Raw genomic sequence first — 53270 nt, forward strand, 5'->3', positions numbered from 1 at the left:
AGGGGGGACCCTGTGGGAGAGTAGGACGCCGCCGAACAATCATTGCGGGAAGCCCCGCACCAAACCTTCGGGTTCGGTGCGGGGCTTTTCTGCGTTTACGGCCCGCAGAGCTTGGCGCGGGACCGCCTCACCAGTCGGCGGGATAGCTTTTGAGGCTGCTCGTGTCGAGCGTCCAGCGGCCGACGGTGACGGTGTCGCCGAAGGCGTAGGGGACTTTCTTGCGGTAGCGGATGCCGTCGGGCCCTTCCGAGGGGTCGCTGTGCACCGTGACGGTCTTCTTGTCCTTGCGGGGGTCCACGACGACATAGAGCGGCACCCCCATCCGCGGGTAGTCGTGCAGCTTGTCGCGGATATCGGTGAGGGAGTTCGTGCGGGAGACGACCTCCACCACCATCAGGACGTCGCGGGAGTTGACGACCTTCGCGGTGTCGTCCGTGTCCTCCTCCGCGATGACCATGAGGTCGGGGTCCTTGGTGAGACCTGTTTGAGGATCGCCCATGTTCGTGTAGTTGAGGGCCATCACCTCGGGTGTCTGGGCTTCGACCTGGCGGCGCAGCCGGACCACGTTCAGCCCGTGAGGGGCCGTAGGGCTCATCATCGTGAGGAAGATCTGACCGTCGGTGGTCTGCACCTTCCACGGGTCTTCCTGGTGCTCGGCCAGCTCCGCCAGTTGCTCCGCGAAATCGTGCATGCGGCGCATCTGCTCGGGGGTGAGGTCGGCCATGGTGTCTTCCTGGCGGGTGCCCGACCAGCGTATCCAGCCCGACGAGGCGGTCACCTGAATCTTCTGCCTTTCGTCCGTTCACCAGCTCCGGGTTGCCGTGGACCTGAGCTGACGGCTCGTAGGGTTGGGGTATGGGCTATGACCTCGTCATCTTCGACAACGACGGCGTGCTGGTGGACAGTGAGCCGCTCGCCAACAGCGTCCTCGCCGGGTACCTGACCGAGCTGGGGCACACGACCACGTACGAGGACTCGCTCCGCGACTACATGGGGGCGGCCGTGCACCGGGTGCACGACCTCGTCCTGGAGCGGACCGCGGAACGGCTGCCCGCGGACTTCGACGCGACGCTGGCCGCGCGGACCATCGCCGCGTTCGAGCGGGAGCTGAAGCCGGTCGCCGGCATCGAGGACGTGCTCGGGGCGCTGACCGCGAGCGGGGTCGGGTACTGCCTCGCCTCCTCCGGGAGCCACGAGCGGATCAGGGCCGGCCACCTGGCCGCCGGGATCGACGGATGGTTCGAGGAGGAGTGGATCTTCAGCTCCGATGACGTGGGCCAGGGCAAGCCGGCGCCCGATCTGTTCCTGCACGCGGCACGGCAGATGGGCGTCGAGCCCGCGCGGTGCGTCGTCATCGAGGACAGCCCCCGCGGGATCCAGGCCGCCGTCGCCGCCGGCATGGACGTGTACGCGTACACCGCGATGCTGCCCGCCGAACAGCTGCCCGGGGCCACCGGGTACTTCGGGGACATGATGCAGGTCCCGCTGCTCCTGCAACTGCCTGTGTGATCGCTCTACCCACGGGTAGCCCCGGGGCCTACGCTGACCCGCCATGACGGATGATGTGCGGCTGCGGCGCGGCCGCGGCGCTCTGGGCTTCAGTTTCTTCGCGCAGGGCGTGGCCTTCGCGCTGCTCGTGACCCGGATCCCGGCCATCCAGGACCGGTACGGGATATCCGACGGGCTGCTGCCCGCCTTCCTCGCGGCCGTGCCGATCCTCGCCGGGGCGTCGAGCGTGGCCACCGAGCACCTCGTGAAGCGGGTGGCGCCCAGCGCCGTACTGCGGTGGGCGCAGCCGCTCGTGCTGCTGTCCCTGCTGGGCGTCGGGACCGGCAGCCAGATGTGGCACGTGGCGGTGGCGCTGGGGGCGTTCGGGCTGTCGGTGGGTGCGCTGGACGCCTCGATGAACATGCTCGGGGTCAGCCTCCAGCGGGCGTACGGGCGAAGCATCATGCTCGGCTTCCACGCCGCGTACAGCCTCGGCGGGATCCTGGGCGCGTCGGCGGCGTGGGCCGGGGCGCACTGGCACCTGAGCCTGTTCACCGGCTATCTGCCGCCCGTGGTCGTGCTGGTGCCGCTCGTGGTGGTGCTGAGCCGGCGCTACGTGGACGGTACGGGCCCCGGCGAGGTGCAGGAGAGGGGGCTGGGCAACGGCGGGTTCAAGCTGCTGCTGCCGCTCTGCCTGGTGATGGCGTGCGCGTACATCGGGGACTCGACGGTGGCGAACTGGAGTGCCAAGTACCTCCAGGACGTGCTCGGCAGCTCGGAGCAGATGGCGACCGTCCCCTACAACGTCTACATGGTGACCACCCTCATCGGGCGGGCCGTCGGTGACCTGGGCGTGCGCCGCTTCGGGGCCGCGGTCGTGGTGCGGGCCGGGACGCTGGTCGCCGCGGCCGGCTTCGCCGTCGTCGCGGCAGCGCCGGGCGCGTGGGTGGGGATGCTCGGCTTCACCCTGCTGGGGATCGGGCTGTGCGTGATCGTGCCGCAGACCTTCGCCGCGGCGGGGCGGTTGTTCCCGGGGGCGTCCGACACGGCCGTCGCGCGGCTCAACATCTTCAACTACGTCGGCTTCCTGATCGGGTCCCCGCTCGTCGGTGCGGTCGGTGACGCCTGGAGCTACCGGGGCGCGATGCTGGTGCCGATGGCGCTGGTGCTGGTGACCTTGCTCCAAGCCCGCTCGTTCGGCTCCGACAAGGCCCGATACGGTGTCCGGCATGAGCGGCGAGCCGGTGACCGGGCTGTTGATGTGGGACGAGGCGGTAACGAGGTATGACTTCGGACCGAGCCATCCGATGGACCCGGTGCGCCTGGCGCTGACCATGGGCCTGGTGCGCGCCTTCGGGCTGGACCGGGCGATGGAGGTACGGGCGGCCCCCGCGGCCGGTGACTCGACGCTGCGGCTGGTCCACCGGGAGGACTACGTCGCCGTGGTGCGCGAGGTGTCCGGGGATCCGGGGATCGCCGACGGGTCGTACGGGCTGGGGACCGTCGACGATCCGGCCTTCCACGGCATGCACGAGGCGTCGGCGCTGATCGCGGGGCAGTCCGTGGCGGGCGCGGAGGCGCTGTGGCACGGGGAGGCGGAGCACGCGGTGAACTTCGCGGGCGGGCTGCACCACGCCATGCCGGGCGGGGCGGCCGGCTTCTGCGTGTACAACGACGCGTCGCTCGCGATCGCGCGGCTGCTGGAGCTGGGGGCCGAGCGGGTCGCGTACGTGGACGTGGACGTCCACCACGGGGACGGCGTGCAGGCGGCCTTCTGGGACGACCCCCGGGTGCTGACGATCTCGATGCACGAGCATCCGCGGACGCTGTTCCCGCAGACCGGCTGGCCGGAGGAGACCGGGGGGCCGGCGGCCGAGGGGTCGGCGGTGAACATCGCGCTGCCCGCCGGGACGGGGGACGAGGGGTGGCTGCGGGCCTTCCACGCCGTCGTGCCGGAGCTGCTGGCGGACTTCCGGCCGCAGGTCCTGGTGACCCAGCACGGGGCCGATACGCACTTCGAGGACCCCCTCGCGCACCTGGCGGTGTCCCTGGACGCCCAGCGGGCCGTCCAGGAGTCCTGTCACCGGCTCGCGCACGAGTACGCGGACGGCAGGTGGCTGGCGCTGGGCGGCGGCGGGTACGCGGTGGTGGACGTCGTGCCGAGGTCGTGGACGCACCTGGTGGCGATCGCCGCGCACCGGCCGGTGGACCCGGCGGCGGCGGTCCCCGCGTCGTGGCGGGACGAGGTGTACGCGCGGACGCGGCAGTTGGCGCCGGCCCGGATGACGGACGGGCGGACGCCTTCGTGGCGGGACTGGGGCGCGGGCTACGACCCGGCGGACCGTACGGATCAGGCCGTTCTCGCGACGCGTCGGGCGGTCTTCCCGTTGCGCGGAATGCTGACCTGACCCCTCTTGGTGACCTTGATGCATCGTTACGCCAACTGTGGGGCTGTTCGCCGGAATTGATGACCCGCCAGATGTGTTGGGGGCAGCATCGGAGGGTGTTGAGCACCGGCGCGCTGCGTGCGCATCTGCTGGCCGCCCGGTTGGCCGGGCCCGTCGCCACCTCCCGGGAGGAGAGCCTGCGCAGTTACCGGCTGTTCGCGGCGCGTGATCCGCGGGTGCTGCTGGGGCTGGATCCGGAGTGGGGCTGGGGCGAGGGCGACCTGCTGAGGCTGATGGCGGACAAGTGCGGTGTCTCGGCGGACCCCGCGCACGTCAGCGGGCCGGACGTGATCGACCCGGAGCGGACGGTGGCCGCGCTGGAGGCCTTCGCGGGGCGGCTGCGGGAGGCGGCGCGGGCGCGGTCGCCGGTGCTGTTCGGGACCGGTCATCCGCACCGGCTCCTGGGCTTCTACGCCGGTTTGGCCGAGGCGATGTCGGCGGCGGGATGTGTTGTCCTCACCCCGGCGCAGGGGGTGAGTGTCGACATGACGACCCGGTTCGGCGTACGCACGCACCGCATCGAATACGTACGGGGGGTCGCGCTGGTGCGGGAACCCGGCGCGCGGGTGCCGGGGAGTGCGACCGGCGTGCACACCCATTCGCCACTGCCGGTTCGGATGGCGCTGGGGGCCCTCGCGGAGGTCGGCGGGCCGCTGCCGGAGCTGGTCGTGGGGGACCACGGGTGGGTCTGCGGCGCAGGTCAGCTCGGTGTGGAGGCGATCGGGCTGGCGGACACGGATGATCCCGCGCTGTTCGTCGGGGAGGCCGAGGGGCGGGTGTCGGTGGCCGTTCCACTTGATGACGCGGTGCGAGCGGACTACTACCGACCGCTTACGCGCTACGTTCTCGGCAGGGCGAGCCTGACGGCCCGGCAGGAGTGGCCGTAGCTCCTCTTCCCCACTCGTATCACGCGCCCCTACTCTGGGGAGTGAGCGTGCGACGACGAGGAGTAACCGGAGGGGAAGCCGGTGCCCGTCATGCGCGGAAGGTCAAGGTGTGTCATGGCTGCTGGCGAGAGGCCTCTCAGTGAGGTTCAGTTCCTGACCGTGGCGGAGGTCGCCTCGGTGATGCGAGTGTCGAAGATGACCGTGTACCGGCTGGTGCACAACGGTCATCTGCCCGCAATCCGGGTGGGCCGGTCCTTCCGGGTCCCCGAGAACGCGGTCCACGAGTACCTCCGAGAGTCCTATGTGGGGGTGGAGTCGGCCTGAGACTGACCCCGGCACGCCCTCGGATTACAAGCTCAGAGCTCGGGACGGTAGGCTAGGCCGACGTAGGTCGTGTGGGCCCCGACGCCCCGCACCGAATGAAGAGAAGTGAGCGAGGGTAGTCGTGGGCTCTGTTATCAAGAAGCGGCGCAAGCGGATGGCTAAGAAGAAGCACCGCAAGCTGCTCAAGCGCACCCGCGTCCAGCGCCGTAACAAGAAGTAAACGGCAGCTGTACGTGTTCTCCGCAGCCCCTCCACCATCCTGGTGGAGGGGCTGCGGTGCAGCCGGGGGACTTCTTCGAGGGAGGCGCTGAGCTCGTGGGGAAGGTCGTACTCGTCACAGGGGCAGCCCGGCAGCTGGGCGGCCGCTTCGTGCGCCGGATCCAGCGTGACCCGGACGTCGAGCGGGTGATCGCGGTGGACGCGGTGACACCGCCGCACCGGCTCGGATCGGCGGAGTTCGTCCGTACGGACATCAGACAGTCGGCGATCGCCCGCGTGCTCGCCGAGCACGCCGTGGACACGGTGGTCCACTTGGCGGTCACCGGGAGCGCCGCGGGCGCGGGCGGTGCGCGCAGCGCCGTCAAGGAAACGAACGTCATCGGGACGATGCAGCTCCTCGGGGCCTGCCAGAAGTCGCCGACGGTGCGACGGCTCGTGGTGAAGTCCAGTACCAGCGTGTACGGGGGCACCTCCAGGGACCCGGCCGTCTTCACCGAGACCACCGAACCGAAATCGCTGCCGGCGGGCGGCTTCGCCAAGGACGCCGCCGAGGTCGAGGGTTACGTACGCGGCTTCGCGCGCAGGCGGCCCGACGTCGCGGTGTGCGTACTGCGGTTCGCGAACATCCTGGGGCCCTTCGCGGATTCGGCGCTCGCCGAGTACTTCTCGATCCCGGTGATGCCGACCGTGCTGGGCTACGACCCGCGGCTGCAGTTCGTGCACGAGGACGACGTCCTCGAAGTGCTGGGGCTGGCGGCGCGGGAGCCCAGGCGCGGAACGCTGAACAGCGGGACCTTCAACATCGCGGGTGACGGCGTGCTGTTGCTGTCGCAGTGCTCGCGGCGGCTGGGGCGGCCCACTGTGCCGCTGCTGCTGCCCGCGTTGACGTGGGTGGGTTCCGCGCTGCGGGCGGTCGGGGTCACCGAGTTCTCGGCGGAGCAGATGAAGCTGCTCACGCACGGCCGGGTCGTGGAGACCTCGCAGATGCGGGAGGTCCTCGGCTTCGAGCCGCTCTACACGACGGCGGAGACCTTCTCGGACTTCGCGCGGAGCCGGGGGAGCGGGCTGCTGCCGCCGGAGCGGGTCGGGCGGGCCGTGGACCGGATGGCGGCCATGCTGGGGGCAGACGGGCTTGATGTCGATGCCGACGCGGTTGAAGGAGCGAAGCGATAGTGGCGGACGCCAAGGTCATTCCGTTCGACGAGGACCGGCCGCGCCGGAGGATCCCCCGCCGGGTGCGGTCGGTGTCCGCTCCCGAGCCGCTGGAGCCGCCGTCGGCCCCCGAGCCGGCGCCGGAGCCGGCTCCGGGGGGGTCCGGTGACGACTGGGACCGGCGGATCGCGGGCGGGCTGGCGTTCCTGCGGCGGCGGGTCACCGGGGACTACGAGGTCGACGAGTTCGGCTACGACAAGGAACTGACGGACCAGGTCCTGATGTCCCTGATGCGGCCGCTCTACGACAAGTACTTCCGCGTCGAGGTCAGGGGCATCGAGAACATCCCGGCGGAGGGCGGCGCGCTGATCGTGGCCAACCACTCCGGGACGCTGCCGCTGGACGGGCTGATGCTCCAGGTCGCCGTGCACGACCGCCACCCGGCACAGCGTCACCTGCGGCTGCTGGCGGCGGACCTGGTGTTCATGCTGCCCGTGGTCAACGAGCTTGCCCGGAAGGCGGGGCACACCCTGGCGTGCGCGGAGGACGCGCAGCGGCTGCTGGAGGCCGGGGAGCTCGTCGGTGTGATGCCGGAGGGCTTCAAGGGGATAGGGAAGCCGTTCGGGGACCGGTACAAGCTGCAGCGCTTCGGCCGGGGCGGGTTCGTGTCGACGGCGCTGCGGGCGGGGACGCCGATCGTGCCGTGCTCGATCGTGGGGGCGGAGGAGATCTACCCGATGGTCGGCAACGCGAAGACGCTGGCGCGGCTGCTGGGGATCCCGTACTTCCCGATCACGCCGACGTTTCCGTGGCTGGGGCCGTTGGGGGCCGTGCCGTTGCCGACGAAGTGGACGATTCAGTTCGGCGAGCCGATTTCCACCGCGGGGTATGCGGCCGAGGCGGCGGAGGATCCGATGCTGATGTTCAACCTGACGGATCAGGTGCGGGAGCAGATCCAGCACACGTTGTACAAGCTGCTGGTGCAGCGGCGGTCCGTGTTCTTCTGACCGCGTTCTTCAGACCGCGTTCTTCCGACCCGCCGCCGAGGGATCGAGGGCGGGGCTGCCTGAGCAGCCCCGCCCTCGTCCTACTCCGCGTCCTCCGCGCCCAGGCCCAGGCCCGGGAGGATGCCCGGGAGGAGGGGCGGGAGGGTGATGTCCGGCCGCGCCTGCTCCGGGGTGCCAGAGGGGGGCGGGGCCGACTCTCCCGTGGGCGGGTTGAGCAGGTCGCCCGTACCGCCCAGGAGGCCGCCGGCCGGTGGCCGCGTGCTGCCCGAGGGGGACGGCGCGGGGCTGCCGGAGGGAGTCCCGGCGGCCGGGGCGGACTGGTGCGCTCCGCTGGGGGTGCCCGGCTTGGGGGAGGTGCTGCCGGGCGTGCCGGTGCCGCGGGTCTGCTCCGGCGGCTTGGGGAGCAGGCTCTGGAGCGGCGCCACGTCTTCGTCTATGGCCTGGAAGACCGACTCCACCTCACCGCCCACGTCCGTGAGCTGTGCCGGGAGCCTCTCGCGGAGCTTGCCCCACACGTCGCGGTGGGAGCGGGAGAACGACGACAGCTTCTGGATCGGGCCGAGCGAGCCGTCCCGTTCGTACGCCGCCTGGAGGAGCCGGTGGCCCTCCTCCGCGTCGTGCTTCACGCCCGCCAGGGCCCGGCGGATCGCGCCCAGGGACTCGTGGTCCAGGTCGCCCAGCCGGCCCCGTTCCATCAGCCTGCGGGCTTCCGACAGGCGGTTCGAGGCCTGGTCGAGATAGAGCTCGCCCCGGTCCGCGTCGTCGTCGGCCATCCCCAGCTTCAGGTCCTCCATGCCCCGCTTCACGGGGTAGAGGTGGTCACCGGGCAGGGCGTCGGAACTGGCAGCGGCCACTCCGCTGAAGGCCCCTGCGGCCACACCCACGGTGAGGCCGCCCGCTGCGATGCCCTTGGACCAGCGGGAGCGGGGCCGCAATTTCCGGAGCGGGGTCGCCCGGTGGGCGCCGCGGCCGGTCCGCTGCTCGGGCACCAGAGGGTCCGAGGCGGCACCGCCCCCGGCCCTCTCTTCCAACACCATGGCCTCCATGGCGGCAACGAGCTGGGCTCGCTGCACCACCTTGACCTCGGGGTCCAGCACCGGGCGCGGCATTCTTTCGCCGAGCACGCTCGCCAGGGCCAACAACCGGTCGTGGTCGGCAGGTTCGGCAGGTGCCTCGGACTGCTCGGCCGCCGGGTCCGGTTCCGAAAGATCGGACGGGGTCCGATCCTCCAGGGCCTGGGCGAAGGCGTTCGCCCGCCGGTGCGGAGTCACGTTCGCGATCACTGGCGGCACCTCCTCTCGTCATGACGATCGACTCCCCAAGGTGTCCGGAAGGTTGCCTTCCTTGAGCACATCCACACTTTCGAGTGAGCGGCTTCGGGCAGGGCGTGTCCACAGGGGGTCTGCATTCCGCACAACGAGCGTCGCGGCACTTGGGTTACGGACGAAGGATGATCGGACCACAGCGTCATCGAGGGGTCACCGGATGTATGTGAGGTGGTGTTGATTCATGAGGGGGTCAGCGGGCGTCGTCCGGGAGGAGGCGGGCCAGCGTGCGGACCGCCCGGTACTGGAGCGTCTTGATCGCTCCTTCGTTCTTTCCCATGACCCGGGCCGTCTCGGCGACCGAGAGGCCCTGCAGGAAGCGCAGGGTCACGCACTCCTGCTGCTGCGGATTGAGCTTCCGGACGGCCTCCAGCAGGGCCGCGTTGGAGAGGGACTCCAGGACGGAGTCCTCGGGGCTGCGCTCGACCTCGTTGGCGTCGAGCATCTCGCCGGTGGTGACCTCCAGCCGGAAGCGGCTGGACTTGAAGTGGTCCGCCACCAGGTTCCGGGCGATCGTCACGAGCCAGGCGCCGAAGTCGCGGCCCTGCCAGGTGAAGGTGGAGATCCGGCGCAGTGCGCGCAGGAAGGTCTCGCTGGTGAGGTCCTCCGCGGTCGCCTTCCCTCCGACCCGGTAGTAGATGTAGCGGTAGACCGTGTCGCTGTACTGGTCGTAGAGGCGGCCGAAGGCGTCGGCCTCGCCCGCCTGGGCGCGTTCGACCAGGTCCATCATGCGGGCCTGGTCGCTGTCCGCCGTGGGGCGGCGGGGGGTGGCCTGGGTGCTCGTGCCGGCTGCGCCGTTCGAGCCCCCGGCCGCGCGGCCTCGTCTGCCCACCGTCGCTCCGCCGTCGGTCAGGGCATAGCAAGGACCGGCCGGGCCGATACCGGCGGGGACCGCGGCGGCGAAGGCGGGGACGGCGTACGCGGTGGGGACGAAGCCGCGCAGGTGGTCGAGGACCGTTGCGCGCAGCTGAGCCAGGCCCGAGGCGTCAACCCCGACAGGTGGGTACACGGGACTCCCAGAGGCAGAGCTTCCATCACGTGCAGTGCGGAACCGTTCACCCGTCGTGGCGACAGATGGCCGGTGGCATGCGTTTGAGGAGAATAACGCTTCGTACAGGCAGCGCTACACCCAGTTGCTCAAATCACCGGTTACGACACTTCTGTTTCGTGTCGAGGGCATATTCAGTCGCTGTTGGTGATCGATTCTTGATCGCTTGGGCACGCGGAATGGACGCTTCCAAGGAGGCTCGCGACCGAGTCGGGCAGGCCGGAGTGCCGCGCAGGGGGCGCGGGTAGAGGTGAGCGAATGCCCGGGGCCGCGCCGTGGGGCCGGCGCGGGCGGGGCCGGAGGGGGCCGGGCCTGCCGTTGTTACTTGCGGCGGCGGTGCAGGGCGATGGCGGCGGCAGCGCCGCCCGCGATGGCGCCGACGCCGGCGGCCGCCGGGACGCCGACCTTCACGGCCTTGCGGCCGGTCCGATAGTCGCGCAGCCGCCAGTCGTTGGTCCGGGCATGCTTGCGCAGTTTTGTGTCGGGATTGATCGCGTACGGATGTCCGACCAGCGACAGCATCGGGATGTCGTTGTGCGAATCGCTGTACGCGGCGCAGCGCGCGAGGTCCAGGCCCTCGGCGGCGGCCAGGGCGCGGACCGCCTCGGCCTTGGCGGGGCCGTGCAGCGGCTCGCCGACGAGGCGGCCGGTGTAGATCCCGTCGACGGACTCGGCGACGGTGCCCAGGGCGCCGGTCAGGCCCAGCCTGCGGGCGATGATCGTGGCCGTCTCCACCGGGGCCGCGGTGACCAGCCACACCTTCTGGCCGGCGTCGAGGTGGGCCTGGGCCAGGGCGCGGGTGCCCGGCCAGATCCGCTCGGCCATGTACTCGTCGTAGATCTCCTCGCCGATGGCCATCAGCTCGGAGACCTTGTGGCCCTTGACGATGGACAGGGCGCTGTCGCGGGCGTCCTGCATGTGCTCGGGGTCCTCGACCCCGGCGAGCCGGAACCAGGCCTGCTGCCAGGCGAAGCGGGCGAGTTCGCGGCGCTGGAAGAACTCGCGCTTGTAGAGGCCGCGGCCGAAGTGGAAGATCGCGGCGCCCTGCATGACGGTGTTGTCGAGGTCGAAGAAGGCGGCGGCGAGGTCGTCGCCGGCGACCGGGAAATCGGGCTCGGCCGGCGGCTCTTCCCGGGGCGCTTCGATCTCCGGCGCCTCGCTCCCGGCTTCGACCAGCGCGGTCTTGCGGGCGGCCTCCGCCGAGGCCTCGCCTGCAAGCACGCTCCGCGCGGTTGCGGAGCGTCTACGAGGGGTGAGCCATCCGAGAGCGGCCATGCGGCGAGCATAGCCACTGTGTTCGGTACTTCCCGAACCGAGGGGAAACGGAGGCGTTAACACTTCGGGAGAATGGGTCCATGAGCCCTTTGTTGCGCCGTAAGGAAAAGAAGCGTCCCGGCGAGCGGATGGTGACGCTGATCGGGAAGCCCGGCTGTCACCTGTGCGACGAGGCCGAGGAGGTGGTCGCGAAGGTCTGCTCCGAGACCGGAGCGCAGTGGGAGAAGAAGGACATCTCGCAGGACGAGGAGTTGTACCGGCTGCACTGGGAGCAGATCCCGGTGGTGCTCGTCGACGGCGAGCAGCACACCTTCTGGAGGGTGAACCCGGACCGGCTCCGGCGGGCGTTGGAGGCCTGAGCTCTTTCCCGGTTACCATCATGGGCGATTTGTGGGGTCTCGGGGGCGTATCTGTGAGGAGTGTGCACGGTTTTGCCCCCTTTGGGATTTGAACGGGTTCGGCGTGCCGCCGGTTCCGGGTTTACGTGCCGAGGTCGCGTGACCCCGGTCACTTTGCTCGGACAAAGCGGACACAATCTTTGTGCACGCGTTCACAAAGGCATAGCCTGCTGTCGACGGGGCGGTCTTGGGACAAGTGACCGCCTGCAGCCCCGCTCATCCCGCAGGAGCATCGTGGCAACTGGCCGAACTCACCGACCGGCGACCCGCAGCCGAGGTATTCCCGAGGCCACTGTCGCCCGGCTTCCGCTGTACTTGCGTGCCCTCACCGCGCTCTCCGAGCGATCGGTGCCCACGGTGTCCTCCGAGGAGCTCGCAGCCGCCGCCGGAGTCAACTCCGCGAAGCTGCGCAAGGACTTCTCGTACCTCGGTTCCTACGGCACCCGCGGCGTCGGCTACGACGTGGAATACCTCGTCTACCAGATCTCCCGCGAGCTCGGCCTGACCCAGGACTGGCCCGTCGTCATCGTCGGCATCGGCAACCTCGGCGCCGCCCTCGCCAACTACGGCGGCTTCTCCGCGCGCGGCTTCCGCGTCGCGGCCCTCATCGACGCCGACCCGGCGATGGCCGGCAAGCCGGTCGCCGGCATGTCCGTGCAGCACACCGACGACCTCGAGAAGATCATCGAGGAGAACGGCGTCTCGATCGGCGTCATCGCGACGCCGGCCGGTGCGGCCCAGCAGGTCAGCGAGCGGCTGATCGCGGCCGGGGTCACCTCCATCCTGAACTTCGCGCCGACCGTGCTGTCCGTGCCCGACGGCGTGGACGTGCGCAAGGTCGACCTCTCCATCGAGCTCCAGATCCTGGCGTTCCACGAGCAGCGCAAGGCCGGCGAGGAAGCGGCCGCCGCTGCCGCCGGCGGCTCCTCCGTGGGCGGCGCCGCCCCCGCCGCGGCCGTCGTGCCGCCGGCCGGGCGCGCGGCCGCCGAGGCGCGCAAGGGCAACCCCGAGGGTGACCACCCGGCGGTGATGCCGGCATGAGTCTGCTCGTCGTAGGGCTGAGCCACCGCAGCGCACCCGTCAGCGTCCTGGAGCGGGCCTCGCTGTCCGCGGACGCCAAGATCAAGCTGCTGCACGACACCCTCGCCGCGGAACCCGCGGCGGAGGCGGCGGTGCTCGCCACGTGCAACCGGATCGAGCTGTACGCGGACGTGGACAAGTTCCACGCGGGTGTGGCCGAGCTGTCCACGCTGCTGGCCCAGCACAGCGGGGTGGCTCTGGAAGAGCTCACTCCATACCTGTACGTGCACTACGAGGACCGGGCGGTGCACCACCTGTTCTCGGTGGCGTGCGGCCTGGACTCGATGGTCGTGGGCGAGGGGCAGATCCTCGGCCAGATCAAGGACGCGCTGGCGCTGGGGCAGGAGCTGCACACCGCCGGCCGGCTGATCAACGACCTGTTCCAGCAGGCGCTGCGGGTCGGCAAGCGGGCGCACTCGGAGACCGGGATCGACCGCGCGGGCCAGTCACTGGTGACCTTCGGGCTGGAGCAGCTGGCCGTGCGGGTGCCGGTCGCGGAGTGGGCCGCGGGGAAGCGGGCGCTGGTCATCGGCGCCGGGTCGATGTCCTCGCTGGCGGCGGCGACGCTGGCGCGGGTCGGCGTCGCCGAGATCGTGGTGGCGAACCGGACCGCCGATCGGGCGGAGCGGCTTGCGGAGATTCTGGTTGCCTCGGGCACCGGGGTCACGGCCGTGGCGATCCCCATGGCGGGCGTGCCCGATGAGCTGACACGAGTCGACGTGGTTGTCTCGTGCACCGGTGCGACGGGGCTCGTGCTGACCGCCGATGACGTGCTCGCCGCCGTGTCCTGGGGCCCTGCCCCAGACCCCGCGCCTCAAACGCCGGCGGGGCTGAAAGAGCGGGGCTCCGTCCCGGACCCCGCGCCTCAAACGCCGGCGGGGCTGGAGTTGGCCGATGTCGTCGCGCGGCTGGCCGCCGCTGCGCTGACGCATGGGCGGCTGGCTGATGCCGGGGCGGCTCGGACGATCAGTGCTGCCGTCGAGGCCGACGGGTGTCCGGTGGGGCCCGACGGGCGGGCCGCGCTGACCGGGGTCGACGCGAACTCCCTCGAACTGCACGGGACCTGGGCCGACCAGGGCGAGGCCGCCGCGCAGCGGCAGCCCCGCAAGGGTGCCCGCAGCCAGGTCGACGCGGCTCCCGTACGGCTGGCCCTGCTGGACCTGGCCATGCCGCGCGACATCGATGCCGCCGCGCACCGGATCCCCGGGGTGCGGCTCGTCGACATCGAAAGCCTGGCCGAGGCGTCGGCCGACGCCCCGATGGCGGCCGACGTCGATGCCGTACGCGGCATAGTCGCCGAGGAAGTGGCCGCCTTCGGTGCCGCACAGCGGGCCGCGCACATCACGCCCACCGTGGTCGCCCTGCGGGCCATGGCGGCCGAGGTCGTGGCCATGGAAGTGGCGCGGCTCGACGGGCGGCTCCCGGACTTGGACGAACGGCAGCGCGCCGAGGTCACCCAGACCGTGCGCCGCGTCGTCGACAAGCTCCTCCACGCGCCGACCGTGCGCGTCAAGCAGCTCGCCAGCGAGCCCGGCGGCGCCGGGTACGCGGAGGCGCTGCGCGAACTCTTCGACCTCGACCCTCAGACGGTTGCTTCCGTCAGCCGGGCGGACGCGGCCGATCCGATGAACGACGACGACCCAGGACGGGCATCATGAACACACGTCCCGACCAGCCGCTGCGGCTCGGTACGCGGCGGAGCAAGCTGGCCATGTCCCAGTCGGGGCACGTCGCCGACGCGGTACGGGCGATCACCGGCCGGGCCGTCGAGCTCGTGGAGATCACGACCTACGGCGACGTCTCGCGCGAGCACCTCGCGCAGATCGGCGGCACCGGCGTGTTCGTCACCGCCTTGCGCGACGCGCTGCTGCGCGGTGAGGTCGACTTCGCCGTGCACTCGCTGAAGGACCTGCCGACCGCGCAGCCCGACGACCTCGTGATCGCGGCCATGCCGCTGCGCGAGGACGTGCGGGACGCGCTCGTCGCGCGCGACGGCCTGACCTTCGAGCAGCTGCCCGACGGTGCCCGCATCGGCACCGGGTCGCCGCGGCGCACGGCCCAGCTCAACCACCTGGCGCTGTCGCTCGGCAAGCGGATCGAGACGGTGCCCATCCGCGGCAACGTCGACACCCGGATCGGCTTCGTCCGCGACGGCGAGCTCGACGCCGTCGTGCTCGCGGCCGCCGGCCTCAACCGGATCGGTCGCGGTGACGAGGCGACCGACCTGCTCTCCGTCGACAACGTCCTGCCGGCCCCCGGCCAGGGCGCCCTGGCGGTGGAGTGCCTCGCGTCCGATACGGACCTCATCGCCGCGCTCGGCGAACTCGACGACCCGCACACCCGGGCCGCCGTGACCGCCGAGCGTTCTCTGCTCGCCGCCCTGGAGGCCGGCTGCAGCGCACCCGTGGGCGCGTTCGCCGATCTTCCCCCACTCTCGGCTCCGCTCGAGTGGGGGGACCCCCATGCCGACGGCCAGATTGTCAATGAAATGCGCCTGCGCGGCGTCGTCGGAACCCTCGACGGCTCGACGCTGGTGCAGCTGTCCACCACCGGTCCCGTGCCCCAGTCGTACGACGAGGCCATGGCTCTCGGCCGCGAACTCGCGGACGAGATGCTGGCCAAGGGCGCGGCCGGTCTGATGGGGGAGCGATCGCTTTGAACCCCTCAATTCCGACCACCTCCGCCTATCCGGCCGTCGCCGCCCACGGACGCGTCACCTTCCTCGGTGCCGGCCCCGGCGACCCGGGTCTGCTGACGCTGCGCGCCGTCGAGGCGCTCGCCGCCGCGGACGTACTGATCGCGGAGCCCGAGGTGCTCGAGGTCGTACGGACGCATGCGCGCGCGAATGTCGACACGCCGCAGTTGACGATCGCTGACGAAGTGTCAGCAGCCGCCGGGGTCCCGGTGATCCGGGACGCGGCCAATCTTGTCATGGAGGCCGCACGTTCCGGCAGGCGGGTCGTACGTGCCGTCACGGGCGACCCCGGGCTCGACGGCAACGCGGCCGAGGAGATGCTCGTCTGCGCCACCGCCGGCATCCCCTTCGAGGTGGTGCCCGGAGTCGCGACCGCGGTCGGCGTGCCCGCGTACGCCGGTGTCCCGCTGCGCGACAAGCAGGGCGCGGACGTCCGCTTCGTCGACGCGAAGACGGCCTCGGCGCGCTGCTGGAGCGAGGTCGGCGCGAGCGACGGGATCCTCGTCGTCTCCGCGACGCTGGAGACCGTGTCGGCGGCCGCCGCCGAGCTGGTGAGCGCCGGGCGCAAGCCCGACACCCCGCTGACGGTGACCGTCGCCGGCACCACCACGCGGCAGCGGACCTGGTGCGCGACGCTGGGCACGATCGCCCAGGTGTTCAAGCAGGGCAAGGTGCTCCCGTCCCCCGAGGGAGCCCGTTCCGTCATAGCCGTGGTCGGTGAGCACAGCGCTGCCGCGCGGCGCGAGGACCTGGCCTGGTTCGAGTCGAAGCCGCTGTTCGGCTGGCGGGTCCTCGTACCGCGCACCAAGGAGCAGGCCGCCTCGCTCTCCGACCAACTGCGTTCGTACGGCGCGGTGCCCCACGAGGTGCCGACCATCGCCGTGGAGCCGCCGCGCACCCCGCAGCAGATGGAGCGTGCGGTGAAGGGCCTGGTGACGGGCCGCTACGAGTGGATCGCCTTCACCTCGGTCAACGCCGTGAAGGCCGTCCGCGAGAAGTTCGAGGAGTACGGGCTCGACGCGCGCGCCTTCGCGGGCATCAAGGTCGCCGCGGTGGGCGAGCAGACCGCCGCCGCGCTGGTGGAGTTCGGCGTGAAGCCGGACCTGGTGCCGAGCGGTGAGCAGTCCGCGGCCGGACTGCTGGAGGACTGGCCGCCGTACGACCCGGTCTTCGACCCGATCGACCGCGTGTTCCTGCCGCGGGCCGACATCGCGACCGAGACGCTGGTCGCCGGGCTGATCGAGCTCGGGTGGGAGGTCGACGACGTCACGGCCTACCGGACCGTGCGGGCGTCGCCGCCGCCGGCGGACACGCGCGAGGCGATCAAGGGCGGCGGGTTCGACGCCGTGCTCTTCACGTCGTCGAGCACCGTACGCAACCTGGTGGGCATCGCCGGCAAGCCGCACAACGTGACCGTCATCGCCTGTATCGGGCCGGCGACGGCCAAGACGGCGGAGGAGCACGGGCTGCGGGTCGACGTCCTGTCGCCGGAGCCGAGCGTCAGCAAGCTGGCGGAGGCGCTGGCCGAGTACGGCGCGGCGCGCCGCGAGGCGGCCAAGGAGGCCGGCGAGACGGTGTTCCGGCCGAGCGAGCGCCGGCCGGGGGCACGGCGCCGCCGTACCACCTAGCGGTGGGCTGAGCAGTGATGTGGGCGGGGCCCGGCGCTGGTGCGCCGGGCCCCGCCCCGTTTCGTCGGCTGCCCGGCCGGGCGGGCAGCCGGGCGGCCGGGCGGGGTGGGGGCGGTTTCGGCGGGGCCGGGCGCGCGCCGGGGCGTCTCCTCGGGCGCCGAACGTGGCGGGGGGTCGGAAGGCGGGGCGGAAGTGCGTTCGGCGCCCTGCGGGGATCGCCCCGGCACACTCCCGGCCCCGCCGAAACCGCCCGGGCGGGTGCCGCTTTGGGTGCTCCCGCCCCGGTGCCCGCCGCGTTCCGGCCGGCCCCGGTGCGCACCCGGCCGCGTCGGAGGTCCCCTGGGGGTTGGGGGCGGGGGCTTGGCCCCTACGCTTGTTGCGACTGCTGTCGATGCTCGAAGAGGCGACTGAAGATGAGCACGTACGGATCCTTCCCCGGCTCGCGGCCCCGCCGGCTGCGCACCACCCCGGCGATGCGGCGGATGGTCGCGGAGAACCGGCTGCACCCCTCGGACCTGATCCTTCCCGCGTTCGTACGGGAGGGCATCAGCGAGCCCCTGGCGATCTCGGCGATGCCCGGCGTCGTCCAGCACACGCGGGACACGTTGCGGAAGGCCGCCGTGGAGGCGGTCGAGGCGGGGGTCGCGGGGATCATGCTGTTCGGCGTCCCGGCCGACGAGAACAAGGACGCGCTGGGCACGGCGGGCACGGAGCCGGACGGGATCCTGCAGGTCGCGATCCGCGACGTGAAGGCCGAGGTGGGGGACGATCTGGTGATCATGTCCGACCTCTGTCTGGACGAGTACACCGACCACGGACACTGCGGCGTGCTGGACGAGCACGGGCGGGTGGACAACGACGCGACGCTGGAGCGGTACGCCGAGATGGCGCAGGTCCAGGCCGACGCGGGCGTCCACATGGTGGGCCCGAGCGGGATGATGGACGGCCAGGTCGGCGTCATCCGCGACGCGCTGGACGAGACCGGGCACGAGGACGTGTCCATCCTCGCGTACACGGCGAAGTACTCCTCCGCCTTCTACGGGCCCTTCCGGGAGGCCGTCGCCTCCTCGCTCCAGGGCGACCGCAAGACGTACCAGCAGGACCCGGCGAACGCCCGCGAGTCCCTGCGGGAGCTGGCCCTCGACCTGGAGGAGGGCGCGGACATGGTCATGGTCAAGCCGGCCGGCCCCTACCTCGACATCCTGTACCGGGTCGCGCAGGCGGTGGACGTCCCGGTGGCGGCGTACCAGATCAGCGGCGAGTTCGCGATGATCGAGGCGGCCGCGGAGAAGGGCTGGATCGAGCGAGACCGGGCCATCCTGGAGACCCTGTTGGGCATCAAGCGGGCGGGCGCCGACACGATCCTCACCTACTGGGCGACCGAGGTCGCCGGCTGGCTGCGCAACGCCTGACCCGCTCTACGGCCAGTCGACGAGGCCGTTGAAGACGACGAAGTCGAGGACGACCGCCGCCGGGGCGGCCACCGCGAACCACACCCTGGCGGCGGCGTGGCGCCGTTGCCAGGGCAGGGCCCATGCGGCGAGCAACAGGACCAGGACCACGGCCAGGCCGGACCCGAACACGGGGAAGGCGATGCCGTAGGAGGCGTCGAAGCGGTCGCTCGCCGCTTCACCACAGGAGTCGCACGCCATCGGCGACAGTCCGACGAAGAAGAACGCGACGGCCGCGAGCGGCAGCGTGAGCAGGGTGGAGACGAGCGGCGCGACGAACGCACGGGGGTGGCGGGCGGTGTCCGGGGTCATGGATCCAGTGAACTCCTTGCGAAGGCATGGAACATGAGTGCGCATACTCAGGTGACCCTGGTGGTCCACCTGCGAAACTCTTAGGCGTACGTACGTATGTGGCGTGGCAGCGCCGAAGAGGGGGTGGACATGACGGACGGCGATCTGAGGGTCTCGAAGGACGGCCTCACCAAACTCGCGGACGACCTCGATGAGATGCAGGGTCATCTGGAGCGCCAGATCCGGAACATGGACCGGGTGGTCGACAGCATCGCGGCGGGCTGGCAAGGGCCCACCGCCACGGCCTACCGCGCCCTGCACCGGGGGGCCGCCGAGGACGCCGTGCGCATCCGGCAGGTGCTCGCCCTCCTCGAACGGGCGACCAGGGCCTCGCGTGACGGGTTCACGGCCCAGGAGCTGGAGGTCCTGGCCGCGTTCAGGCGCGTCCAGAGCCAGGAGGACGTGACCGCGTCCGCCGCGGAGCTGACCGTGCCGGACCAGCCGGCCGCCCCGCACAGCCGTCTGCAGGACATCTGAGAGCAGCGAGGAACCACACCACATGTCGGACGACGACCGGATAACTGTCGATTTCGCCACCCTGCAGCGCCTGTCGGGGGATCTGGAGGAGATCCTCAAGGACCTCAACGAGAAGCTGGAGCTGCTGTACGAGCGCTCCAAGAAGGCCGTTCTGAGCTGGGACGGCGAGGCCCGGCAGGCCTTCATCGACGAGCTGGACAAGTGGGACCGCTCGGCCCAGGACCTCAAGGCCGCGCAGGCCTGGCTGCACGAGGTCGTGGTCAAGGGTCACCTCAACTACGCCGCGGCGAACAGGTCCGTGCTCCAGGGCTGGGGAGGCGGCGCCTGATGGCCGGACCCACTCCGGGCCCGCCGAGCTCCGGGGCGCAGCCGCCCGCCGGCGGCGGCAACATCGACGTCAAGCCGTCGAGCCTGTGGACCGTCTCCGGACAGGTCGCCGGTCAGCAGGATCCCATGATGCGCGGTGGGAACACGCTCGTGCAGGACCTGCAGAAGTACCCGGACGCCGGCGGGGCGGGCACCGAGGCCGAGAAGTTCGCGGCGGCCTACAAGAAGATAGGCAACCGCTGGCTGGAGGTGCTGGGCAAGAGCGTGGTCAGCATCGGCGGTGTCGCCGTCGGCTTCACGGAGACCGCCAACGCCTACACCAAGGCCGACGCGGCGGCCCACCCCAAGCCCGGGCAGGCCCCGGAGCAGCGCCCGCTGCCGACGGTCATCGACAAGGACCCCAAGTTCGCCAGCGTCCCCGACATCAAATGGGGTGACGACGACGGCGGCGACGACCTGATCCGCGGTGCGATGGAGGGCATACCGGAGATCGTCCGGGACGTCCTGCAACCCGTCGCGAAGCACATCTTCCGTGTCGGCAAGGTGGCGGACGTACACCCCTTCCCGCAGCAGCACTACCTCAACTCGCACTGCCACAGCTGGATGAACGCCTCGGTCGTCCCGGGCAACACGGCAGCCGAGCTGACGAGGATCATCGGCACCATCACCAACCACCAGAAGGCCGACTGGGAAGCCGCCATGCGGACGTTCTGCAGCGCGCTGTGGGGCGCGACGGACTGGGGGCAGTCCGGTCCGTCCCGGCACGGCTACCAGTGGGCGCATACCGCCGGTCCGCACGGGGCGAAGGCGCCCACGGGCAGTCAGCCGGTGATGACCGTCCTGAACGACGTGGCGATCAAGATCAGCGACTGTCTGCGCGAGTACGCGGAAGCCGCCGTCGAGCTGAACCACGACGTCTTCGAAGAGCTCAAGCGGGCCATGAAGCAGGCCGCCATGAGCATCATCGAGGACTTGGAGAAGGCCAAGGAGAAGCCCAGCGTCAAGAGCATCGTCGGCGCGGTCACCAGCGTGGCCAGCGGGGTCGGCGGGGTCACCGGGCTCCTGCTGAAGTTCGACGTCAACACGGTCATGAAGCTGGACAAGGCCAAGCTGAACCGGATCGTGGACAAGTACACCGGCATCGTGGACGGCCTCACCACGCGCATGAACGAGCTTGAGGGCGTCCTGGACGAAGCGCACCGGAGCGCCCCGAAGTTCGAGGCCGGCGTCGCCCGCGCCCACGGCTTCGGTGCCCGCTCGCTCAACGACTTCAAGCACGAGCAGCAGTGGACCGTCCCGGGCGCGAACGGCAACATGGCCTTCGACCTCGCGGCCAACGAGTACCTCGGTGGCGGCCACACCCTGGACAAGCACGTGGGCAAGACCGACGAGCAGCTCGCGCAGCGCCTGCGCGACCAGTCGCAGCCGGCCGCCACGTGGCCCGAGAACAGCAGGCCCACCATCGGTGGTTCGTCGAGCTTCAAGACGATCGCGGACGCGCAGCGGCTCACCGAGCAGAACATGCGGCTGACGCAGTCCGAGATCGACGCCTGGCTCGCCTCCAACCCGCAGGACGGCCAGAACAAGGCCTTCGTGAGCAAGACGCCCAACGGCGAGGCCAGCGGCAGCTACGTCTCCAAACAGCCCACGCCCAACCAGGACGGGTCCGCCGGCACGATCCCGGGGACGGGCTACAAGGATCACGGCCTCAATGCGAAGGCGATCGACGTCCAGTACGTCAAGACCGTCCTCAAGTACGATTCCAGCCTCGATCCGCCGTACATCATCTACACGTCGATGCCCGCGCCCAGACCGACCCCGTAGGGACCCTGATGAACGCCCCCGACAGCACCACTTGGGAAGCGGCGGTACGGCACCTCTACGACGACGGGTTCGCGTTCGTCGCCACCGGTCCGCGGGGGCACGAGGACTGGCGGGCCGACGTGCTCGCCGTCATGGAACGCGCCGTCTCCGATCCGCGCGGATGGGCGGGGATCGACCCGATCGCGCACGAACGCACTGCGGAGTACCCCGCCGTCCCGTTCTGCCGCCCGGCCTTCAGGGACGATCCGTTGCGCCCGCTCACCCCGGCCGACATCGGGGAACGGCTGTACGAGATCGACCGTGCGAGTGCCGAGAACCTCCTCCTCGCGCTCACCGACGGCGGCTGCACCCTGCGGAACCTCGAAAGGTTCAGTGAGAGCTTCGACGAGCTGCAGGGCATGGCTCGCACCATTCTCGGCCGCTATGGGGACACATTCACCTGTCACAGCAACCTCGGCCAAGCCAGGCGCGCAGGCAAGCTGGACTTCGGGGGGGAATCCATGGGCTGGACGCCGATGACCTTCTACGGGGAGGACTGCGGCCTGGTCATCGTCTCCGACACCGAGGTCGGGCTGTTCTGGGCATTCGACGACATCTGAGCCCTGGGAGGGTCAATCCATGCCGACACAATCCACCGAGGCCGTCACCTGGGAAGCCGCGCTGCTGCGGCTCCTGGAGGACGTCTTCACCTTTGCCAGGAGCGGGCCCCGGTCGCACGAGGACTGGGCCGAGGACGTCCTTGCCGTCATGGAGCGGTCGGTCGCCGATCCACGGGGCTGGTCCGCCCTGGATCCGGAGACGTTCAAGGAGGGACGGGAGGCCGGCTTCCCCTCCTACCCGTTCCGGGCGGTGACCGCCGAGGACCTGCGCGCCGGGCTCCGGCCGATCACGGCCGGCGCCGCCGTCGAGCTGCTCGCCTCGCTCGCGCAGGAGTGGTTCTTCGAGGGTTCCCCGGTCCGGTCCCGGGAGGACCGGGACGCGGTGCTCGCGGACGCCCGGACCCTGCTGGACCGGTTCGGCCCCGATGCGGCGTTCTGGACCTCATCCGACCTCGCCCGCGCCTCCGACGCGCCCGACTTCCTGGCGCGGGACCTCGAAGGCGGCCACCCCTTCACCGACTACATGATGGACCTCGGCCTGATCGCGGTGTCGGCGGACGAGGTCGGCGTCTTCTGGTCGTTCAACGCGAATTGAGACAATGATCCGATGCTGACCCGATCCGCCACCTACCCCGACAGGGAGACCGCGCAGTGGGCCACCCAGCAGGTGGTGACCGCCAACGAGCAGGTCATCCACCGCTGGCTCGCCCAGGGGACGCGGGCCCGCCTCACCCTCGAAGCCGCCTGGCCGTCCCGTGAGGAGCCCGTCGGCCGGGTGCAGCTGGAGGCGATGCTGCTCGCCGGCCAGGGGCCCGTCGACGTCCGCGCCGCCCGCGTCGTCCTGCGCCGTGAGCCCGCCAGCCCGTACGGATTCGTCGTCATGACGACCGTCCCGTTCTACCCGTAGAGGCGACCGACCGTGTCCATGAAGCCCCTCGAACACGACCGGCGCTACGGCGAGCTCGACCAGGTGCTGCGCGCCTACCTCGGCCAGCCCGCCGACGACACGGCGGAGCAGCGCAGTCGCGCGCTGGACGCCTACCTGCGCCACACCTGGCACACCCGCCCCTGGGCCATTGCGGAGGCCGAGCGCCAGCTGCGCGAGTACGGCCACAACCCTCCGGGGCGCCTGCGGATCGACCTCGGCGAGTTCTACGCCGTCCCCGACGTCGGGATCCCGCAGTCCGCCATCGGTGACTGGCTCTTCGTGCTCGCCGACCACCTCAAGCAGAGCATCGAGGACGGCGAGGTGCCGCCGCCGGCGAACCCGCAGACGCACTGGGAGTGGCACGCGCGGTTCCCGGAGACGGCGCAGCTGCTGGGCGGCTGGTTCTCGCAGGACATCGTCGACGAGTTCCCCGACCACGAGGCGGCGGTCGCGGACTACGCCGCCACCACCGACCCGCAGATCGTCGCCCGCCTCGTCGGTGAGCTGCACGAACTGATCGCGCTCCCGCTGGACGAGGGCGACTACGCCCTGGCCGCCGCTGAGCTCGGCATGGAGGTCAACCCGCCCGAGCCGTTCTCGTACGGGGCGTGGTTCCGGACGGTGGCGGCGACACTGACCGCCGGCTGACCGCTGCCTGACGCCGCCTGACGGCCGGGAGCCCGCGGGCTCCCGGCTCGCGCCGCCCCTGCCGCGGGCGCACCCTGGAGGGAAGGGTGACCCCCTGGAGGTGATGCACCATGGCCACGCTCGTCGGGTGGCATGTGGAGCTCGAATTCACCGAGGAGGGCCACCGCACCAGTGCGGCGGCCCTGGTCAGACTCGGGGACGGCTCCGAGATCAAGGCGCGGGGCTACGCCCTGCGTCACCCCTCCGACCCGGAGCAGCTGAGGGTCGGGGAAGAGATCGCGGGTGCTCGCGCGCTCATGGATCTCGCGTCGCAGATGCTGCAGAAGGCCCACGCCGAGATCGACGAGGCGACGGGCCGGCATTCCTACCCGCTCAATGGCTGAGCGGGTACGCGCCGTCGGCGTGCCGAGGGGCTTCTCCTGGTGAGGAGCCCCTCAGCGCGTCCTGCTGCGGAACAGGACAGCGGACAGGGCCACGGCCGCGGCCGTGATGCCCGCGCACCAGGTCAGGGCCACCCAGGGGGCGTCCCCGGCGGGTTGCGCCAGGAGCAGGGCGCGCAGGGATTCGATCACGGGGGTCAGCGGCTGGTGGTCGGCGAAGCCGTGCAGCCAGCCGGGCATGGTGTCGATGGGGACGAAGGCGCTGGACGGGTACGGCAGGAACATCATCAGGAAGGTGAAACCGCCCGCCGCCTCCGGGGACTTGGCGAGCAGGCCGAGTGCGGCGGCGAGCCAGGAGATCGCCGTGATGTACGTCAGCAGCAGGCCGGCCGCGGCGAGGAAGGCGGCCGGGCCCGCCTGGGGCCGGAAGCCGATGGCGAGGGCCACGGCGAGGACCAGGGTGGTGGAGAGCAGGTTGCGCAGGACCGAGGCCGCGACGTGTCCGGCGAGGATCGGGATGCCGCCGATGTCGAGGGAGCGGAAGCGGTCGATGACGCCGTTCGTCATGTCCTCGGCGACGCTGACGGCGGTGGAGGCCGCGCCGAAGCCCGCGCAGAGCAGCATGGCTCCCGGCACCACGTACGTCACGTACGCCGTCCCGGTGTCGATGGCCCCGCCGAAGAAGTAGACGAAGATCAGCATCAGCATGACGGGCAGCATCAGGGCGGCGATCAGCGCGTCGGGCCGGCGGCTGCTGATGCGCAGGCTGCGGCCGGCCAGGGCGAAGGCGCTCACGGGCACGGCGGTCATCGGTCGGCTCCCGTCAGGGTGAGGAACACGTCGTCGAGGGTGGCGCTGCGGACGGTGAAGCGGTCCACGGCGGTGCGGTCCGGGTCGAGTTCGTCGAGCAGGTCCCGGACGTGGGTGGCGGTGCCGTCGGTGGGCAGGCCGAGGGTGAGTGCGTCGGGGTCGAGGTGGACGGCGCGCGGGGCGAGGGCCTCGTAGGCGGCGCCGGTGGTGAGGGTCAGGTCCAGGCGGTGTCCGGCGACGCGGGCCTTGAGTTCGGCCGGGGTGCCCTCGGCGGCGATGCGGCCGCCGGAGAGGACGGCGACGCGGTCGGCGAGCCGGTCGGCCTCCTCCAGGTACTGGGTGGTGAGCAGGACGGTGGTGCCGTCGGCGCGCAGTTCCCGTACGAGGTCCCACAGGTCCTGGCGGCTGCGCGGGTCGAGGCCGTTGGTCGGCTCGTCCAGGAAGACCACCTCGGGGCGGGAGACGAGGCTCGCGGCGAGGTCGAGGCGCCGTCGCATGCCGCCCGAGTACGTCTTCGCGGTGCGGCCGGCGGCCTCGGTGAGGCCGAAGCGGGCGAGGAGCTCGTCGGCGCGGGCGCGGGCCGTACGCGGGGAGAGCCCGGCGAGCCGGCCCATCATGCGCAGGGTCTCGCTGCCGGTCAGGAGCTCGTCGAGGGCGGCGAACTGGCCGGTGAGGGAGATGAGTTCGCGGACGCGGGCCCGTGCGGTGACGGTGTCGTGTCCGGCGATGCGGACGGTGCCGGAGTCGGCGGTGGTGAGGGTGGCGAGGATCCGGACGGTGGTGGTCTTTCCGGCGCCGTTGGGTCCGAGGAGGGCGAGGACGCTGCCGCGCGGGACGGCGAGGTCGATGCCGTCGAGGACGCGGAGGTCACCGTAGGCCTTGGTCAGGCCGGTGGCGTGGATGCCGAGGTCACCGGAGGCGTGCGGGGTCATGGGGATGTGCTCCCTTCCCGGGCTGTTTCTGCGTATGCCATACGCTCTTCTGCGTAAGTAATACACAGAACTAGGATGGTGGTCAATCGAGGAGCGGGCGGTCATGGCGGACGAGGACAGCGGGACAGGGCTCCCGGCGAGCCTGGAAATGGCCTGGGGCCTGCGCGAACGCCCCGGCAAGGGGCCGCGCCCCACGCTCACCCTGCCGAAGATCGTGGAGGCGGCGGTGGCGCTGGCCGCTGCCGAGGGCGTGGACGCCGTCTCCATGGGCCGCGTGGCCAAGGAACTGGGCGTCTCGACGATGTCCCTCTACCGCTACGTCGCCGCGAAGGAGGAGCTCTACGTCCTCATGGCGGACGCGGGCGTCGGCGCCCCGCCGCCGCTGCCGCCCGAGGCGCAGGGGTGGGGCTGGCGCGAGCTGCTGACGAACTGGGCGTACGCGCAGCGGGCCGTCCTGATGGCCAACTCCTGGATCCTGCGCATCCCGATCACCGCCGCGCCCGTCTCCCCGAACCAGCTGGCCTGGATGGACCGGGGCCTCGCGTCGATGGCCGGCACGTCCCTGAAGGAGAGCGAGAAGCTCTCGACGATCATCCTGATCGGGGGCCTCGTACGGAACGAGGCCACGATGGCCGCCGACATGATGGACGCCATCGTGAAGTCCGGGGTCGCCCCGGAGCAGGCGCTCGGCCAGTACGTCCGCACGCTGCGGCTCATGACCGGACCGGACAGCCACCCGGCGGTGACGCGGCTGCTGGACTCGGACGCGTTCAGCGGCTCCGGCGAGCCGGACTTCCAGTTCCGCTTCGGCCTGAACCGCATCCTGGACGGGCTGGCCCCGCTGGCGGCGGCTCCGGTGAGGTCAGACGGGCGGCAGTAGATCACTCTCGCTGACGGTGTACGTCAGCGGAGGGTAGACGAAGTCCGTTTCCCCGTTCTCGCGGCGCCGTAGCCGGTAGAACTCGCGCCTCTGCTCGTCGTCGGCCGATGTGAGGCGCGCGCCCTGCGGGAGGTACGCCTGTCCGTCACGAAACCGGACGAAGGTCTTCGACGTCCGAAACGTCACGCCCAGCCATTGGTTGTCCGCTGTCGGGACGGGCGTGTCCAGCACGATCCTGTGCTTGAACCGCCGATTCGATTCGACCGAGAATGCGACAACGCTGTTGTGGGCGAGAGGGATCTCGAACGTGTCGACAGCGGACCCCTTCGATTCGAACATCAGCTTCCGCGGTGGACCCGCTTCGGGATGCCGGTAGCAGGAGAAGACGGCGATGAAGGAATCTTCGGCCAGATCCAGGGCTTGGTCGGAATGGCTGCCCATGGTCCTGTACGCATTCGTATAGCTCTCGATGAGAGCGTTGTTGAAGCCGACCGGGATCGCCGTACGTTCTTGAATCCGTTGCGCCAGCCGTTCATGCACCGCGCGGAAACGCTGCGTCGGGCTGCCGTATTGAGTGGTGGTGCGTACGAGAGGCACACCCCCCGCCTCGTCGATCCGGGTGAGCACGGCACCCCGCCGGCCCTTTCCCACGTCTTCCAGAAGAGCCGACGTGGACAGCTCCGCGAAGAGATCCTGCGCGGTCGGCAACGAGTGCGAGATGATCTCATCCGAGATCCTAGACGCGGGGGGCAACATAGTCTCCCGTGTTCATGCTGAAGAGGAATGCGTCGCCGTAGTCGATGAAGGACGAGGTCCGGTTCTCCTCGGCGTACAGCCTGCGCAGCTCGTCCATGCCCTCTGGCGTGGGCGGCCCCAGCTTCACCGGATCCCCGGCCGTTTTGAGGAACGTGTGGCCGTCCTTGTGAACGGCTTCGGCACTCGAACAGCGCACCACGTACCCAAGGCGGGTCGGGAGCATCTCGGCGCCCAACGTCGAGGGTCGGATTTCGTGCGTGTACAGGCGGTTGGTGGACAGCGGCATGAAGAAAACGGAGCCGGGGTAGAGAGTCAGGGCGAACTGCGGGGGGAGCGCGACCCCGTCGCGTTCCTCGATCGGCTCCTTGAGGCGAAAGTGGAGTCTGGTCAGCCCGCTGGCACGCTTCACGCCGTAGTCGAAAGCGTCTTCGGCCAAGGGCCGCAGCTTTTCGAGCCCGTCATAGAAGGTGCAGAAGGCCATGACGCCGTTGACGGGCATGTCCTTGGTCTTGTCGGCATGCGCCGAAATCCTGGCCTTGGACTGCTTGCGCTCGGCCGTGGCATGCGTGTTGTGGTAGATCTGCGCGAGGACGTGATTCAGCGGTGCGTGGCCCCGGAATACGGTGGCGGCCTCGCGATTCAGAGCCTCGACGATGCGGGTGTCGGTCGTACGAAAGCCTTCGGTCGGCCCCGAGAGATTCGTGGAGCACCGGAGCAGGCGGAAATGCAGTTCGTCGCCGTTCTGCTCGACGGGCGTCAGATAGATTCCGCTGCGATGGGCCGTTCCGGGCTTGGTGGACTCCGTCAGGGACTGGAAGGCGTGCTCCGCGCGGATCCGCCCGAAGTGATCGTCGTCGAGCTCGAAGAAGCGGCGGTAGAACACGCCGGCACCGTGCACCCGGACGGGAACCCGGCCGAGACCGACGAGGGCCCAGGGCGTGTCGGCGTCCTCGCGGTAACCGCGCGACAGCTCCCGGACGACGAACACCCGCTCCGCCGTGTCCAGTAGGCCGCTGTGGATTGTGGCTACGTCGCCACACAGGTAGACGGTCTTCCGCGCGAGGTCGATCGCACCGGAGGCGAGGTCCTCCGGCGTGATCACGGACCCGAAGAAGTCCCTGCCCAAGTCGTTGTCGCGCAACGTCGAAGGCGCGACCAGTACGTTGCTCGCCTCATCGAGGCAGGCTTCCGTCATCGAGCCAGCCAGCCGGTCAGCGCCGCCCAGCTCGCAGGCGCGAGGTCCAGGACGGGGCCGTCCTGGACCTTCGAGTCCCGGACGTGCACCTGGCTCGCGGAGGCGGCCACCTCGACGCAGTTGTCGCCGTCGCTGCTGCTGTACGAGGACTTGCGCCAGGCCACGGCGACTTCCAGGCAGGCGCCGCCTTCGCTGCCGCTGTAGCTGGACTTGAACCACTTCAGTGAGGTCGCGGCGCTCATGTCTCTCCTAGCAGGCGGCTCAACAGGCCCCGTGTCTGCTCGGTGTTGAGGGCCTGAGTCCGCAGCATTGCATACTTGCGCGCCATGATGCTGACCTCATCGGCGTCGGAGATGAGCTGGCTGCCGCGTTGGGTTTCGGTATAGCCGAGGTGCTGGTGGTCCGGCGTTTCTAGGAGGATGAACGGGCCGTCGAGAGCGGCGTGTGAGGTCCGGCCCAGCGGCATCACCTGGAGGCTCACGTCCGGCAGGTCGGCGCAGGCGCGGAGGTGGCGCAGCTGCTCCTCGTACACATCGTCTCCGCCAAGCCTGTCGCGGAGTACGGCCTCCGAGATGACGAAGCTCAGGGTCGGTGGCGTGCTGCGGCGCAGAATCTGCTGGCGTGCGATGCGGCGGGCCGTCAGCGCCTCCATCTCCGCCTCAGGGTGCGCCGGGACACGGCACCTGAAGACGGCCCGGGCGTAGTTCTCCGTCTGGAGCAAGCCCGGCACCACCTGGTTGTCGAACCAGGAGAGTGCGATCGCATTCTCCTCAAGGTCCATGTACTCCTCGGCCCACGGCGGAGTCGCGTCGATCGCCGGCATGCCGTGGGCCGCCACGGTCAGCAGTGCGGGCAGCCCCAGGTGCTGGTCCATCAGCTCGGCAACGTTCGGCATCAGGGCGCGGCGGCCCTGTTCGATGGACGCGATGGTCTCCGCATCCAGCCGGACCAGCTCTCCGAGTTGCTTCTGGGTCAGGTTCTTGGCGATGCGGGCGGCGGCCACCATCGCGCCGACCATCTTCATGGTCGTCGCGTTCGGCCGTACTCGTTTCCTCGGTGGCATGACAGCGAACTCCCCACCCACGTACGCGGAATACCCCGCGCGGACCCGTACTCATCAAGGAGTACGGGTCGGCGCGCAGCCACACGCTAGTCACGCAACGCGACGATCGTCCCGTGAATCCAACTATTCAGGCGGCGCTCATGCGCGAGCGTCTCTACCTGCGCTCACCCCGATCCGTCGCAGCTGCGCGCCACTTCACGCGTGACACCTTGCGGGCATGGGGGGCGACCCAACGCCTCGACGACATGTTGCTCTGCGTGAGCGAGCTGGCGACCAACGCGCTGCGGTACGGGGTCCCGCGCGGCCGCGGCTACCTGCTGCGGCTGTTCGGCTTCGAGGACGGGACCGTCCGGGTCGAGGTGCACGACAGCGGGCCCGGGTTCTCCCGGATCACCGGGGGACCGCACGGGCGCGGGCTGACGCTCGTCGCCGCAGTGGCCGACGAGTGGGGGGTGCTGGCCCGGACGCCCGGGAAGGTCGTCTGGTGCGAGTTCCGCGGGGGTGCCTGCTAGCTTCGGATGCTCGGAAGACGCATCAAGGGGGGCCAGTGTCACGTCCGTTGCGGTGGGCTGTCGTCATCGGGGGCACGGCGATCGTGTTCCTGCTCAGCTTCAAGCTGGGCCAGGCGGACCCCTTCGGCTGGTTGCCGGACAAGGACTCGGACAAGGTGGCGGCCGCCGCGGGCTTCGCCGGGGCCATGGCGGCGGCCTTCGGCCTGGCCGGGGCCTGGTGGGCGAGCAGCGGGCCGGGCGCCGCCGGCGCCGGACAGAGCGTCGTACGGCAACGGGCCCGCGCCTCCGGGACCGGCCGGATCACCCAGTCCGGCGGAGGTTCGGCGCCGGACGTCGTGGACCAGCGGGCACGGGCCGACGGCGACTCACGGGTGCGGCAGACCGCCGACCCGACCCCCGGCACGGGCACGGGCACCACGCCCACCACCCCCACCCCCTAGTGGGCAAGGAGCAGTGGGCCCGCGCCGACGGGAACGCGCGGATCACCCAGGTCGCCGGCGACCACATCACCTACGCGGCCGGCGCCGGCCCCGCGCCCCGGGCGCTGCTCGGCCTGCCCGACGCGCCCCCGGCCCTGGTCGGGCGCGACGGGTCGGCCAAGGAACTGGTGGGACTGCTCGCGGAGGGCGGCCCGCGCGTCGTCGTCGTGGCCGGGCTGGCCGGCGTCGGCAAGAGCGCGCTGGCGGTGTCCACGGCCCACCGGGCGGTGGAACTGGGCTGGTTCGGCGACCGCGTGTTCTTCCTGTCGCTGCGCGGCTACGCCCCCGACGGCGGGGTGAGCGGGCCGCAGGCGGTCCAGGAGATGCTGCGCCACCTGGGCGTCCGCGACACGGACCTGCCGGAGTCGCAGGAGGGCCGGCTGGCGCTGTACCGGGCGAAGCTGGCGGCCTTCGCCCAGGCCGGGCAGCGCGTGCTGATCGTGGCCGACGACGCGAGTGCGGTCGGGCAGGTGCGCGACCTCGTACCGGCCGCCGAAGTGCACCGGCTGCTGGTGACCTCGCGGCACCGGCTCGTGGCGCCCGGGTTCGCGGGGCGGGTGCTCCCGCTGGACGAACTGGCGGAGGAGCCCGCGGCCGAACTCCTTGCCGACGCGGTGCTGCGCGCGTGGCCGGACGACCCCCGGCCCGTACGGGAGCCCGAGGCGCTGGCCGGGATCGCGCGGCGGTGCGGACGGCTGCCGCTGGCCCTCGCGGTGGCGGGGGCGGTGCTGGCGGGCGATCCCGGACTGTCCGCGGGGGAGCTGGCGGAGCGGCTGGCCGAAACCCGGAGCCGGCTGGAGGCGCTGACCTTCGACGAGGGCGGCGTACCGGTGGGGGTGCGGGCCGCGTTCGACCTCTCGTACGCGCGGCTGCCCGCCGACCAGGCGCGGATCTTCCGGCTGCTGACGGTGAACCCCGGCCCGGACTGCCGTACCGAGTACGCAGGCCTGCTCACGGGCGAGGGCGAGGACGTACGGCCCAAGCTGGCCGCGCTCGTACGGGCCAGCCTGCTGACGGAGCAGCCGGTGGGCTCGGGGCGGTGGCGGATGCACGACCTGCTGCGGCTGTACGCGCTGGAGCGGGGCGAGGAGTGCGCCGAGGCGGACGGGCGGGAGGAGGCGACGGACAGCTTCCTGGCGAGCCTGGTCTTCGACACCGAAGTGGCGCAGGAGGTCCTGGGCGTGAACAGTCCGGGCAGCAGCGGGCCGGGACTGCCGTCGGTGGCGCAGGCGCTGGACTGGCTCGACACGGAGCGTCCGCTGCTGGTTGCCGCCGTGGGCTCCGCCGCCGACTCCGGTCGGGTGGACACCGCCGTGGAACTGGCCGACCTCCTGGCTCCGTACCTCCAGCTCTACGGGCACGCGCAGGAACACTTGCTGATGGCGCGCCACGTTCTCGCGGCCGTGCGCACGACGGGCAGTCCCGGCGACATCGCCGTCGCGACGTGCGACCTGGGCAGCGCACTGTGGCAGGCGGACGACGGGGAGGCCACCGAGCGGCTGACGGAGGCCCTCGCCCTGTTCCGCGAGGCCTCTGACAGGGACGGGGAGGGAAGGGCGCTGACCCTGTTGGGCACCTCGTACGCTACCGCGGGCCGTTTGGAGGAGGCGCGGCAAGCTCACCAGCGAGCGTTGGAGATCCACCGCGAGCAGGGGTTCCTGCACGCGGAAGCCGTGGTGCTGCTGGCGCTGGGCAGCGACCTCCAGCGCCTGGGACGGCTGGACGAGGCGATCGCCATGCACCGGCAGTCTCTCGCCCTCATGCGGGAGCTGGGCGACAGGCACCGCGAGGTCATCGTGCTGGACGCACTTGGTGAGGCGCTCTGGGCGGCGGGACGGGGCGAGGAGTGCCTGGTCGTATGGGAAGAGGCACTCGTCATCGTGCGGGATCTGGGCTACCGGACCCGCATGGCGTGGATCCTGAACCGGATCGGGTTATCGCTTTTGTCCGCGGGTTCGTCGCACGAGGTGCGGGCCCGTTTCGAGGAGGCGCTGAGCCTCTTCACCGCAGGGGGAGACCGGGACGGCGAAGGCGTGGTGATGATCAACCTCGGCGTGCTGCACCAGCGGGAGGGGCGGTGGACGCAGGCGTTGGAGGCGCACGAGCGGGCCTGCGCGCTCTTGGACACTGTGGAGGACCAGGCCGCTGCGGTGCGGGCACTGGCCGGGACCCTGGGCGGTCTGGGCCGCTTTGCGGAGGCGGCGGAGGGTTTCGAGCGGGCCGCGGCGGGCTTCGCCGCGGCCGGCGACGCGAAGCGGGAGGCCAAGTGCAGGCAGGAGGCCGCGGACATGCGCGAGGCGGCCCGGCGGCCCCGCCGCTGGTGGCACCGGTTCACGAGGTGAGGGGCGCACGGGGGAGGGTTCCCCGTGCGCCGGGTGACATCAGGTCAGCTCAGCCGACCTGCTCCGGGGCGGTCGCCTTGATCACCGAGAAGACGCCGCCCTGGGGGTCGGCGAGGACGGCCATGCGGCCCGCCACCATGTCGAAGGCCGGGGCCTTGACGCTGCCTCCGGCCCGTACGACGGCGGCCTGGATCTCGTCGACGTCGTCCACGTGGAAGTACGGCATCCAGTGCGGCGGCACCCCCGCCGGCAGCTTGGCCAGGTCCATCATCCCGCCGACCGCGCGGCCGTCGACCTGGAACTCGGTGTAGTCGCCGGCGTCCGGCATCGTGGACCGGGCCGTGGTGACGGGCAGGACGGCGGTGTAGAAGGCCGCCGCGGCGGGGACGTCGGCGGTGTTCAGCTCGTTCCAGATGAGGGCGCCGTGCTCGTTGACGATGCCGGCGCCGTCGAAGGTGCCGGCCTGCCACAGGCCGACGGCAGCGCCGGTGGGGTCGGTGATCACGGCCATCCGGCCGAGGTCCATGACGTCCACCGGGCCCATCATCACCGTGCCGCTCGCGTCGGTGACCTGCTTGAGGGTGGAGTCGAGGGAGTCGGTGGCCAGGTATGTGGTCCACGCGGTCGGCGGCATCGGGTCCGGGACGGTGCCGTCCGGGTTGCTCGCCTTCATGATGCCGGCGACCGGCTTGCCCTTGAGGGTGCAGACGGAGTAGCCGCCCTGCTCGGCCGGGCCGATCTCGCCCTGCCAGCCGAAGAGGTCGCCGTAGAAGTCGAGGGCCGCCCGCTGGTCGGGGACCATCAGGTCGATCCAGCAGGGGGTGCCGGGCTTGTAGGGGCCGTTCATGTCGGGCACGGAGGCCTCCGGTGGTCGGGGGGAAGGACGGGCCGTCCCCTACCCGGGGTGCACGGACACAATCGGGCCCTTCGGGTGAACGGCGGGCATGAGTGCGAGCCGGGTGGCCGCCCAGCCGAAGACCAGGCAAGCGGGCGTGTACAGCGCGAGGTTGAGGGCGTGGAAGGGGCTGTCGGCCGGGCTGTCGAGGAGCCCGGCCGCCCAGCCGAGGCCCGCGAGGCCCCGTACGGCCAGTCCCGTGGCGACGGCGGCGGTGACGGCCCGCGTGAGCCGGCCGCCGCGGCCGCGGGAGTGGGCCAGGACCGCGGTGGCGCCCACCAGGGTCACGGCGGCCAGCGGCAGCACGACCCGGGGCCCGAAGGAGGTCTCCAGGCCGAGGACGGCCAGCGACAGCGCCCGCTCGTCGGCGGCCGGCCAGGTCGCGCCGGTGGCCCAGTACAGGTGCAGGAGTCCGTCGGCGGCGAGGAGGGCGGCGACGGCGTGTCCGGCGCGGCGCCGGGTGGTGGTTTCGGTCTTCATGCCTCGAAAGAGGGGGCCCACAGCAAGAACATTCCCTGTGGGCCCCGTCACACGGCCGAGGTGCCGACCGGAGCCGTGGTGTCGGCTCAGGCGGTGGCGCGGCGGCGGCGGCCGGTGCCCGCGACCAGGGCGGCGCCCATGGCGAGGGCCACGCCCGCGCCGCCGAGTGCCCAGGTGGTGGCCGCGTCGGCGCCGGTGGCGGCGAGCTCGCCGCCGGTGTGGCCGGTGGTGTCGTCGACGATCGGCTTGGAGCCGCCGTTCGGCTTCGGCTGGTTGCCGTTGTCACCGGTGGCCGGGTCGGCGGCGACGATCTTCGTCAGGCGGGACTTGGAGCGCGACGTCGCCCACGGCTTCGGGGTCTCCGGGCCGACCTGGGACGAGCCCCAGGAGGAGATGCGGAGATCGCCGAGCGGCGCGTCGGCCGTCAGGCGGATGCGGACCTGGATGTCGAAGCTCTGGCCGGCCGCGACGGGGCCGCCCGCGAGGTCGACCCCGAGGAACACGCCCTCCTCCTCGGACCGGATCTCGGCCTCGTGCCAGCCGGCCTTGCCGTTCTTGTCCTTGCTCAGGACCTCGACCTTGACCTGGGAGCCCTTCATCGGGACCCAGTCCGGCCGGGCCAGGACCAGGCCGACGTCGAAGCCGTCCAGGGCCTTCTTGCCGGAGTTGTCGACGTGGACGGACAGGTTGGTCCAGTCGCCGCCGGCCTTGACGGTCTCCGGTACGCCGTTCACCGTCAGCGCGGGGCCCTCGACGAACGGGTCCTCTTCGCCGTCCTCCGCGCCTTCGATCTTGGCGCCGTACCAGCTGCTGGGGCCGTACTTCCAGCCGTCGGCGCTGATGCTCACGGCGTCGGAGGCCATGTCGAAGTTGATGCGCGGGGCGTCCGCGGTGAAGCGGATGCGCACGTCGAGGTCGTAGCTCGCGCCGCGGTCGAGGGTGCCGACGGTGCCGATGAAGTAGTCGCTCATGCTGGTGTCGTCGACTTCGTTGTCGAGCGCCGTGGCGGGCCACCAGTAGCTGCTGCCGTCCGCGCGGACGATGCGCGACTCGATCTCGTAGTGGCTGGCCTTCAGCTTGCCGCCGGCCTTGTCGACCGAGAGGCGGGGCTGGAGCCCGTTGACCCAGTCGCCGCCCGAGTTGTCGACGGTGACCTTCAGCTGGGTCCAGTCGCCGCCCGGCTTGAAGCCGTTCTTCGGGATGCCCGCGACGGTGACGTCGGGGCCCATCATGATGCCGTCGGAATCGGCGTGCTGCTCGTCCCCGGCGGGCTTGGCGTCCTTCGCGGGCTGCTCGGCGGGCGCCGGGGCCGGGGTGGTCGGCCCGGGCGACTCGACGACGGGCGCCGGCTTGTCCGCGGCGGGCTTCTCCGCGACCGGCGCGGGCTTCTCCGCGACGGGCTTCTCGGCGACGGGCGTGGTCGGCGCACCGGCGTCGGCGGTGGCGTCGTCCTTCGGCGCCACATCAGGAACGATCACGGCCGGTTGGTCGGCGGCCATGGCGGGCGTGGCGGTCAGGATGGTCGGTCCGGCCACGGCGACCGCGGCGACCGCGGCCATGCGCTTGATCTTCTTCATTTGTTTCCCCCCATACATCTTCTTTTGAACATGATCAGATTAACGGGGGTGGCAGGAAGGTTGATGGCTTAAACATCACGAAACGCCAACGACCCCGGCAGCGGCTGCCGGGGTCGTTGACCTTTGGTGCGTTCTGTCCGGAGTCCGGACCTCAGAGCTTCTCGGGCGTCCGGATCCCGAGGAGGGACATGCCCTTGGTCAGGGTGCGGGCCGTCAGGTCACACAGGAACAGCCGGTTCTCGACCTGCTCCGGGGTGTCCGCCTTCAGGACCGGGCACTCCGAGTAGAAGGTCGTGTAGAACGACGCCAGCTGGTAGAGGTACGCCGCCAGCTTGTGCGGCGCGTGCTCCGACGCCGCCTCGGCGATGAGCTCGCCGAAGTGGTCCAGGTGCAGACCCAGCGCACGCTCGGCCGGGGCGAGGGCCAGCTCCGGGTGGGCAGCGGGCTTCGCCTCCCCGGCCTTGCGCAGGATGGACTGGATACGGGCGTACGCGTACTGGAGGTACACGGACGTGTCACCCGTCAGCGACACCATCTGGTCCAGGTCGAACTTGTAGTCGCGCGCCGCGGACGTGGAGAGGTCCGCGTACTTCACCGCGCCGATGCCGACCTGGACCGCCCGCTCGCCGATCTCGGCCTCGGACAGGTCCTGCGCCTTCTCCCGTACGACGGCCGCCGCGCGGTCGATGGCCTCGTCCAGCAGGTCCACCAGCCGGACCGTCTCGCCCTCACGGGTCTTGAACGGCTTGCCGTCCTTGCCGAGGACCGTGCCGAAGGCCAGCTGCACGGCCTTGACCTCGTCGTTCAGCCAGCCCGCGCGGCGGGCCGTCTCGAAGACCATCTTGAAGTGCAGGGACTGCCGCGCGTCGACCACGTAGATCAGCTCGGTCGCGCCCAGGTTGGCCACGCGGTCGCGGATCGCCGACAGGTCGGTCGCCGCGTAGCCGAAGCCGCCGTCCGACTTCTGCACGATCAGCGGGGTCGGGTTGCCGTCCGGGCCCTTGACGTCGTCGAAGAAGACGCACAGCGCGCCGTTGGAGCGGACGGCCACGCCCGACTCCTCCAGCAGCTTGCAGGTCTCCACCAGCATGTCGTTGTAGCCGGACTCGCCGACCACGTCGGGGTCCTGGATGTCCATGTCCAGCTTGTTGAAGACGGAGTAGAAGTAGATCTTCGACTCGTCCACGAACCGCTGCCACAGGGCCAGGGTCTCCGGCTCGCCCGCCTGGAGGTCCACCACCCGGGCCCGGGCCCGCGTCTTGAACTCCTCGTCGGAGTCGAAGAGGCCGCGCGAGGCCTTGTACAGGCGGTTGAGGTTGGACATGGCCTCCTCGCCGGAGACCTCCTCGTCGGACTTGTGGTCCAGCTCGTGCGGGTGCTCCAGCAGGTACTGGATGAGCATGCCGAACTGCGTGCCCCAGTCGCCGATGTGGTGGCGACGGACCACCTTCTCGCCCGTGAACTCCAGGATCTCCACCATCGCCGCACCGATCACGGCCGACCGCAGGTGCCCGACGTGCATCTCCTTGGCGACGTTCGGCTGCGCGTAGTCGATCACCGTGGTGCCCGGGTTCGCCGCGAGCGGCACACCGAGACGGTCGTCGAGCGCACGCGCCGCCAGGGTCTCGATGATCGCCTTGTCGGTGATGGTGATGTTGAGGAAGCCCGGGCCCGAGACCTCGATCCCCTGGATCAGGTCACCGGTCGGGATGCCCTCGACCACGGTCGTCGCCAGCTCGCGCGGGTTGGCCTTCGCCTTCTTCGCGAGCGCCAGGATGCCGTTGGCCTGGAAGTCGGCCCGGTCGCTTCGTCGCAGCAGCGGGTCCGCGCCACCGGCCTCCGGCAGGGCGGAGGCAAGGGCGTCGGCGACGCGCTGGTTGACGGACGAAGCGAGCGAAGGGACCGAGGCCATGAGCTGCCGTTCCTGTGAGGTTCTGTACTTGGGCTGTACTTGGGCTGTACTTGGGTCTTCCGACAAGTGCCGAGTATCCCACGCGGGCGCCATCCGTTTCGCGGGATATCACTGGGCGGAAGCAACCCCGGAGCGGCCCGTTCCGTCTGGGAGAATGGCTGAAGCCAGCATTCGAGATAGAAGGACGTGTCGTGGCTCAGAGCAGCACCGAGACCGACTGGGTCTCCCGTTTCGCGGACGAGGTCATCGCCGAGGCGGAGCGCCGAGCACCCGGCAAACCTGTCGTCGTCGCGTCCGGACTCTCCCCCTCCGGCCCGATCCACCTGGGCAACCTCCGCGAGGTCATGACCCCGCACCTGGTCGCGGACGAGATCCGCCGCCGGGGCATCGAGGTCCGCCACCTCATCTCCTGGGACGACTACGACCGGTACCGGAAGGTCCCGGCGGGCGTGCCCGGCATCGACGAGTCGTGGGCCCAGCACATCGGGCGCCCGCTGACCGCCGTGCCAGCCCCCGCCGGATCGGCGTACCCGAACTGGGCCGAGCACTTCAAGGCCGCCTTCGTCGAGGCACTGGCCGAGATGGGCGTCGAGTACGACCCCATCAGCCAGACCGAGCAGTACACCACCGGTGTCTACCGCGAGCAGGTCCTGTTCGCGATGAAGCACCGCGGCGACATCGACGCCGTCCTCGACCAGTACCGCACCAAGCAGAAGCCGGGCGGCAAGAAGCCCCAGCAGAAGCAGGTCGACGAGGCCGAGCTGGAGGCCGCCGAGGGCTCCGGCGCCGCCGCCGAGGACGACGGCAGCACCGGCGAGGGCGGCTACTTCCCGTACAAGCCGTACTGCGGCGAATGCGGCAAGGACTTCACCAAGGTCACCTCGTACGACGACGAGACCACCGAGATGACCTACGTCTGCACCGAGGACGAGTTCACCGAGACGGTCAAGCTCAGCGAGTTCAACCGCGGCAAGCTCGTCTGGAAGGTCGACTGGCCCATGCGCTGGGCCTACGAGGGCGTCATCTTCGAGCCCTCCGGCGTCGACCACTCCTCGCCCGGCTCGTCCTTCCAGGTCGGCGGCCAGATCGTGCACATCTTCGGCGGCGAACAGCCGATCGGACCGATGTACGCCTTCGTCGGCATCAGCGGCATGGCCAAGATGTCCTCCAGCAAGGGCGGGGTCCCCACCCCGGCCGACGCGCTGAAGATCATGGAGCCGCAGCTGCTGCGCTGGCTGTACGCGCGCCGCCGCCCCAACCAGTCCTTCAAGATCGCCTTCGACCAGGAGATCCAGCGGCTCTACGACGAGTGGGACAAGCTGGAGTCCAAGGTCGCCGACGGTTCCGTCCTGCCCGCCGACGCCGCCGCGCACACCCGCGCCGTGCGCACCGCCGCCGCCGAGCTGCCGCGCACCCCGCGGCCGATGCCGTACCGGACGCTCGCGTCCGTCGTCGACATCACCGCCGGCCACGACGAGCAGACCCTGCGCATCCTGACCGACCTCGACCCGACGCAGCCGCTCACCTCCCTCGACGAGGTACGGCCGCGCCTGGACCGCGCCGAGAACTGGATCACCACCCAGGTCCCGGCCGACCAGCGCACCCTCGTACGCGAGGAGCCCGACACCGAGCTGCTGTCGTCCCTGGACGACGAGGGCCGCGAGTCGCTGCGCCTGCTGCTGGAGGGCCTGGACTCGCACTGGTCCCTCGACGGGCTGACCACGCTCGTCTACGGCGTCCCGAAGGTCATGGCCGGCCTGGAGCCCGACGCCAAGCCGACGCCCGAGCTCAAGGTCGCGCAGCGGACCTTCTTCGCCCTGCTCTACCGGCTCCTCGTGACCCGGGAGACCGGGCCGCGACTGCCCACGCTGCTGCTGGCCGTGGGTGCGGACCGGGTGCGCAAGCTGCTCGCCGTCTGAGACCGCGGGAACCACGCGGAAGGGCCCGCACCCCTCGGGGTGCGGGCCCTTCCGCATGGTCGAACGGTGCACTCCGGGCAAGGTGCCCCAGGCGGCGCGCACGGCCGCTCAGGCGATGTGCTCGGCCTCGCGTTCCTTGTTGTAGCGCAGCTTGAACGCCGGGATCATCCGGCGCAGCAGGGAACCGCTGCGCGGGTGGGTCACGCCGTAGCCGTCCGAGAGGTGTATGTCGAGCGCCTCGGCCGACGGGTAGTCCTGCTTCTCGTCGGACAGCGCGCAGAACACCTTGTACGCGACCTCGGCGAACTCGGCCTCGTCGGGCGTCTGCGGGCCCTCCTCCGGAGCTTGCTGCCCCTGGGCGGCCGGCGCACCCTGGGGGAGGTCCTCCTGGCGGGGCGCCGGGATCGGGAGGTCCTGCCGCACCGGCTGCTGCTCCTCCGGCCCCATCGGAGGCAGGACCGGAGTCGGCTCCAGCCCCTCGACGTACTGCGGGTTGTACCCGCCCTCGTAGGCCGCCTGCGGAGCCTTCGGCGCCGCGAACCACGCACTGTCGTGCGCCGCCGGCATGGCCGTCGGCTCCACCGCGAACGGCGGCGGGCCGTGCACCACCGGGGGCCCCGGCACCACGCCCTGCGCCTCGGCGGCCTGCCGGGCCTGCTCCGCCTGCTGGGCCGGCCCCGGCGCGGCCGCCGCGGCCACCAGCGCCGGAGCGCCGGCCGCCGCACCCTGCTGATCCAGCGGGGGCAACACCGCCGGCTCGATGCCCGTCACCGCCAGCGCCTCCGGGGCCGTCTCCTTGAGCGGCACACCGATCCGGGCCAGCTTCAGCGGCATCAGCGCCTCCACCGGCGCCTTCCGCCGCCAGGAGCGCCCGTACCGCGCCTGCAGCCGGGCCTGGTAGATCAGCCGGTCCTGCTCCATGCCGACCGCCTGCTCGTACGAGCGCAGCTCCCACAGCTTCATCCGGCGCCACAGCTTGAAGGTGGGTATCGGCGACAGCAGCCACCGCGTGATGCGCACACCCTCCATGTGCCGGTCCGCGGTGATGTCCGCGATCCGGCCCACCGCGTGCCGGGCGGCCTCCACGGTCACCACGAACAGGATCGGGATCACGGCGTGCATGCCGACGCCCAGCGGGTCGGGCCAGGAAGCCGCCCCGTTGAAGGCGATGGTGGCCGCGGTCAGCAGCCAGGCCGTCTGACGCAGCAGCGGGAAGGGGATCCGCAGCCACGTCAGCAGCAGGTCCAGCGCGAGCAGCACACAGATGCCCGCGTCGATGCCGATCGGGAACACCAGCGAGAAGCTGCCGAAGCCTTTCTGCAGGGCGAGGGCGCGCACCGCGGCGTACGAGCCCGCGAAGCCGATCCCCGCGATGACCACGGCTCCCGCGACCACGACGCCGATGAGTATCCGGTGCGTACGAGTCAGCTGCATCGCGGCCACCCGCGATCCCCTCCCCTTGTCGAGCACATACCGAGCGCTGAAGTGCTTACCGAGCCTTTACCGAGCTGCGGCAGGCACAGCGTACGGGTGACTGGATGTCAGCGCCCCAGAGGCCCCGCCCCGCCACCCCGCCCCGCGGCCTTCACCGTGACCACTACCGGGGCTGCGGCGGCTACTGGGGCTGCGGCGACTGCGGCTGCTCCGGCTGCGGCTGCTCGGCCTGCTGCTTGTTCGCGGCGTCGACCGAGGCCACGGCCTCCTTGGCCGCCGCGACGGCGTCCTGGAGCAGCTTCGCCTGGTCCGGAGCGCCCGCACCCTCGTACGCGGCGCCGTTGTAGTCGAGCGTGACCACCACGTTCTGGTTGCGCGCCACGATCGTCGTGTTGAAGAAGTCGACGTCCTTCTTGACCGTGTAGACGACCGACGTGCCCTGCTCGCCGATCCCCTCCGTGCCCTCGGCCTTCAGGTCCTGCGCGCCCTCCGACGCCTTCGCCTTCTCGACCTGCTTCTTGTACTCCTCCTCGGCGCGCTTGTTGGCGCTGCCGAGCGAGGTGTGCGAGTCGGCCCGGAAGAAGGAGAGCGACAGCCAGCGGTACTGCGAGCCCTTCAGGCCGTCCGACTGCAGGCCGTTCCAGGCACAGCCGGCACGGCTGGTCAGGTCGTTCGACTTGGTCCCCGTACCGTTCTTGTCCTTCGCCTCCGGGACGACCGTGTCTATCGTCGCCGACCCGAGCGCCTTGCAGGGGTCCGGAAGCGTGGCGAAAGCCGCCTTCTCCAGCGGTGCGGACGACTTCGCGTTGGGCTTGGCCGACGAGGAGGAACTGGACTTCTTGCCGTCGTTCGAGCCCGAGTCCTTGCCCGAGTCGGACGAGCAGCCGGCGACGGTGAGGATCACCGGGACGGCTGCGCAGGCGAGAACGCGGGTGAGGCGCGAGGCTGATCGGTGCATGGTTCCTTCAGTGCGTGTGAGGGTCTACTTCGGACGCGGGACCCGGGCAACGGTAGCCCGATCGGGTGCCCGCCTGCTGTGCGCGGCGTCACGCCCGGCGGCGGCGGGCGCCGCTCACTCGTTGAAACGCTCCACCAGGGCCTGCGCCAACTGCCTTGCCTTGTCCTGGGTTTCCGCACTCGGCGGCACCGTACCGGGCAGGGCCGGCTGCACGCTGTACTCGACCTTGACGATGACATTCGAGGTACGGAACACAATCCGCACGGTGCGCGCCTGCGCGGCCGTGGCCCCGGCCGGGCTCAGCTTGTCCTCGATGAAGGCGTCGCTGCCGAGGCCCTCCAGGACGCGGGAGCCGAGCTCGACCGGGGCGGACGGGCTCGCGGCGGGCGTCGGCGCGCCGGCCGGCGGCGTGGCGGAGGCTGAGGGAGCTGCGGGATCGGGGGCGGCAGGGTTGGGAGCGGAGGGGTTGGGAGTGGCGGGAGTGGCGGGAGTGGCGGGATTGGGGCTCGCGCTCGGGGCCGGCCCGGGGAAGGGCAGGTGCGCGTCGGTCAGCAGGCGTACGTAGACCTGCCTCGCCTTGTCGTCGTCGCTGGCGGTGGCCCGGTCGTACGAGACCACGCGCTCGAATCCGACCGACAGCAGCCGCGTCTCCTCGGGCGACTGCGCGGTCCAGCGGCAGCCGACGTGCCGGTCGCCGTCGTACGAGGCGTCCGCGACGCCCGCGTACAGCTGGTCGCGCTGCTCGGGGGTCAGGCTGTCACCGGCCGGCAGCATGGCCTTGAGCTTCTTGCTGTCGACGCCGGCCTTGCAGGGCGCGGGCAGACTGCGGTACTTCCCCGGCTGGGCGGGCACGGCGGGGTTGCCGCCGGCCTTCGAGTCGGTGGTGCCGCCGCCGCTGCTCCCGCCGGTGCACCCGGTCAGGCCGAGCGCGCCGGCCGCGAGCGCGGTGAGCACCGCGATGCCTGGCAGGATCCGCGACCCTCGCCGTACCGCCTTGCGCTGCACGTCCACTGGCCCCCTTCGACCGCCGGGCCCCCGGCGGTCAGGAAAATGCGTTGCCGCTACTTGGTCACGGCTGGACACAATGTCTATCGCACACGCTGGTGCTGGCGCCGGTCCCCTGTCGTATTTGGGATCAAGAGCGAGGCTTTTTGCGCATTCTGACTTTTCTGTGGTTTTCGGGGGATTGATTCCGTATGTCGTATGTAGAGGTACCCGGGGCGAACGTCCCGATCCGGATGTGGACGGACCCGGCGTCGGTCGAGGACGGCGCGATGCAGCAGCTGCGCAACGTCGCCACCCTCCCGTGGATCAAGGGCTTGGCCGTCATGCCGGACGTCCACTACGGCAAGGGCGCCACGGTCGGCTCGGTGATCGCCATGAAGGACGCGGTCTGCCCGGCGGCGGTGGGCGTGGACATCGGCTGCGGCATGTCGGCGGTGAAGACGTCCCTGACGGCGAACGACCTTCCGGGGGAGCTGTCCAGGCTCCGCTCCAAGATCGAGCAGGCGATCCCGGTGGGCGCGGGCCTCCACAAGGAGGCGGTGGACCCCTCACGCCTTTACGGCTTCTCCGAGGCGGGGTACGAGGACCTCTGGGCACGGTTCGACTACCTCACCGATGCGGTCAAATTCCGCCAGGAACGTGCCACGAAGCAGGTTGGAACGCTCGGAAGCGGCAACCACTTCATCGAATTCTGTCTGGATGAGGCAGGTTCGGTCTGGCTGATGCTGCACTCCGGGTCCCGGAACATCGGCAACGAGCTCGCCGCGTACCACATCGGCGTAGCTCGCAGTCTGGACCACAACCAGAACCTGGTCGACAGGGACCTGGCGGTGTTCCTGTCCGCGACCCCGGAGATGGCGGCGTACCGCAACGACCTCTTCTGGGCCCAGGAGTACGCCAAATACAACCGCGCGGCGATGATGAGCCTCTTCAAGGAGGTCGTGCGCAAGGAGTTCCGGAAGGCGAAGGTCTCCTTCGACCGCGAGATCAGCTGCCACCACAACTACGTGGCGGAGGAGCGGTACGACGGCATGGACCTGCTGGTCACGCGCAAGGGTGCGATCCGCGCCGGCAGCGGCGACTACGGGATCATCCCGGGCTCCATGGGCACGGGCTCGTACATCGTGAAGGGCCTCGGCAACGAGAAGTCGTTCAACTCGGCCTCGCACGGCGCGGGCCGGAAGATGAGCCGGACTGCGGCCAAGAAGAAGTTCTCGGCGCGCGACCTGGTGGAGCAGACCAAGGGCGTGGAGTGCCGTAAGGACTCGGGCGTCGTGGACGAGATCCCGGGCGCGTACAAGTCGATCGAGCAGGTCATCGACCAGCAGACCGACCTCGTCCAGGTCGTGGCCAAGCTCAAGCAGGTCATCTGCGTGAAGGGCTGAGGCCCGGGAGGGGCTGTCGGGGGAGTGGAGGGGCCCGGACCGATCACGATCGGTCCGGGCCCCTCCGCGTGAGGTCAGTCCTCGTCGCCGTCGAGCAGGCGGTCCACCGGGAGTTCGAGGGTGATGCCGAGTGATTCGGGGAGGGGGACGGACGTGCCTCGCTTGAAAGCCTTGCGGGAGCGGTACTCGCCGCCGCGGGGGTCGGTGTGGAGGACCACTTCGTCGTGGCGGCGGTCGGCCACGAGATAGACCGGGATGCCGGCCTGGGCGTAGCAGTCGACCTTGGTGCCGAGGTCGTCGGACCAGTTGGACGAGGTGACCTCTACCACCATGCGGAAGGTGTGGGGCGCGAAGCAGTTCTTCTCGACGTGCGCATCTCGATAGTCGGATTCGACGAGCGAGAGGTCCGGAATCGCGTAGTCGGTCGGTCCCGACGGCAGCCATAGGCCGATGCCCTGGAGGTACTTGATGCCCACCTGTCGGGCCCCGGCCGTGAAGAGCTCCTCGATGAGCCAGGTCAATGATTCGGCGTGAGGGCCGTCGGCAGGTGGTGTCACGGTGAGCCTCCCCTGGAGGATTTCCACTCGATGTCCGGGAAGCTCCTTGGAGAGTCGATCGGCGGCCTCCGCGATCGTGGTCTCGTGCTGTATCACGGCCATAGCTTCCTCCTTTTCGCGGCTCACGCTTTCGGAGGGTAGCCGCGCCCGCTGACATTTCACGTGGATTCACCCATACGGGCCTCGGGAAGCGTGGATCGGCAACTTCCGCTCAGGGTAAGAGGGTTGACCCGCGAGTTGGTCTAGACCAGGGTGGGTGGCATGGGGAGATCTCGTGTGGTCGTCGCCCTGGTCGCGGCGTGGTCGCTCGCTCTGGGGGCCGCTGGGTCCGCGCAGGCGGGGGTGGGGTTGCCTGGTGTCGTGGCGCAGGTGCCGACGCGGGAGAAGGTCGTGTTCATCACGATCGACGACGGGTGGAACCACGATCCCGAGGCGGCCCGGATCCTGCTGGAGAAGCGGGTGCCGGTGACGTTGTTCCTGCTGCCCCAGGCGATCTCGTACGACACCGGGTACTTCACCCGGCTCACGGAGGAGGGGCGGGCGAGTGTGGAGAACCACACCGTCAGCCATCCGGACCTGACCACGCTCGACGCGGTCGGCAAGGATGCCGAGGTGTGCGGGGCGGGGGAGCGGATCGAGGACGTTTTCGGGCGGGCGCCGAAGCTGCTGCGGCCGCCGTACGGAGCCGTGAACGACGAGGTGCGGCTCGCGGCGAAGGCGTGCGGGGTGAAGGCGCTCGTGACGTGGACGCACGACTTCACCACCTGGGGCGAGACCCCGCCCACGCCGCGGCTGAAGGCCGGGGACATCGTGCTGCTGCACTTCACGCCGACGCTGGCGGCGGATCTGGAGCGGGCGCTGGGCGCGGCGAAGGCCGCGGGGCTGAAACCCGCGGCCCTCATGCCGCACCTCAAGGCGGCCGGGCTGGCCTAGAACTCGCGGTGGACCTTCGTGTTCGAGGCCTGGGCGCGGGGGCGGACCACGAGGAGGTCGATGTTGACGTGGCTGGGGCGGGTCACGGCCCAGGTGATGGTGTCGGCCACGTCGTCGGCGGACAGGGGTTCCGCGACGCCGGCGTAGACCTTTTCCGCCTTCTCGGCGTCGCCGCGGAAGCGGGTCTTCGCGAATTCGTCGGTCTTGACCATGCCGGGGGCGATCTCGATGACGCGTACGGGCTGGCCGACGATCTCCAGGCGGAGGGTCTCGGCGAGGACGCGGGCGCCGTTCTTGGCCGCGACGTAGCCGGCGCCGCCCTCGTACGTGGAGTGGCCGGCGGTGGAGGAGAGGACCACGACCGTGCCGTCGCCGGAGGCGGTGAGGGCGGGGAGCAGGGCCTGGGTGACGTTGAGGGTGCCGATGACGTTGACCTCGTACATCGTGCGCCAGTCGGCGGGGTCGCCGGTGGCGACGGGCTCGGCTCCGAGGGCGCCGCCCGCGTTGTTGACGAGGACGTCGCAGCGGTCGAGGGAGGCCGCGAGGGCGTCGACGGCGGCGCGGTCGGTGACGTCGAGGGCGTGGGCGGCCGCGGAGTGGCCGGCGTCGGTGAGCTCGGCGGCGAGGGCCTCGATGCGGTCCTTGCGGCGGGCGGTGAGGACGACGTGGTAGCCGGCTGCGGCGAGCTGCCGGGCGGTGGCCGCGCCGATGCCACTGCTCGCGCCGGTGACGACGGCGGTTCGGGTGGCCGGTGCGGTGCTCATCTGCGGGCTCCTCGGTCGTGCGTAGGTCGTTCGTACGGGCGATTACCCGCCAGCATAGGCGGGACCCGGCGGCCGGTTGGCCCGGTGGTCCGGGGCCCGGTGGTCGGGTGGTCGGGTGGTCCGGGACTCGGCGGTCCGGGGGTCCGGTGGTCGGGTGGTCGGGTGGTCGGGTGGTCCGGGACTCGGCGGTCCGGGGGTCCGGGGGTCCGGGGATCCGGTGGTCCGGTGGATCAGCGTCCGCGCGGGGCGTACATGATCACGGCCGTGCCGCCGAGGCAGACGAGGGCTCCGACGACGTCCCAGCGGTCGGGGCGGTAGCCGTCGGCGACGACGCCCCAGAGGAGGGATCCGGCGACGAAGACCCCGCCGTAGGCGGCGAGGACACGGGCGAAGTCGCCCTGCGGCTGGAGGGTGGCGACGAAGCCGTAGAGGCCGAGGGCGATCACTCCGGCGCCGATCCAGGCCCAGCCCTTGTGCTCGCGGACGCCCTGCCAGACGAGCCAGGCGCCGCCGATCTCCAGGAGGGCGGCGAGGGTGAACAGTGCGGCGGAGCGTGCGATCAGCATGGCCGGAAGCGTACGAGGGAACGCGCGGGCAGATGGGGGTACGGCCCGCCCTCATTCGTGTGATGGTCCGATCGGCCGTGGGCGCCGGTGGCTAGCCTCCGCGCGAGGAGGTGGTGGCGGTGCGCCGTGGTGCCGTACGGAGTGTGGTGGTGGCGGGGTTGCTGGCGCTGGGTGCGGGTGCGGGGGCGCCGCCCGGGTGGGCCTCGGCGCCGGCCGGGCCCGAGGCCGAGGCCGAGGCCGACGTGGCGTACCACGGCCGGGTGCACCTGTCGGGGGCGCGGCTGCGGATCTGGCTGGTCCCGGAGAACGACGGGCCGACGGCGCTGGCGAACGCGACGTTGCGGGTGCGGCTGTCGGCCGAGCTCGCGGACCGGCAGCAGCTGGCGGAGGGCTGCGCGCGGGCGGGTGTGCGCGAGGTGGTGTGCGAGACGGGCCCGCTGCCGCTGCACGGGCGTGGCCGACACATCGGGCTTGCGCTGGCGCTGCGGGAGCGGGTGCCGGAGGTGGTGGTGCGGGTCGACACGTGGTGGAACGGCGGGGCGACGGACCGGAACCACGTGAACAACGAGCACGTGGTGCTGGCGCTGGACACGGGTGACGCCTACGCCTTCTAGGCCGGGTCAGGCGGTGCCGAATTCGACGAGGGCGTCCTCGACGATCCGTTCCAGGCGGGCGTGGTGGGCACCGCGCCAGTAGACGCGCTCGCATGCGGAGCACTGCGCGAACACGTCGTAGGAGCGGTGCGTGCCGTGTTCGAGGCGGTCGCCGACGCTCTCCTTGTCGGCCTCGTGGAGCGGGCCGTTGCAGGCGGTGCAGCGGGTCCACGGGGCGAGGGCGGGCGCGAACCGGCTGAGGACGTCGCGCAGTTGTTCGTCCGGGTTGTCGCTGTAGACGTACGCGCCGGCGAACAGCTCGCGGCGGCGCAGCAGTCCGCGGTCGCGGGAGAGCAGGACGCGCTGCTCGGCGGCGGAGCGCGTGGCGAGGGCGGGGTCGCCGATGTCCTCGTTCTCGTAGGCGGCGTCGACGCCGAGCAGGCGCAGGCGGCGGGCGAGGGTGCCGAGGTGGACGTCGAGGAGGAAGCGGAGCGGGGCGCCGGGGATTCGTTGGGGGCGTTCGACCCCGAACACCTCGACGTCCTGACCGTCTTGGGGGACGTAGGAGACGGGCACCTCGCGGCCGTCGACGAGGAGGCGGCCGACTTCGGTGAGCGGGACGCCGGCCGATTCGACGACGTGGCCGAGGCTGGAGGCGCCGTCGGTCGTGGTCGGTACGCGGTCGGCGCGCCGGCTGGGCGGGGCGAAGAGGCGCAGTTCGGGGGCGAGGGTGAGCTGAATGCCGGGTCCGTTCACCCTGCCAGCATGCCATTGCCGGGGCGGTGGTCGCGGCTGAATTTACGAGGTCCCGGTGGCCTGGTCGTACGTGTCGCGATGGGCGCTGACCTCGTCGAAGTGGTTCTCGGCCCAGAGCTTCACGGAGGAGAGGAGGCAGCTGAGGCTGCCGCCGAGGTCGGTGAGCCGGTAGTCGACGCGGACGGGGACGGTGGGGGTGACGGTGCGGTCGACGAGGCCGTCGCGTTCGAGGGAGCGCAGGGTCTGGGTGAGCATCTTCTGGCTGACGCCGGGGATCTTGCGGCCGAGGTCGCTGTAGCGCAGGGACCGGTCTTCGGCCTCGGCGAGGGCGCTGACGATGAGGCCGACCCACTTGTCGCTGATGCGGGCCAGGAGCTGGCCGGTGGGGCACTCCTTGAGGAAGGCGTCGTAGCCGGCGCGGGCTTCCGAGCGTCGGGCTGCGGCGGTGCTGGTGGCCATGGGTCCCCCACTTCCGGGTCGTGGCCGACCCGGTCACTTCCGGGTCGGGTACGCACTTTGGAGTGCGTACTTACGGAAAGAGAGTACCTCTCCCTAGGTTAGTGCTCATCAGGAACGCGGCAACGCGGCAATGCGGCAACGCGGCGACGAACTGCACGACGTGCAAGGGGAGATGGCGACATGAGCGACGAGCGGACGATGCTGGCGGTCGTGGTGAACGAGTTCGGCGGGCCGGAGCGGGTCGAGCTGGCCGAGGTACCGGTGCCGCGGCCGGCGGCGGGCCAGGTCCGGGTCCGGGTCCGGGCCGCCGGGGTCAACCCGGTGGACGGAGCGGTCCGCGCCGGTGTCTTCGGCGGCGCCGGGCAGCGGCTCGGCCTCGGCTGGGAGGTGGCCGGGGAGATCGACGAGGTGGGCGCGGACGTGACCGGCCACAGCCGCGGCGACCGGGTGGTGGGGCTGCACTACGGGGCGGTGAAGCCGCTCGGCACGCACGCGGAGTACGCGGTGCTCGACGCCTCCGCCGTGGTGGCCGCGCCGACGACCGTGGACGCCGTGGCGGCGGCGGGGCTGCCGCTGGCCGGGCTCACCGCGGCCCGCGCGGTGGACCTGCTGGGGCTCGCCCCCGGCGCCTCGGTGCTCGTCACCGGCGCGGCGGGCGTGGTCGGCGGGCTCGCGGTGCAGCTCGCGGCGCGGGCCGGACTGGTGGTGACGGCCCTGGCGGGCGAGGGGGACGAGACGTTCGTACGGTCCCTGGGCGCGGCCGGCTTCGTCCCGCGCGGCGCGGCTCCGGCCGGCCCGGTGGACGGGGTCCTGGACACGGCCGTACTGGGGGAGCCCGCGCTGGGCTTCGTCCGCGACGGCGGGGTCTACGTCGGCGTGATCCCGGGCGCGGCCCCGGCCGCGGAGCGCGGGATCCGGGTCGAGGAGCAGGAGGTCGCGGCCGACGGGGAGCACCTGGCCCGCCTGGTGGCCCTGGTGGACGCGGGTGAGCTCACGCTCCGGGTCGCGGACACCTTCCCGCTGGCCGACGCGCCGAAGGCGCACGACCGCCTCGCCACCGCGGGGGTCCGCGGCCGCATCATCCTGACGGCGTGATCCCGGCCTGCGGCGTCCCGGCCTACGGCGTGGTTCCGGGCCGTGTGGTTCCGGCCGGCGGCGTGGGCCCGGTCTGCGGTGTGGGCCTGGCCTGCGGCGTGGGCCCGGTCCGCGGTGTGGTTCCGGGCCGCCGCCCCACCCGGTAGCGCCAGTCGAGGCTCGGGTGGGGCACGCCGGGCGGGTACTCGAAGTCGACCTCTCCCAGGTTCTCGAACCCCGCCCGCCGACAGACCGCGTTCGACGCCGGGTGGTCCGTCCCCGGGAAGGCGTGGACGCTGTCGCGGGTGCCGTGGACGCGGACGTAGGCCAGCAGTTCCGTGAGTGCCGCCACCGCCAGCCCCCGGCCCTGGAACTCGGGCAGCACGCCCCAGCCGGCCTCGTAGACCGGCTCGCCGCGCCACTCGCGCTCCCAGAAGCCGACGGAGCCGACGCTCTCGCCGGACGGTTCCAGTACGACCCGGAACATCCGCCCGGCGGACGGCTCCCGCGCGCTCAGGGCCTCGTACCGCCGCTGCCGGTCGACGAGCTTCTCCGGGGTCTCCGGCCCGCCGAGGTGCTCGGTCATCGCGGGTTCGTTCTTGCGCTCCAGCAGCCAGAAGTCCCCGTCAGCCCACGGCTCCAGCCGCACCCGTGTCTCCATGGGGACCCACGGTATGCGGCCGGGGCGTGCGGCGGCCGGGAGTTGGCCGTGCGCAGGGACGTGGCGGCGACCCCGTGCGGGCTGCCCTTCGTGCGTCCACGTATCCGTATCCGCACCGGGAGGCGGCGGGCGGCCCGCCGGGCCCCGTCAGCTTCGCTGGAAGAACTCCACCTCCGACAGGGCGAGATGACGGTCCGGAGCCGACCCGGCGGGCGCGTCGAGGGTCAGGCGGATCGTGGCGGCGTCGCTGATGCCGGTGGGGAAGGTCTGGGGGCCGGGCTTGTCGCTCAGGGCGAGCTTCTTGTGGACCCTCCGGCCGTCCTTCGACGTCACCTCCATGTCGATCTGGAGCGCGCGGGCCTGCTTCGCGTACTCCTCGGGCGAGGGGGAGGCGCCGTTCGTGACGATCACGGCGACCAGGCGGAAGGGCTTGGCGAAGGTGTAGGTCACCGAGGCGCCGGGGGCGGGCGCGCCCCAGTAGCGGTTGCTGAGCCCGTCCGTGCTGTTGCCCACCGGATGCCCTGGGACCTCGGCGCTCGCCTCGACGCGGGTGGCGGTCACCGCCTTGGCCTTGCCGAGCTTGTCCCGGGTGTCCTCGATCAGGTGGCGTCCGGCCGGCAGCAGCAGGAAGCCGCCCGCGCACAGGGCCAGTACGACGGCCAGGACCACCAGGAAGCGCACCATGCGGCCCGAGCCGGCGCGGGTGCGGCGGCGCAGCGGCCAGATCGTCCGCCACCAGGGGAGCGGCGGCGGTGCGGTGCTGGGCGTGAGCGGAGCCGCGCAACGGCGGCAGAAGCGGCGGTCCGGGGGATTGGGCGTGCCGCAGGAGGGGCACGGCACGCCGGCGACGTCGTCGCTCACCGGGGCGGGCCGCACGACGGGGCGCGGCGCGACCGCCCTCGCGGGCTGCACGGGCTGCGGGGACGCTGCCGGTGCCTGCGGCGCGACGGGCTGGGGCGCGGCGGGTCGCCTGGCGGCGGGCGAAGCGGTGGCCCGGCTCTCGGGCAGGCCGGGGGCTGCCCCGGTGGGCACGGCCGGACCGGACCCGGCGCCGGCGGGCGCGGACGGGGCCGACTCAGCGCGCGCGGGCGCGGCCGGTCCGGACTCTGCCCTGGCGGGCGCGGCCGGGCGGGACCCCGGGGCGGCGGGCACGCCCGGGTTGGACCGCCTACGCAGCCAGGGCAGCCACCGACCCGCCCCGGCGGGTGCGGCCGGAGCCGCCTCGGCCCCGGTGGGCGCGGGCGGGGTGGACTCCGGTGCGGGGGGAGTGGATTGGGCGGACCGTCCGCGCTGCCAGGGCCACCGCCGGGCCGTCCCGGTGGGCGCCCGCCGGTCTGCGTCGGCCGCCGCGGACGGGGCGGCCTGCGCCCCGGCTCCGGTGCGGGCGGCCGGGCCGGACTCTGCCGTGGAGGACACGGGCGCGCCGGGCTCGGTGGCGGAGGCAGTCGGGTGGGGCTCCGCCCCGGAAGGGGCGGGCGTGGACCTGTTGCGCGGCCCGGCGGGGGCCTGCCGGTCCGCGTCGGCCGCTCCGGACGGGGCGGCCTGCGCGCGGGCGGGCGCGGCGGACGCCGCCCGGGTGGGCGCGGGAGAGTCGAACTCCGCCCTGGCGGGCGGGTGCGGGACCGGCTCGGCGCCGGTGGAGGCGGGCGGGCCGTACTCGGCCCCGGTAGGCGCCTGCCGGTCTGCGGCGGCTGCTGCGGACGGGGCGGCCTGCGCGCGGGCGGGCAGGGGCGGGCCGAACTCCGCTCCGGCGGGCGGGGACGGGACCGGATCAGTGCCGGTGGGGGCGGGCGGGCCGTACTCGGCCCCGGCAGGTGCGGGCGGGGCGGAGCCGTTGCGCGGCCCGGCGGGAGCCTGTCGGTCCGCGTCGGTCGCTGCGGGCGGGGTGGTCTGGGCGCGGGTGGGCGTGGACGGACCGGCCTCCGGCCCGGCGGGCGCCGGTGCGCCGGATCCGTTGTGCGGCCTGGTGGGCGCCTGCCGGTCTGCGGCGGCCGCCGAGGGTGGGGTGGCTTGCGTGCCGGCAGGTGCGGGCGGGACGTACTCGGCCCCGGTGGGTGCGGGCGGGGTGGATTCGTTGTGCGGGCTGGTGGGGGCTCGCCGGTCTGCGGCGGCTGTTGCGGGCGGGGTGGTCTGGGCGCGGGCGGGCGCGGGTGGGGGCGGCTCGGCACCGGCCGGTGTGGCTGGGCTGGACTCGGCTCCGGCGGGGGCGGTCGGGTGGGGCTCCGAGGTAGGGGGTGTGGGCGAGGTGGACCCGCTGCGGGGCCAGGGCAGGCGTCGATCCGTGCCGGCGAGGGCAGCGTTGCGCTCCTCCCCGGCGGGCGGGGTGGACCCGTCGTGCGGGCCGGTGGGGGGCCGTCGGTCCGCGTCGGCCGTCGTGGGTGGGGGCGGTGGGGTGGGCTCCGCCCCGGTGGGGAC

At 71.5% G+C, this 53270-nt stretch carries 56 protein-coding genes; 31 read left to right on the forward strand and 25 right to left on the reverse strand.

The genetic code is table 11. The annotated features are described in order from the left end of the window. Positions 1 to 127: 127 nt before the first annotated feature. On the reverse strand, positions 128 to 778 hold the full coding sequence (locus IF88_RS0133535; protein WP_158754743.1) for a Uma2 family endonuclease: 651 nt from the start codon (positions 776 to 778) through the stop codon (positions 128 to 130). A 77-nt stretch (positions 779 to 855) separates the two neighbouring features. Here IF88_RS0133535 and IF88_RS0133540 point away from each other — a divergent pair, with 77 nt between their 5' ends. The 8 genes from IF88_RS0133540 to IF88_RS0133570 all read left to right on the forward strand — a co-directional run bounded on the left by IF88_RS0133540 (position 856) and on the right by IF88_RS0133570 (position 7524). Continuing rightward, on the forward strand, positions 856 to 1509 hold the full coding sequence (locus IF88_RS0133540) for an HAD family hydrolase (protein WP_030721253.1): 654 nt from the start codon (positions 856 to 858) through the stop codon (positions 1507 to 1509). 43 nt (positions 1510 to 1552) lie between these two features. Beyond that, the gene (locus tag IF88_RS0133545) at positions 1553 to 2776 is read left to right on the forward strand and encodes an MFS transporter (RefSeq protein ID WP_030721256.1); all 1224 of its coding nucleotides are present in this window, start codon (positions 1553 to 1555) and stop codon (positions 2774 to 2776) included. Then, a complete protein-coding gene (locus IF88_RS0133550) occupies positions 2748 to 3896 on the forward strand; it encodes an acetoin utilization protein AcuC (RefSeq protein WP_030721259.1) in 1149 nt (382 codons plus the stop codon). Before IF88_RS0133545 ends, IF88_RS0133550 begins: the two co-directional genes overlap by 29 nt. Positions 3897 to 3991: 95 nt before the next feature. Further along, positions 3992 to 4822, forward strand: coding sequence for a phosphatase (locus IF88_RS0133555; RefSeq protein WP_030721262.1), 831 nt, complete (start codon positions 3992 to 3994; stop codon positions 4820 to 4822). 114 nt (positions 4823 to 4936) lie between these two features. Further along, the gene (locus tag IF88_RS0133560) at positions 4937 to 5146 is read left to right on the forward strand and encodes a helix-turn-helix domain-containing protein (RefSeq protein ID WP_008738568.1); all 210 of its coding nucleotides are present in this window, start codon (positions 4937 to 4939) and stop codon (positions 5144 to 5146) included. Between the two features lie 121 nt (positions 5147 to 5267). After that, positions 5268 to 5366 (forward strand): 30S ribosomal protein bS22, encoded by a 99-nt coding sequence (locus IF88_RS44555; protein WP_003948845.1) that lies wholly within the window; start codon positions 5268 to 5270, stop codon positions 5364 to 5366. Positions 5367 to 5461: 95 nt separating this feature from the next. Next, positions 5462 to 6538 carry an NAD-dependent epimerase/dehydratase family protein gene (locus tag IF88_RS0133565; protein WP_030721266.1) on the forward strand — a complete coding sequence of 359 codons (1077 nt, stop codon included), beginning with the start codon at positions 5462 to 5464 and terminating at the stop codon, positions 6536 to 6538. Further along, the gene (locus IF88_RS0133570; protein WP_030721269.1) at positions 6538 to 7524 is read left to right on the forward strand and encodes a lysophospholipid acyltransferase family protein; all 987 of its coding nucleotides are present in this window, start codon (positions 6538 to 6540) and stop codon (positions 7522 to 7524) included. Before IF88_RS0133565 ends, IF88_RS0133570 begins: the two co-directional genes overlap by 1 nt. Before the next feature lie 80 nt (positions 7525 to 7604). Here IF88_RS0133570 and IF88_RS0133575 read toward each other — a convergent pair whose 3' ends face one another. The 3 genes from IF88_RS0133575 to IF88_RS0133585 form a co-directional block, all read right to left on the reverse strand. Further along, positions 7605 to 8807, reverse strand: coding sequence for a DUF5667 domain-containing protein (locus IF88_RS0133575; RefSeq protein WP_030721272.1), 1203 nt, complete (start codon positions 8805 to 8807; stop codon positions 7605 to 7607). A gap of 235 nt (positions 8808 to 9042) precedes the next feature. Next, positions 9043 to 9858 (reverse strand): ECF subfamily RNA polymerase sigma factor, BldN family, encoded by an 816-nt coding sequence (locus tag IF88_RS0133580; protein ID WP_030721275.1) that lies wholly within the window; start codon positions 9856 to 9858, stop codon positions 9043 to 9045. Between the two features lie 360 nt (positions 9859 to 10218). Further along, entirely contained in the window at positions 10219 to 11172 is a 954-nt protein-coding gene (locus IF88_RS0133585) for an HAD family hydrolase (protein ID WP_030721278.1), read from the reverse strand. 80 nt (positions 11173 to 11252) lie between these two features. On the opposite strand from IF88_RS0133585, the gene IF88_RS0133590 reads away from it, so the two are divergent. The 6 genes from IF88_RS0133590 to hemB all read left to right on the forward strand — a co-directional run bounded on the left by IF88_RS0133590 (position 11253) and on the right by hemB (position 18385). Further along, a complete protein-coding gene (locus tag IF88_RS0133590; protein ID WP_030721281.1) occupies positions 11253 to 11531 on the forward strand; it encodes a glutaredoxin family protein in 279 nt (92 codons plus the stop codon). A gap of 273 nt (positions 11532 to 11804) precedes the next feature. Further along, entirely contained in the window at positions 11805 to 12611 is an 807-nt protein-coding gene (locus IF88_RS0133595) for a redox-sensing transcriptional repressor Rex (protein ID WP_030721283.1), read from the forward strand. Beyond that, positions 12608 to 14308 carry a glutamyl-tRNA reductase gene (locus tag IF88_RS0133600; protein WP_030721287.1) on the forward strand — a complete coding sequence of 567 codons (1701 nt, stop codon included), beginning with the start codon at positions 12608 to 12610 and terminating at the stop codon, positions 14306 to 14308. Before IF88_RS0133595 ends, IF88_RS0133600 begins: the two co-directional genes overlap by 4 nt. Further along, positions 14305 to 15309, forward strand: a complete 1005-nt coding sequence (hemC, locus tag IF88_RS0133605) for a hydroxymethylbilane synthase (protein WP_030721290.1) — start codon at positions 14305 to 14307, stop codon at positions 15307 to 15309. The genes IF88_RS0133600 and hemC overlap by 4 nt, the downstream gene beginning before the upstream one ends. Beyond that, a complete protein-coding gene (locus IF88_RS0133610; RefSeq protein WP_030721293.1) occupies positions 15306 to 16973 on the forward strand; it encodes a uroporphyrinogen-III synthase in 1668 nt (555 codons plus the stop codon). The genes hemC and IF88_RS0133610 overlap by 4 nt, the downstream gene beginning before the upstream one ends. A 413-nt stretch (positions 16974 to 17386) precedes the next feature. Beyond that, on the forward strand, positions 17387 to 18385 hold the full coding sequence (hemB, locus tag IF88_RS0133615; RefSeq protein WP_030721296.1) for a porphobilinogen synthase: 999 nt from the start codon (positions 17387 to 17389) through the stop codon (positions 18383 to 18385). 6 nt (positions 18386 to 18391) lie between these two features. On the opposite strand, the gene IF88_RS0133620 is transcribed toward hemB, so the two are convergent. Continuing rightward, entirely contained in the window at positions 18392 to 18736 is a 345-nt protein-coding gene (locus IF88_RS0133620) for a hypothetical protein (protein ID WP_030721298.1), read from the reverse strand. Between the two features lie 129 nt (positions 18737 to 18865). On the opposite strand from IF88_RS0133620, the gene IF88_RS0133625 reads away from it, so the two are divergent. The 8 genes from IF88_RS0133625 to IF88_RS0133660 all read left to right on the forward strand — a co-directional run bounded on the left by IF88_RS0133625 (position 18866) and on the right by IF88_RS0133660 (position 23961). After that, positions 18866 to 19252 carry a WXG100 family type VII secretion target gene (locus tag IF88_RS0133625; protein WP_030721301.1) on the forward strand — a complete coding sequence of 129 codons (387 nt, stop codon included), beginning with the start codon at positions 18866 to 18868 and terminating at the stop codon, positions 19250 to 19252. Between the two features lie 22 nt (positions 19253 to 19274). Next, the gene (locus IF88_RS0133630) at positions 19275 to 19580 is read left to right on the forward strand and encodes a WXG100 family type VII secretion target (protein ID WP_030721304.1); all 306 of its coding nucleotides are present in this window, start codon (positions 19275 to 19277) and stop codon (positions 19578 to 19580) included. Further along, complete coding sequence (locus IF88_RS0133635; RefSeq protein ID WP_051838011.1) at positions 19580 to 21403, forward strand: RNase A-like domain-containing protein; 1824 nt, start codon at positions 19580 to 19582, stop codon at positions 21401 to 21403. Before IF88_RS0133630 ends, IF88_RS0133635 begins: the two co-directional genes overlap by 1 nt. An 8-nt stretch (positions 21404 to 21411) precedes the next feature. Beyond that, positions 21412 to 22002 (forward strand): hypothetical protein, encoded by a 591-nt coding sequence (locus IF88_RS0133640; RefSeq protein ID WP_030721311.1) that lies wholly within the window; start codon positions 21412 to 21414, stop codon positions 22000 to 22002. A 19-nt stretch (positions 22003 to 22021) separates the two neighbouring features. Then, positions 22022 to 22597, forward strand: coding sequence for a hypothetical protein (locus tag IF88_RS0133645; RefSeq protein WP_234323791.1), 576 nt, complete (start codon positions 22022 to 22024; stop codon positions 22595 to 22597). Between the two features lie 12 nt (positions 22598 to 22609). Next, positions 22610 to 22909 (forward strand): RNase A-like domain-containing protein, encoded by a 300-nt coding sequence (locus IF88_RS0133650; RefSeq protein ID WP_030721314.1) that lies wholly within the window; start codon positions 22610 to 22612, stop codon positions 22907 to 22909. 12 nt (positions 22910 to 22921) lie between these two features. Continuing rightward, positions 22922 to 23578, forward strand: coding sequence for a contact-dependent growth inhibition system immunity protein (locus IF88_RS0133655; protein ID WP_030721316.1), 657 nt, complete (start codon positions 22922 to 22924; stop codon positions 23576 to 23578). A 110-nt stretch (positions 23579 to 23688) separates the two neighbouring features. Further along, entirely contained in the window at positions 23689 to 23961 is a 273-nt protein-coding gene (locus tag IF88_RS0133660) for a DUF1876 domain-containing protein (RefSeq protein WP_030721318.1), read from the forward strand. Between the two features lie 51 nt (positions 23962 to 24012). On the opposite strand, the gene IF88_RS0133665 is transcribed toward IF88_RS0133660, so the two are convergent. Further along, positions 24013 to 24768 carry an ABC transporter permease gene (locus tag IF88_RS0133665; protein ID WP_030721320.1) on the reverse strand — a complete coding sequence of 252 codons (756 nt, stop codon included), beginning with the start codon at positions 24766 to 24768 and terminating at the stop codon, positions 24013 to 24015. Further along, positions 24765 to 25700: a daunorubicin resistance protein DrrA family ABC transporter ATP-binding protein gene (locus IF88_RS0133670; protein WP_030721322.1), complete on the reverse strand. Its 936-nt coding sequence runs from the start codon at positions 25698 to 25700 to the stop codon at positions 24765 to 24767. Before IF88_RS0133670 ends, IF88_RS0133665 begins: the two co-directional genes overlap by 4 nt. 103 nt (positions 25701 to 25803) lie before the next feature. Between IF88_RS0133670 and IF88_RS0133675 the strand changes: the two genes are divergently transcribed. Further along, positions 25804 to 26580 carry a TetR/AcrR family transcriptional regulator gene (locus tag IF88_RS0133675; RefSeq protein WP_030721325.1) on the forward strand — a complete coding sequence of 259 codons (777 nt, stop codon included), beginning with the start codon at positions 25804 to 25806 and terminating at the stop codon, positions 26578 to 26580. On the opposite strand, the gene IF88_RS0133680 is transcribed toward IF88_RS0133675, so the two are convergent. Genes IF88_RS0133680 through IF88_RS0133695 form a run of 4 tightly spaced genes read right to left on the reverse strand, consistent with a single transcriptional unit; the run spans position 26563 to position 29594 of the window. Beyond that, entirely contained in the window at positions 26563 to 27333 is a 771-nt protein-coding gene (locus IF88_RS0133680; RefSeq protein ID WP_199808176.1) for an alpha-ketoglutarate-dependent dioxygenase AlkB, read from the reverse strand. The genes IF88_RS0133675 and IF88_RS0133680 overlap by 18 nt on opposite strands. After that, on the reverse strand, positions 27317 to 28531 hold the full coding sequence (locus tag IF88_RS0133685; RefSeq protein WP_030721330.1) for a hypothetical protein: 1215 nt from the start codon (positions 28529 to 28531) through the stop codon (positions 27317 to 27319). Before IF88_RS0133685 ends, IF88_RS0133680 begins: the two co-directional genes overlap by 17 nt. Beyond that, positions 28528 to 28773: a DUF397 domain-containing protein gene (locus IF88_RS0133690; protein ID WP_030721331.1), complete on the reverse strand. Its 246-nt coding sequence runs from the start codon at positions 28771 to 28773 to the stop codon at positions 28528 to 28530. The genes IF88_RS0133685 and IF88_RS0133690 overlap by 4 nt, the downstream gene beginning before the upstream one ends. After that, positions 28770 to 29594, reverse strand: a complete 825-nt coding sequence (locus tag IF88_RS0133695; RefSeq protein WP_030721333.1) for a helix-turn-helix domain-containing protein — start codon at positions 29592 to 29594, stop codon at positions 28770 to 28772. The genes IF88_RS0133690 and IF88_RS0133695 overlap by 4 nt, the downstream gene beginning before the upstream one ends. A 140-nt stretch (positions 29595 to 29734) precedes the next feature. Between IF88_RS0133695 and IF88_RS0133700 the strand changes: the two genes are divergently transcribed. Genes IF88_RS0133700 through IF88_RS0133710 form a run of 3 tightly spaced genes read left to right on the forward strand, consistent with a single transcriptional unit; the run spans position 29735 to position 32927 of the window. Next, the gene (locus IF88_RS0133700; protein ID WP_030721335.1) at positions 29735 to 30106 is read left to right on the forward strand and encodes an ATP-binding protein; all 372 of its coding nucleotides are present in this window, start codon (positions 29735 to 29737) and stop codon (positions 30104 to 30106) included. Positions 30107 to 30141: 35 nt separating this feature from the next. Then, positions 30142 to 30546 (forward strand): hypothetical protein, encoded by a 405-nt coding sequence (locus tag IF88_RS46910; RefSeq protein ID WP_158754746.1) that lies wholly within the window; start codon positions 30142 to 30144, stop codon positions 30544 to 30546. Next, on the forward strand, positions 30546 to 32927 hold the full coding sequence (locus tag IF88_RS0133710; RefSeq protein WP_051838012.1) for a tetratricopeptide repeat protein: 2382 nt from the start codon (positions 30546 to 30548) through the stop codon (positions 32925 to 32927). Before IF88_RS46910 ends, IF88_RS0133710 begins: the two co-directional genes overlap by 1 nt. A 49-nt stretch (positions 32928 to 32976) precedes the next feature. Here IF88_RS0133710 and IF88_RS0133715 read toward each other — a convergent pair whose 3' ends face one another. From IF88_RS0133715 to argS, 4 genes are all read right to left on the reverse strand, one after another. After that, positions 32977 to 33774 carry a VOC family protein gene (locus tag IF88_RS0133715; protein ID WP_030721343.1) on the reverse strand — a complete coding sequence of 266 codons (798 nt, stop codon included), beginning with the start codon at positions 33772 to 33774 and terminating at the stop codon, positions 32977 to 32979. A 48-nt stretch (positions 33775 to 33822) separates the two neighbouring features. Next, positions 33823 to 34302: a DUF3995 domain-containing protein gene (locus IF88_RS0133720; RefSeq protein WP_051838013.1), complete on the reverse strand. Its 480-nt coding sequence runs from the start codon at positions 34300 to 34302 to the stop codon at positions 33823 to 33825. An 86-nt stretch (positions 34303 to 34388) separates the two neighbouring features. Beyond that, on the reverse strand, positions 34389 to 35879 hold the full coding sequence (locus IF88_RS42540; RefSeq protein ID WP_030721348.1) for a hypothetical protein: 1491 nt from the start codon (positions 35877 to 35879) through the stop codon (positions 34389 to 34391). A gap of 151 nt (positions 35880 to 36030) precedes the next feature. Beyond that, positions 36031 to 37791 carry an arginine--tRNA ligase gene (gene argS / locus IF88_RS0133730; RefSeq protein ID WP_030721351.1) on the reverse strand — a complete coding sequence of 587 codons (1761 nt, stop codon included), beginning with the start codon at positions 37789 to 37791 and terminating at the stop codon, positions 36031 to 36033. A 191-nt stretch (positions 37792 to 37982) separates the two neighbouring features. On the opposite strand from argS, the gene lysS reads away from it, so the two are divergent. Then, entirely contained in the window at positions 37983 to 39710 is a 1728-nt protein-coding gene (gene lysS, locus IF88_RS0133735) for a lysine--tRNA ligase (RefSeq protein ID WP_030721354.1), read from the forward strand. A 108-nt stretch (positions 39711 to 39818) separates the two neighbouring features. Here the strand turns inward: lysS and IF88_RS0133740 are convergent, their stop codons facing one another. From IF88_RS0133740 to IF88_RS0133750, 3 genes are all read right to left on the reverse strand, one after another. Then, on the reverse strand, positions 39819 to 41153 hold the full coding sequence (locus tag IF88_RS0133740) for a DUF2637 domain-containing protein (RefSeq protein WP_063754875.1): 1335 nt from the start codon (positions 41151 to 41153) through the stop codon (positions 39819 to 39821). Positions 41154 to 41325: 172 nt separating this feature from the next. Further along, a complete protein-coding gene (locus IF88_RS0133745; protein WP_030721360.1) occupies positions 41326 to 42102 on the reverse strand; it encodes a DUF3558 domain-containing protein in 777 nt (258 codons plus the stop codon). Between the two features lie 114 nt (positions 42103 to 42216). Continuing rightward, entirely contained in the window at positions 42217 to 43107 is an 891-nt protein-coding gene (locus IF88_RS0133750) for a hypothetical protein (RefSeq protein WP_037808027.1), read from the reverse strand. 191 nt (positions 43108 to 43298) lie between these two features. Here IF88_RS0133750 and IF88_RS0133755 point away from each other — a divergent pair, with 191 nt between their 5' ends. Beyond that, on the forward strand, positions 43299 to 44492 hold the full coding sequence (locus IF88_RS0133755) for an RtcB family protein (protein ID WP_030721366.1): 1194 nt from the start codon (positions 43299 to 43301) through the stop codon (positions 44490 to 44492). A 74-nt stretch (positions 44493 to 44566) separates the two neighbouring features. On the opposite strand, the gene IF88_RS0133760 is transcribed toward IF88_RS0133755, so the two are convergent. Further along, positions 44567 to 45151, reverse strand: a complete 585-nt coding sequence (locus IF88_RS0133760; RefSeq protein ID WP_030721377.1) for a Uma2 family endonuclease — start codon at positions 45149 to 45151, stop codon at positions 44567 to 44569. A gap of 159 nt (positions 45152 to 45310) precedes the next feature. Between IF88_RS0133760 and IF88_RS0133765 the strand changes: the two genes are divergently transcribed. Then, positions 45311 to 45982, forward strand: a complete 672-nt coding sequence (locus IF88_RS0133765; protein ID WP_030721380.1) for a polysaccharide deacetylase family protein — start codon at positions 45311 to 45313, stop codon at positions 45980 to 45982. Here IF88_RS0133765 and IF88_RS0133770 read toward each other — a convergent pair. Beyond that, a complete protein-coding gene (locus IF88_RS0133770; protein WP_030721383.1) occupies positions 45979 to 46746 on the reverse strand; it encodes an SDR family NAD(P)-dependent oxidoreductase in 768 nt (255 codons plus the stop codon). The two genes, IF88_RS0133765 and IF88_RS0133770, sit on opposite strands and share 4 nt — an antisense overlap. 230 nt (positions 46747 to 46976) lie before the next feature. Then, entirely contained in the window at positions 46977 to 47312 is a 336-nt protein-coding gene (locus tag IF88_RS0133775) for a YnfA family protein (RefSeq protein ID WP_030721387.1), read from the reverse strand. A 119-nt stretch (positions 47313 to 47431) separates the two neighbouring features. Here IF88_RS0133775 and IF88_RS0133780 point away from each other — a divergent pair, with 119 nt between their 5' ends. Continuing rightward, complete coding sequence (locus IF88_RS0133780) at positions 47432 to 47926, forward strand: hypothetical protein (RefSeq protein ID WP_234323792.1); 495 nt, start codon at positions 47432 to 47434, stop codon at positions 47924 to 47926. A gap of 6 nt (positions 47927 to 47932) precedes the next feature. Here the strand turns inward: IF88_RS0133780 and IF88_RS0133785 are convergent, their stop codons facing one another. Beyond that, positions 47933 to 48661: a Mut7-C RNAse domain-containing protein gene (locus tag IF88_RS0133785; protein WP_030721391.1), complete on the reverse strand. Its 729-nt coding sequence runs from the start codon at positions 48659 to 48661 to the stop codon at positions 47933 to 47935. Positions 48662 to 48703: 42 nt separating this feature from the next. After that, a complete protein-coding gene (locus IF88_RS0133790) occupies positions 48704 to 49120 on the reverse strand; it encodes a winged helix-turn-helix transcriptional regulator (RefSeq protein ID WP_030721394.1) in 417 nt (138 codons plus the stop codon). A gap of 198 nt (positions 49121 to 49318) precedes the next feature. Between IF88_RS0133790 and IF88_RS0133795 the strand changes: the two genes are divergently transcribed. After that, complete coding sequence (locus tag IF88_RS0133795; protein ID WP_030721401.1) at positions 49319 to 50215, forward strand: NADP-dependent oxidoreductase; 897 nt, start codon at positions 49319 to 49321, stop codon at positions 50213 to 50215. 22 nt (positions 50216 to 50237) lie between these two features. On the opposite strand, the gene IF88_RS0133800 is transcribed toward IF88_RS0133795, so the two are convergent. Beyond that, positions 50238 to 50855 carry a GNAT family N-acetyltransferase gene (locus IF88_RS0133800; RefSeq protein WP_078893307.1) on the reverse strand — a complete coding sequence of 206 codons (618 nt, stop codon included), beginning with the start codon at positions 50853 to 50855 and terminating at the stop codon, positions 50238 to 50240. A gap of 147 nt (positions 50856 to 51002) precedes the next feature. Continuing rightward, a partial coding sequence (locus tag IF88_RS48590; protein ID WP_234323793.1) for an NADase-type glycan-binding domain-containing protein occupies positions 51003 to 53270 on the reverse strand: 2268 nt, incomplete at its 5' end.

Source organism: Streptomyces sp. NRRL F-2580, assembly GCF_000720115.1.
Classification (GTDB): Bacteria; Actinomycetota; Actinomycetes; order Streptomycetales; family Streptomycetaceae; genus Streptomyces.

Bases quoted from the DNA above. Each gene is read 5' to 3' on its own strand.
- IF88_RS0133540 (WP_030721253.1), top strand. From the start codon at position 856: ATGGGCTATGACCTCGTCATCTTCGACAACGACGGCGTGCTGGTGGAC.
- IF88_RS0133545 (WP_030721256.1), top strand. From the start codon at position 1,553: ATGACGGATGATGTGCGGCTGCGGCGCGGCCGCGGCGCTCTGGGCTTC.
- IF88_RS0133550 (WP_030721259.1), top strand. From the start codon at position 2,748: ATGTGGGACGAGGCGGTAACGAGGTATGACTTCGGACCGAGCCATCCG.
- IF88_RS0133560 (WP_008738568.1), top strand. From the start codon at position 4,937: ATGGCTGCTGGCGAGAGGCCTCTCAGTGAGGTTCAGTTCCTGACCGTG.
- IF88_RS0133585 (WP_030721278.1), bottom strand. From the start codon at position 11,172: ATGGCCGCTCTCGGATGGCTCACCCCTCGTAGACGCTCCGCAACCGCG.
- IF88_RS0133590 (WP_030721281.1), top strand. From the start codon at position 11,253: ATGAGCCCTTTGTTGCGCCGTAAGGAAAAGAAGCGTCCCGGCGAGCGG.
- IF88_RS0133600 (WP_030721287.1), top strand. From the start codon at position 12,608: ATGAGTCTGCTCGTCGTAGGGCTGAGCCACCGCAGCGCACCCGTCAGC.
- hemC (WP_030721290.1), top strand. From the start codon at position 14,305: ATGAACACACGTCCCGACCAGCCGCTGCGGCTCGGTACGCGGCGGAGC.
- hemB (WP_030721296.1), top strand. From the start codon at position 17,387: ATGAGCACGTACGGATCCTTCCCCGGCTCGCGGCCCCGCCGGCTGCGC.
- IF88_RS0133620 (WP_030721298.1), bottom strand. From the start codon at position 18,736: ATGACCCCGGACACCGCCCGCCACCCCCGTGCGTTCGTCGCGCCGCTC.
- IF88_RS0133625 (WP_030721301.1), top strand. From the start codon at position 18,866: ATGACGGACGGCGATCTGAGGGTCTCGAAGGACGGCCTCACCAAACTC.
- IF88_RS0133630 (WP_030721304.1), top strand. From the start codon at position 19,275: ATGTCGGACGACGACCGGATAACTGTCGATTTCGCCACCCTGCAGCGC.
- IF88_RS0133635 (WP_051838011.1), top strand. From the start codon at position 19,580: ATGGCCGGACCCACTCCGGGCCCGCCGAGCTCCGGGGCGCAGCCGCCC.
- IF88_RS0133640 (WP_030721311.1), top strand. From the start codon at position 21,412: ATGAACGCCCCCGACAGCACCACTTGGGAAGCGGCGGTACGGCACCTC.
- IF88_RS0133645 (WP_234323791.1), top strand. From the start codon at position 22,022: ATGCCGACACAATCCACCGAGGCCGTCACCTGGGAAGCCGCGCTGCTG.
- IF88_RS0133650 (WP_030721314.1), top strand. From the start codon at position 22,610: ATGCTGACCCGATCCGCCACCTACCCCGACAGGGAGACCGCGCAGTGG.
- IF88_RS0133660 (WP_030721318.1), top strand. From the start codon at position 23,689: ATGGCCACGCTCGTCGGGTGGCATGTGGAGCTCGAATTCACCGAGGAG.
- IF88_RS0133665 (WP_030721320.1), bottom strand. From the start codon at position 24,768: ATGACCGCCGTGCCCGTGAGCGCCTTCGCCCTGGCCGGCCGCAGCCTG.
- IF88_RS0133670 (WP_030721322.1), bottom strand. From the start codon at position 25,700: ATGACCCCGCACGCCTCCGGTGACCTCGGCATCCACGCCACCGGCCTG.
- IF88_RS0133675 (WP_030721325.1), top strand. From the start codon at position 25,804: ATGGCGGACGAGGACAGCGGGACAGGGCTCCCGGCGAGCCTGGAAATG.
- IF88_RS0133685 (WP_030721330.1), bottom strand. From the start codon at position 28,531: ATGACGGAAGCCTGCCTCGATGAGGCGAGCAACGTACTGGTCGCGCCT.
- IF88_RS0133690 (WP_030721331.1), bottom strand. From the start codon at position 28,773: ATGAGCGCCGCGACCTCACTGAAGTGGTTCAAGTCCAGCTACAGCGGC.
- IF88_RS0133695 (WP_030721333.1), bottom strand. From the start codon at position 29,594: ATGCCACCGAGGAAACGAGTACGGCCGAACGCGACGACCATGAAGATG.
- IF88_RS0133700 (WP_030721335.1), top strand. From the start codon at position 29,735: ATGCGCGAGCGTCTCTACCTGCGCTCACCCCGATCCGTCGCAGCTGCG.
- IF88_RS0133715 (WP_030721343.1), bottom strand. From the start codon at position 33,774: ATGAACGGCCCCTACAAGCCCGGCACCCCCTGCTGGATCGACCTGATG.
- IF88_RS0133720 (WP_051838013.1), bottom strand. From the start codon at position 34,302: ATGAAGACCGAAACCACCACCCGGCGCCGCGCCGGACACGCCGTCGCC.
- IF88_RS42540 (WP_030721348.1), bottom strand. From the start codon at position 35,879: ATGAAGAAGATCAAGCGCATGGCCGCGGTCGCCGCGGTCGCCGTGGCC.
- argS (WP_030721351.1), bottom strand. From the start codon at position 37,791: ATGGCCTCGGTCCCTTCGCTCGCTTCGTCCGTCAACCAGCGCGTCGCC.
- IF88_RS0133745 (WP_030721360.1), bottom strand. From the start codon at position 42,102: ATGCACCGATCAGCCTCGCGCCTCACCCGCGTTCTCGCCTGCGCAGCC.
- IF88_RS0133755 (WP_030721366.1), top strand. From the start codon at position 43,299: ATGTCGTATGTAGAGGTACCCGGGGCGAACGTCCCGATCCGGATGTGG.
- IF88_RS0133760 (WP_030721377.1), bottom strand. From the start codon at position 45,151: ATGGCCGTGATACAGCACGAGACCACGATCGCGGAGGCCGCCGATCGA.
- IF88_RS0133765 (WP_030721380.1), top strand. From the start codon at position 45,311: ATGGGGAGATCTCGTGTGGTCGTCGCCCTGGTCGCGGCGTGGTCGCTC.
- IF88_RS0133770 (WP_030721383.1), bottom strand. From the start codon at position 46,746: ATGAGCACCGCACCGGCCACCCGAACCGCCGTCGTCACCGGCGCGAGC.
- IF88_RS0133775 (WP_030721387.1), bottom strand. From the start codon at position 47,312: ATGCTGATCGCACGCTCCGCCGCACTGTTCACCCTCGCCGCCCTCCTG.
- IF88_RS0133790 (WP_030721394.1), bottom strand. From the start codon at position 49,120: ATGGCCACCAGCACCGCCGCAGCCCGACGCTCGGAAGCCCGCGCCGGC.
- IF88_RS0133795 (WP_030721401.1), top strand. From the start codon at position 49,319: ATGCTGGCGGTCGTGGTGAACGAGTTCGGCGGGCCGGAGCGGGTCGAG.
- IF88_RS0133800 (WP_078893307.1), bottom strand. From the start codon at position 50,855: ATGGAGACACGGGTGCGGCTGGAGCCGTGGGCTGACGGGGACTTCTGG.